This window comes from Bacillus multifaciens, from assembly GCF_030756675.1.
GTDB lineage: Bacteria > Bacillota > Bacilli > Bacillales > Bacillaceae_G > Bacillus_A > Bacillus_A multifaciens.
The window spans coordinates 1-57671 of record NZ_JAVBXD010000024.1 but is presented as its reverse complement, the minus strand read 5'-3'; the positions used below and the strand labels follow the sequence as shown (position 1 = coordinate 57671).

Sequence of the window (57671 nt, the reverse complement as noted above, 5' to 3'; positions counted from 1 at the left end):
CATTATTAATGAAAAAATAAAAGTGTTTAATAAATACTTTTCCTTGTATTGTGAAAAACTATATGGTGAAAAATATTTATTTGTCTATAACAACAATTGGAAAGAGCAAAAAAAATTCCCTGTTTCTTTAGATTCTTTTAAGGGGAATGTTGGAACAGGCATGAAAAAAGGGGTCATAGTAGCATTTGATTTAGCATACATGAAGTATGCAGAAGTAATGGATATTAGTGCCCCACAATTTGTAATTCACGATAAATTAGAGAATACACATATTAATCAGTTAAAAACTATATTTGAGTTATGTCAGGAAATTAATGGTCAATATATAATACCTATTCTAAGAGAACGAGTAGATAAATTAGATGCAAATGTAATTGAAAAAGCAAAAGTATTAGAATTAAGCATGGATAACAAATTTTTCAAGGTGAAGTAAACTTTATTATGTATAAAGTGATTGTTTAAGGTAGAGTGTTCGCAGTTAAAGATTATACAGTGAAGCTTATCACAAATAGGGAAGGTCTTCTAAATAGATTGTTTTAGTACGATAAAAATCTAAATATTACACTAGAATTTATGGGGAAATAAAGATAATAGGATTCTAATAATGAAAAATTAATTTTATATTGAACTCAATTATTAAAATCGGTAAAGTGAGGTGCAATTAAATGGGGTTTATAAACAATGTTAGGATAGAAATTACATTGGATGGGGAAATTGAAGTGTTAAATTTTTCTAGAAAAAAGTCCTCAGATAGTGAATATTTTACTGAATCTGGGTTAACTTTAATGGCAATTACTGATAATAAAGCTTATTGTTATGATGCTAAAAGAATTGATAATAGGGATTATCTTAATGAATATACAGAAATGATAATACAACTTTTTATTAATCAGTACAATGAATCAGTTAAACTCATGATTGAAAATCTAGAAAGTGGAATTGAATCGACGCAAGAAGATGTGGAAAATGATCCTAATATAACTGTGCCGTATGATCCAAATTCTATAAGAGTAACACAGGGGCGTTTCTCTTTAAGAGAAATATTTGAAATGATTAATGGTACAGAATATGATGAATCAATATTAGATTTATCACCAGACTTTCAAAGAAACTATGTATGGGATAATACGAGGAAATCTCGTTTAATTGAATCAATTTTATTAAAAATCCCTTTACCAGTATTTTATCTAGCTAGAAGTAAAGAAGGAAAATATCAAGTTGTAGATGGTGTACAACGCTTATCGGTTATAAATGAATTCTTCTCAAATGGTTTTAAATTAAGAAATTTAGAATATTTAAAAGAGGAATGCGACCAAAAATATTTTCAAAAAGAGAACAATGCTTCATTACATCCTAAATTTGTTAGGCATTTAAGATCATATCAAATAGATTGTAATATTATTGAACCTGATACACCTAATAGGGTTAAATCGGATATATTTAAAAGATTAAACACAGGTGGTAGGAGCTTAAATAACCAAGAAATTAGAAATTCAATATTAAGAAAAGAATCAAGAGATTTTGTTAGGGATTTAGCTAATTCTAATGAGTTTAAATTGGCAACTAATAATAGTGTTAAACCAAAAAGAATGATGGATCAAGAATTAGTTATTAGATTTATTGGTTTTTATTTTGTTTATAAACGACCAAGTTGGTTTCCACAACTTCGTTATAATGGAATAATGGATGAATTTTTAGATAATGTCGTTGAAATTTTAAATAATGAATTCAAAGCAGTTCCTTTTAATATTATAAAAGCAGATTTTATGTTGGCTATGGAAAATGCGTTTACTTTATTTGAAGATTATGCGTTTAGAAAAGTGAAAATTGATTATAATACATATTATAAAAATATGATTAATAAATCTTTATTTACTGCTTTTTCAGTATTACTTTCAAATTATGATAGCATTGTTGTTAATGAAAAAGGAAATGTTATTAAAGATTTTGCAAAATGGCTACAGAAAGAAGAGTACCTGTTTGAATCAATTACATATGGTACAAATGATAGATCTAGAATTGATACAACATTTATGCTTGTCGAAAAATTTTTAGTCGGAATTTTTGGAGGTAGCGATGATAAAAAGTATAAAGATTAAGAACTTTAAATGTTTCAAAGAAAATGATGTAAAGATGAATAAAGCTAATCTTTTATTAGGAACTAATTCTGGAGGTAAATCTTCACTGATTCAAGCGCTATTGCTTTCAAAAATGTCTTTAGAATGTGATATGCAGGATGTAAATAAAAGTATAGATTTAATAACTAATGATTACGGATTAAACCTATACTCCTTTGATGAGATTCTTTATGAAGATGCTGGAGATAATCTGTTCAGTCTGGAATTAAATTACGGGGATTATACATCAACTATTGAATATAAACCGACTGACGATAATAATGTTGTTAAATTGAATTTTACTGGGGAGATAAATAAATTTACAAATGCATTAACTTATTTAAGTGCAGATAGATCGATTTCTAGATATCAAAAGAGTGGCGATGTTCACAGTATACGATTAGGCGAAACTAATGAATATTTAGGTTATATTATTGAGAAAGGACGCCACGATAAATTTATAAAAATTAATAAGAATCGTAATCATTGGGATCATAAAGACACCATTATTTTGGATATACAGATAAATGATTGGCTGAATTATATATTGCCCAAAAGTAGAGTGACTGCAACAAATAAAGGTACAGATAATCATCTTTCTTTATTATTTGGTGAAAAGGATTCACTACACCAAACTAATGTAGGTTATGGGATTTCTTTTATTCTACCAATAATTGTTGCTGGTTTAATAGCAGATGAGGGCTCTATTTTAATTGTTGAAAATCCAGAATTACATTTACATCCCAAAGCTCAATCTAATATTGCTGCTTTTTTAGGAGTGATTGCAGCATCTGGAGTACAAGTTGTCATTGAAACACATAGTGAACATATCGTAAATGGATTTAGAAAAGCTATTTTATATGATAAAAATCCATTAAAGCCTTCGGATTTAGTTATAAATTATTTTAATGTGGATAAAATTTGTCATATTGAAGAGATAGCATTAAATGATAAAGCAGAAATAACTCATTGGCCTACTGGTTTTATGGATCAAGAAGAAAATGATTTGTTTGAAATTAGAAAAATGAGGTTGAAAAAATAATGGGGAAAATGGTACTTAAAAACGAAAAGTTTTTAGAACTATTGAATGGTAGTGAAAATGAGCTAAAAGATTTTGTTTCAACCCTCCAATTATTAAAAGAATTATCATATACAGTTATCCTATCTGATCAACTTTTAGAAGAAATTTTTGAAGTATTGCATATTTTAAAAAATAAAGAAGATATAAAGATTATAAATAAAATATTTGAAAAGATGTTTAGTTATGTAGAAACCACTGAGCATGATCAGTGTATAAGAAAGCTTAATAATTTAGCACAAGAAGAATCAGATTCATTTAAAGAAATATTAAGAAATGACCAGTATTTTGATCACGATGTTAATGAAATAGGCTATATGTTGGATATAGGAGTTAATTTAAGAAATATATTTGAATTGGAACATCTAAAACAAGTTCTTTTATTATTTTCTAAGCGAATACATGATATAGACGGATTTGTAAAAGAATTAAAACTGATTCTCTCTGAAGTAGTATTTGATGAAAATCTTGAAAGTTCAATAGAAGAGTTAAATGATGGTTTTGATGCAAGGAAGAACGAAATTATTTATCATTTGTATTGTATCCAGAATGAAATACCTGAAATTATTAGTGGACATATAAGTGGATACCAAAATATTGGGGATGCAATGTCGTTGGATTGTAGCCCTGAACGAAGTAGAGAAACGGTTAAACATAAATTAGTAAAACGAGTTAACGGAATAGATATCAATTGCGAACTACATACAAAAATGAAAAAAATGTCTACTGAGGCGCCAGATAGAATTTATTTTTGCCCTTGTATTCCAGAAGGTATTGATAGTGAAATGGAAGGGAAAATATTAATTTATAAAATTACAAAACACGTTTAATAATTACAATCTGTGAAACTATAAGCTTAAAGTTAAAGGAGAAAATTGTAATAAAAGTAAGCGCAATAAGTATAGAGTGAACTTTTAAATAGAGTAGTATTTTTAGATTGTTAATGACAAAATTAAAGAATTATAAATCAACTGATTCTTTTGATTTACCGCTAAATATATCACGGTGAACCGCACTATAAGTAAAAAAAGAAGCAGAAAATCACTCGCGATTTCCTGCTTCTTTATTTTTATAAAGAAAATACTTGATATGTTAGTACACGACAACTGGTTCATGAGTACTGAGATTATCATAAACAGTTTTCGCAACACTAGGAGGAAGGTTAACACATCCGCCCGAACCTCCTGTTAAATAGGCATTATTTGCCCAGTTTGTCCGCCAAGCGGCATCGTGGAATCCTTGTCCGCCGTTTGTGAACGGAGCCCAGTAATCTACCTTAACGGAATAATCTGGTTTACCTACTGCGCTGCCTTTGAGTGTGTACGGTGATCGTTTATAAAGGACGTACCACACTCCCGGTGATGTATCTTCACTCGTGCTATGTTTACCAGTTACTACATTCGTTGAGACTGCTAATTGTCCATCTTTGTAAATCCAAATTTGCTGTTCTGCAATTGATACTTCCGCATACGTGTCTCCAATGCCATTATTCGCTGTTGTTTCATAACCGATGCCTTCATTATCCCAGCCATTTCCGCGAATATTAGAAGCAGAAAGAGATTTTTCGCCTTTTTCAAAGGCTTGTTGGATTTGCTTTGTTTCTTTTTCAACATCTAGTGCCCAGCCATAGCCTTGTCCTTTTACTGATATGACCGAACCAGAATGAGTTTTAAATGTGAAGTCTTTATTTAATGTTGATTTATCATTATTAATTTTAGCAACCTTATTCTTAATGTCGCTCGCATCGATTGTAACTTTCATATCTTTTGACATAGAGGCATTTTGAATTAAATCTTTCGCTTTTAAAGAGTAAACTTCATTTTGTACCTTATAATCAACAGACTGTTGAAGAAGATCCTGTAGTGCCTTCTCCTCTTTTTTTACAATCGGATCGTTTTCTTTAATAGGCTGTATGTATACAGGCTTCAAATGGATTTCACTTTTATGCTTTTGCTTGTCGTAATCTTTTAATAGACTAGCAACATCATACTGTTTTCCGTCAACGCCTTTTGAGATAATAACTTTGCCCTGTTCGAGCTTTGCCATAGCATCTTGAGGAGCTTTTAAACCTTTATTCATAGATAAGAGCTTTTCTTCTACAAGTTTTTTCATTGTTTCACTTCGATACTGGTCTGCCTTTTCCGTTAGCAGCGAATAATTTTTTTCCTTTGAGGAAGGGAAAAATGTCCACTGGCTTTTTAATAGTTTCTTAACTTGAGGAAAATCTTTTTCCGTAAGTTCCGTTTGCGTATCTTTTTCATCTAAAATTTGTTGTTGGCCAACATAAACTTTGTTTTCTAATCCAGATGTTTTTAATTTCTGTATTGCTTGATCAGCAGTCAGACCGCCGACTTTTGTGTCATTAATTGTAACCTGTGAATTGAAACGAGTTGCCTGATAATAACTCATTCCCCCAAGGAGAAGTGCAATTATACCGCCACCCGCTGTGATAAGTTTCCAATTTGTAGAGCGTTTGCGTGAGTTTACCCGTTTTTTATCAACTTCTTCAACTGATTCATTTAGCGTATTGTTGTTCATAAATCTTTCCTCCGTATATATCAACGTCAACCGATTTAAAACTAAAACCATTGACTAGTGTACCTTATTATTCTTAAATTTTCATTATTTTTGACTATATAAATCAATTTTAATCTTTCAATATATAAGTTGCTGTTATGCAGACTGCAACACCACCTGTACTCGCTTTTTCCCTTTGTTTTAAAACATCGCATGTGGCAGGAAGAGGTTTTTTAATTTGGATATATATATAAGTTTTTCATATCACTCACCTCTATTTTTTTCCCAGTACATACATTAATAGAAACAGATAAAGATAAGATGCAGATAACGTAGAGATAAGTTAAAGAATAAAAAAATGTGTAGAATTAAATCTCTACACATTTTTTATAAATAGTGAAATGAATGACATATATAAGTTAAAAACGACATTATATGTTCCATATCAAGTTATGATTCCCCTAAAAAGAAAGAGATTTTTATGTCGGTTTTTTAATTTGGATATATATAGATTTTATTGTGTTGAATTGGTCAAATTTGGATTTTTTAATAGAATGACAGATAAAAATGATGGCCAAATTTTTTCGATTCACGCTGAATAGCCCCTTACAAGCTCCTTATAAGCCCCTTGCAAGTAATAAATCATTACAAAAACAAAACAAAAAAACTACTACTACAAGAATTATCCCTGAAAGAAGTAAAACCGTAGTAGTCACTTTTTAAAAATCAAATTGCCAATTTTCCTCATTCCACCTTATATCTATTAAGGAAACGGTAATTTGCTATGTGCCGCAAAAGATGGGAGGAATCAATATGGCAGTATACCGAAATGTACAGGTGAATTTTTGGCAGGATGATTTTGTATTGGAGTTAACACCAGAGGAGCGCTACTTTTACATATATTTGCTGACATGCTCTAAAACGACGCAATGCGGCATTTATTCCTTGCCGAAGCGTTTGGCGGAGATGGAAACAGGATATAACCGAGAGACTGTTGAGAAGCTGCTGCAGCGGTTTATTGACTATGGAAAAATATTATATGATCCGGAAACGAAGGAGTTATACATTAAGAACTGGCTGCGCTATAACCCAGTTACGAACACGAACGTTGAGAAATGTGTGCTGCGTGAGCTTAAGACCGTGAAAAGCAAACAGTTTGTACATATGTTTCTGCAAAAATGTTTGGAGGAAGAGATGAACATTCCGCTATTATTAGAGCATTTTGGCGTGTCTGCCCAGGATTCTCAAGCTGACGTTGAAAGCTGTGAAGCTGATGAAGAAATGACTTCCGCTGGCAATGTATTCACGTTTTATGAACAAAACTTTGGCAGCATGTCACCGTATGCAAAGGAAGAACTGAATGTGTGGATGGGTGATTTGTCAGATGAACTTGTATTAAAAGCACTCCATATTGCCCATGAAAATAATAAGCATACGCTTGCTTATGCGAAGGGTATTCTGCGGGACTGGCATGAAAAAGGATATACGAAGCTGAGTGAAGTAGAGGAAGCAGCAGTGCGATTTCGGAAGAAAGAACCGTCTGTCGTCCATGAGACTGAGAAGTTTCTAAAGGAGTGCGAAGAGTGGGAGAAACATGTACCGTCTGAAGAAGAACTCCAGAAGTTTTTGCAGGAACATAGCTGGCATCCGTGAATGAGATTGTACACTATTAATTCCATTAATTGTATTTACAAATATCGAGAAAAGTGAGACAATAAAGAAAATTCCGAAGGGGGAAAGTAAGTTATGACACCAACTAATTGCTAATATTGATATTAATTTTAAATTAATATGGATTTTATAACGAGTATCAATTTTCCTAATTTGGTTAGGTTTATTTTGTTATGCTCTTTATGGAATCAAGGCAATTTAGAAGGTAACTTACTTTACTAAAATCGGGATTATAATTTATAAGATATTTCACCTCTGTTTAGGAGGCGATATATAGGCATAACAATGTGTTTTTGACGTACACATTTTTGGCTTGTATGTAGTTATGTAAATTATATTCACAGATTATTTAGGCTGTAAGAAGACATCATCTTCTTATGGTCTTTTTATTTTTAAAAATAAAATAGTAATGAAGGTCTTCTTTGTCCTGTCCATAAAATGCGTAACTTGTATTATGGATGAAAGAAGGGAATTGCATGTTTGAGTTAACGTTAAATGGTATTAAGAAATATATGGATGCTACACTTGTTCTTAAAAATATAAGCTTTGAGATTTATGCAGGAGAGAAGGTTGGGATTGTTGGCGCAAACGGCAGCGGAAAGAGTACGATCCTGAAGTTAATTGCAGGGATAGAGCCTATGCATTATTATCCAGGTTATCCACAAACCTCAAGCTATGGATATGATGAAGGTCTTATTCATTTTCCGAGAGGGGCAACTTGTGCATATCTTGAGCAAACGCATTCGTATGCAGAAGGCTTAAGGGTGATCGATGTTTTAAACATGGCTTTTGAGGAAGTTCATTGTATAGAGAAGGAAATGCGTGTATTAGAAGAGCGAATGAAGATGTTAGCAGATAGCGATTTAGAAAAAGCTCTGCAAAAGTACAGTGACTTAGTTCAATTATATGAAGTGAAGGGCGGATATGATATAAAAGAAAAATTAGGTAAAGTTTGCACAGGGCTGAAATTTGATGAAAGCTTTTTAAATAAGGATTTTCATTTGTTGAGCGGCGGTGAAAAAACGACTGTTGTACTTGGAAAACTGTTGATTCATGATCCAGACATATTGCTGCTTGATGAACCGACAAATCATTTAGATATGGATTCCGTTGAATGGCTCGAAGGCTATTTGAAGAGCTATAAGGGAGTTGTCATTATCGTATCACATGATCGATATTTTCTAGACAATGTAGTAACAAAGATTGTAGAAATAGAGGATATGGAGTCTATTACCTATAAGGGGAACTATTCATCTTACGTGAGTCAAAAGGAAGAGAATTTACGCATTCAATATGAGCATTTTAGAGAGCAGCAAAAAAAGATCAATTCTATGGAAAAGACCGTCAAAGATTTGAGAGACTGGGCGATGAGAGCTGATAATAACAAGTTCTTTAGAAGGGCTGCTAGTATACAGAAAAAGCTTGATAAAATGGGGCGGATTGAAAAACCGATTTTTGAGAGACCGAATATGAAGATGCATGTAAAAGCTGCGCAAAGGTCTGGAAATGAAACGATTAAGGCAGTAGGACTTTCCAAAGGTTATGGAGATAAAGTAATTTTTAAGGATGCAGATGTAATGGTTCATTACGGGGAAAGAGTCGGATTAATCGGTTCGAATGGCAGCGGGAAGACTACGTTTTTAAAGATGCTTTTAGGGGAAGAGCATCCGGATCATGGTGTAGTGGAATTCGGTGCTAATGTGAAGGTAGCCTATTTACCGCAGAAACTTACCTTTAAAAATGAAGAGCTTACGGTGCTTGAATGTTTTAGAGAGGATATCTCGATATTAGAAGGAAAAGCGCGGGAATATTTATCAAAATTTATGTTTTATAAAAATAGCGTCTTCAAAAAAGTAAAACACTTATCAGGAGGAGAGAGAATTAGGCTCAAACTTGGTATGTTGTTATATCAAGATGTAAATTTATTAATACTAGATGAGCCGACAAATCATCTTGATATTGATTCGATAGAAACCCTTGAGGAAGCGCTGGAAGATTTTAAGGGAACGATATTTTTTATCTCTCACGACAGATATTTTATTAATAAAATTGGTGAAAGAGTAATTGCTATTGAGGAGCATTCCTGTAAAAGCTACCTTGGAAACTACGATTATTATAAAGGTGTAAAAGCGGAGTTAAGCCTGCAGAATGTGAAAGAACTGGTGAAAAAGAGCGTGAAGGTGAAGAAACAAAGAAGTGCTTCGGAAGGCATAAAGGAGGAAGCAGTAAAAGCTAAGGCACTAGCGAATATTGAAAGGCTTGAAGAGGAGATAAGACAACTAGATATAGCTATGGCTGCTGATCATATCGAGTATGAGGAACTCAATCAGCTATATGGTAGGAAACTTGAATTAAATCATGAACTAGATTCGGCGATGGAGTTGTGGTTAAGTTTAGGGGATTAAATTGAATCATTAAGCGTGAATACAAGAGACCGAGTAAAATCGGTCTTTTTGTATTCATTATCTACCGCAGTGCTCTGTAGCGTGGTATTTTTTCACATGAAGGTGTATATTTAGGTACAGGTAAAAGAAAGGCGGTGAATCTGTTACTAAAAACAGAATAGATTTAGTAGCAGAAAACAATGAACAACTACAAATTAACAATTCAATATGACGGCAGCCGCTATAAAGGTTGGCAGCGTCTCGGGAATAACGATAATACCATTCAAGGGAAAATAGAAAATGTAATATCTGAAATGCTAGGAAGAGAAATTGAAATCATTGGCTGCAGCAGAACGGATGCAGGTGTACATGCTCTGAATCAAGTCGCTAACTTTAAAAGTGATGAAATTTTAGTAGAACATAAAGTGAAAAAGTATTTAAATCAATACTTACCAAATGATATTAGTATTACGAATGTGGAATTAGTTCCGGAGCGTTTCCATGCCCGTTACAATTCGAAAGCGAAAACGTATTTATATAAGATTTGGAATGAAGAACATACGAATCCGTTTATGCGTAAGTACAGCATGCACGTTGGAAAAAAATTAAATGTTGAAAGCATGAAAAAAGCAGCGCAATATTTGATCGGTTCGCATGATTTTACGGCTTTCTCTAATGCGAAGTCGAAGAAAAAATCCATGGTTCGTGAAGTCTACTCTTTAGGTGTAACGGAAAAGAATGGATTCGTCGAAATTAGAGTAAGTGGAAACGGATTTCTTCATAATATGGTGAGAAAGATTGTCGGAGCGTTAATAGAAGTTGGATTAGGCCAGTTAGACGCTGAGGCGATACCGCAAATTTTAGAGGAAAAACAGCGAAATCAAATCAATTGTCTTGCTGATGCGAGTGGGTTGTATTTGGAGAAGGTTGATTTTTAGGAAAAGGACTAATTTCAGCTCCTTTTTGTGCATTTAGAATGTTGAACATTGTCGAAGTGTCTTTATTCTGTGTCGAGTCGCCGATATATCGAAAAAAGCGCCGATATATTGGAAAAGTCGCCGATATATTGAGAAAACCGCCGATATATCAGTGAACATATAATAAGGAGTTGATTTAAAAGACATCTACATCTCTTTTGAATCAGCTCCTTATTTATTTTCGCTTACAGAAATCACTAAGATTATGTATTCAGCCCATACTTTTTCAAGCGATATTGCAAGTTTTGCCTACTCAATCCTAAATATTTTGCAGCTTGCGAGATATTCCCGCTATGCTCGCTAAGAATTTCAATGATATATTCTTTTTCCATTTCTTTTATTGTGTTCTTTAAAGTTTTCGATTGATTTGTTTCCCAATTAGCTAGAGGAGGATGAATGTTGCATTCATTTTTTGTTAGCTCATAAAAACGGGTTGGGAGATGGGAGGTTGTAATCACATCCTCATCTTCAAGTAAGTTCATAGAGCCTTCAATGATGTGCTCTAATTCGCGTATATTTCCAGGCCAATCGTGTTTATAGAAAAAATTGATTACGCTGTCATCCACACCTTGCACTCGTAAACCAAACTGCATATTATATTTTTCAATAAAACGATGAAGAAGCGGTAAGATGTCTTCTTTACGCTGTCTTAAAGGCGGGAGGAATAAAGTAACGACGCTTAATCTGTAATATAAATCTTTTCGCAGGCGATTATGCGTGATCGCTTCAATCGGATCTTCATTGATTGTGGCAATGATGCGGACGTCTACTTCTTTTTCTTGTGTTCCTCCGATTCTTCGTATTGTTTTATCTTGGATTGCACGCAACAATTTAGCTTGCAGGGCTGGGCTTAACGAGTTAATTTCATCTAATAATAAAGTTCCTCCATGTGCTTCCTCAAATAAACCGGGTTTATCGATCGCCCCTGTAAAAGCTCCTTTATTTGTACCGAATAATAAGCTTTCCATTAAAGTCTCAGGAATGGCCGCGCAATTTTGCGAGATAAAAGGTTTTCCGGCACGCTTGCTTTCTTGATGAATACTCTGTGCAAATAGTTCCTTTCCAGTTCCTGTTTCTCCCACGATCAGTACAGAAGAAGAGGTACGTGTTACTCTTTTTGCTTCTGTAATAACCGATTGAATGGCGCTAGAATTACCGATTATATGATTGAAGGTAAATTTCGTATGATGACCTCGAATAGAGCTGTCTTTACTCGTTTGTCTGAATGGAGGAATCTCCTTTACGATCTCAATAGCGCCTTTAATTTTTCCATTCCTAACTATCGGAAAGGTGTCATTAATTGTTGTAATTTCTTGCCCTTTATTATTAAAATACGTTTGCTTTATATTTTTCCGCGCTTTTCCAACTGTTAATGCCTCGATAAGAGTACTATTTTGGTTTGCTTCAAATGCAAATACTTCTAAAAGATTTTTATATAGTACATCTTTATGATCCATCGATTCAATTTCCATCATTTTGCGATTATAGATGATTGTTTTTCCTTCTTCGTTAATCATGTGAATCCCAATATCAATTTCATTCAGTAATGCTTCATATAACGTATTCATTTCAACTAATTTTTTGAAATTGATTTCTTCTGTATACATGTTTCATCTTCTCCTTGTTATACCCTATGAAGACTGATTTTTCTTAATTTTAATAAAATTTTTGCGAGTATGCAAAAAAAATTTGCGTTTTTAATCTTAAAAATCTGTAAAGGAGAAGAAAGATCTTGCGTGGAATGCAGATTTTTTCAGTATGAACTCTTAATTCCAGGTAAGAAATTAGATTGGTACATATCTTGCATGAATAGTAGTTGAATCCTATAAATTTGGAGGTGAATCAATAGATTTACATGAGCACTTAATAAGAAAGAGGGGTTTAAAAGATGAAAACAGTAATAGAAAACGTGTACAGTCCTTGTTATGGCAGAGTTGCAAAATTATTTATTAATGAAAGTTCCTATGTTTATGAGTGGGAAAAATTAGCTTTAATTGAAACGATGGATGAGCGGAAAGTAGAAGTTAAAGTAGGAATCAGCGGCTATGTGGAATTGCTAGAAGTAGAAGAAGGACAAGTTATCACGAATGAAACATTATTAATAGCAGTTAGGGATGATTTATTGATCACAGGAAGTGATTAATATATAAATAAAAAAAGCAACGTAAAAACCCCCTTTCTTTTTAAGGGAGAACAGAGAGTCTGGCCATGTATAGAAGCGATTAGTGCCTTTTCCTGCCACATGCGTGGTTTAAAACAAAGGGAGAAAGCAAGTAGTGGTTATGTTGTACTATGCATAGCAGCGACTTATGTGTTGCCAAATTAAATAGATTTATAAAGTCCTTCTGGATAATGTACCGTTTTCTGATAATCTTTTAAACAATTATGGTAAATTATAAAAAAATTGTAGCAACTATCTATCGAGTTATCGGTATTTCTTTGGATTGGGAGATTTTCTTTTGAAACATCTCCCTCTTGTTACAATTCGTAATCATGAGCATGCACTTTATTCTTTTTATATTATTTTTAAAGCGTTTACATTTTTTCTAGGGAGGTTCATATGGAAAAGCAAAACCAGGAGTTAAAGCGAGAGCTAAAAAGTCGACACATATTTATGATTGCACTTGGAGGGGTTATTGGTACAGGGCTTTTCTTAGGATCTGGCTATACAATTCATGAAGCCGGACCAGGCGGTGCACTTGTCGCGTATCTTGTTGGGGGCTTTGTTATGTATTTAACGATGCTCTGCCTTGGCGAATTAGCAGTTGCCATGCCGAATGCAGGGTCTTATCAAGTGTATGCTACAAAGAATATTTCGCCTGCGGTAGGTTATGTAGTCGGTTGGATGTCATGGCTAAACTGGGCTGTTACGATAGGGATTGAGCTAATCGCAGTAAGCATTTTAATGAAGCGCTGGTTTCCGCATGCTCCATCTTGGATTTGGTGCGTTGCTTTTGCAGTACTTCTTTTTGCTATTAATGCATTATCATCACGGAGTTTTGCAGAGGTTGAGTTTTGGTTTGCGGGTATTAAAGTCATTACGATTATTGCGTTTATTATTTTAGGCGGTGAAGCGATGTTTGGTTTTTTACATATGAAGGGAAATGAAGCAGCACCGATGCTTTCAAACTTTACGGATCACGGGGGATTGTTCCCGAATGGACTGAAAGCGATTCTAGTTACAATGATTGCCGTCAACTTCTCCTTTCAGGGAACTGAAATTGTTGGGATTGCGGCTGGAGAGAGTGAAAATCCAGAGAAAACGGTTCCGAAAGCAATTAATAACACGGTTTGGCGTATATTCGTTTTCTTTATCCTTTCTATGTTTATACTTGCTGGCTTATTCCCATGGCAACAAGCAGGACTAGTAGAAAGTCCGTTTGTAGTTGTATTTGATAAAATTGGGATTCCATATGCCGCCGATATTATGAATTTTGTTATTATTACAGCGGTGTTATCAGTAGCAAATTCTGGCTTATATGCAACTTCACGTATGTTGTGGTCTATGTCGGACCAAGGGATGATCAGTCCGATTTTTGGAAAGTTATCGAAAAAGGGTGTTCCTATTTACGCATTAATCGCAAGTACAATTGTTGGTTGTCTTTCCTTATTATGTGGTATATATGCAGAAGATACTGTTTATTTATGGCTTCTTTCTATTGCAGGATTCGGTGCAATATTAGTTTGGGCATCGATTGCTTTATCAAACCTTCTAGGTAGAAGAAAGTATGTAAAACAAGGCGGAGATATTAAGGATTTGAAATTTAAAACGCCGTTATATCCGCTTGTGCCTCTTCTTTCTTTCGTATTAAATATGATCGTAATTGTGAGCATGGCTTTCATCCCAGATCAACGTATGGCATTGTATTGCGGTATTCCGTTTATGTTAGTTTGCTTACTGTTTTATCATTTTTCTAAGAAGAAAAAAGTGAAACAGGTCGAAGAAACGAATGTAAAAGAAATACACAGTTTATAAACAAAACAAAGAAAATCGGTGCATGTTGCACCGATTTTCTTTGTTATTTGTGTGGAAGGAGTCATTCTTCTTTCTCCGATTTGTTTTTCATCGCAAGTAATTTTTCCTTTGCTAATTCTACTGCAATGGCATCATCTAAGTATCCGATGGGAAATACGTAATCTGGAATAATATCTGTTGATAAAACGAAATAGAGCAAGGCACTTCCGATAATTGCCCGTTCTTGCAATGTAATCGTTTCTTTGCAAAATTGATGATACATATCTGTAAGTTGATCAATGAAAGGACCTGTACTATCAAGTTGTTGCAACTTTGTTGAGAATCCTTCATGAATCAGACGGGTTCCTTCTATTGTTTTCGCATAGCGTTCGTAATTTTCAAGTTCTTGTTTTACACGAGTTGTTGTGTACTTGTAATCAAATACGTTAGAGGATTGTAATGTGTTTTGAATGGCATCAATTGATGTATACATTTCAGTTTGGGGTTCAGTAGTTTGGTGAGGCTGTTTGGCGTATGTTGCATCATATAAGAACTGTATAGGAATTTGGAGGCATTCTGCAAACTTTTGAAGATGCTTTTTCTTCGCTTGTTGCTTTCCGTTAATAATTCGTGAAATGGTGGAAGGGTCAATATCGGTTAGCACTCCAAACTGCCGCATCGATAATGAACGCTCTTGTAACAATTCTTTTAATACCGTACCGAGTTGATGATTTATATTTTGAGTAGACATAGGTTTAGGCGCTCCTTTTTGTTTCTGAAATGTTGATATTTTATTAAAAGTATATGAAACAGACAGGCACAGTTGCTCAATATTTGCATACGATGCAATAAAAGGTGCAATAAAGGAGTGCTTATTGATGTATATAACAAGTTTGCTTCCCATTCTTTTTATTGGGATTGCTTCAAATTTAGATAATGCGGGTGTAGGCATTGCTTATGGAATTCGGAAGATTCATATCTCATGGTCCAACAATTTTATCATAGCTTTCTTTGGCTTTTTCTTTACACTTTTGGCAGGTTTTTTCGGGAATTGGCTTTCCTTGTTTATTTCAAGTGCTGCCGCTAATACGATAGGCGCTATCGTACTTGGAAGTATTGGTGTATTGGTATTATGTCAGCCGCTGCTTAGTAAAGAGGGAGGAGAAAGAAAGCAAAGCAATGTGCTGATGCGTATTTTACGTAATCCAGAAGCAGCTGATTTTGATGGGTCTAAAACAATTGGCTTTTCAGAAGCAATTGTACTTGGCGTTGCATTATCCATTAATAACATTGCAGGTGGTTTTGATGCAGGTGTGACGAATTTGAATTTGTGGATAACGGCTATAATTTCAGGTTGTTTTAGCTTCTTATGTGTTAGGTTCTGTTCGTATATCGGTAAAAAATACTTAGCGCTGTATCTAGGGAAATGGGCAACTATTATTGCTGGAGCTTTGCTTATTATCATTGCAGTTAAGCAGCTTTTGTGAAAGATATATATGTTAAAGAACAACATGAAAACTCCTTTTTTAGGAGGGGAGAGAGCATCTGGCCGTGCATAGGAACGGTCAGTAGCTTTTTCAGCCACATGCGAGATTTAAAAACAAAAGGATTAAGCGAGTAGGGCCATGCTGTATTCTGCATAACAGCAAGTATAGAGTAGAGCGGTTCTACTGCTCGCTAAGTAACGAATAAAACAATTTTCTACCATTTCCTCGGAAATACAACAAACCATTGCATATGTCGACGACCTTTTATTTATACTAACATAGAATTTAGGTAAAGGAAGGTGTTAGTATGGGCCGCGGTAAATCCTTTGATCATAAGAAAAAAGGGCACGATCATCAACCTCCAAAAGGTGCGTATATTCATAAAGATGTAAATGAACATACGTTAGAAGAGGAAGAATTACCAGTAAATATTGAAACGTATAAAAATAGTTTGAAAAAGCATTAAAAAGCACCTAAAAAGGTGCTTTTTTCTACTTACCGAATATCTTCAAATAATTGTTCCGTTTCTTCATACATTTCATAGTCGCTTAGCACTTGAATACAGCGCCATTTTAACTCTTCGATATTTTGTTCTAAATCTTCCGGGATTAAATTTTGAATGTCTTCTAATTCGATGCCAAAATGGACAATTTCTAATATTTTATCATCAATACTGCGGTCCATTAACAATTCCAGTACATCTAGATTAAATATGTATCGATAGGCTTCATCAAGGGAAACAACTTTTAATTTTAAACTTTCAACGATGCTTAATACAAAGAGAAGGATGGTCTTCTCGAGAACTGCCTGATCTTCTGTTTGAAGGATGAGTTTCATGAGCACCTCCATTTTATTTAGGATACTTTCCGTAAGAGCAAGTTAGTTAACCATTTAGAACCCTAAATGGAAATACACTAGGCTGTACTATACTATTCGGAGGTGCATGGTGAATATGCACAATTATATTGAAAAAAAGCGTCGTTTCCGACGCTTTTTAGAAAATACTCCAACCTTCTTGTTCAGAAAGTAATTCTAATATTTTAAATCCAGCAAGACTATTTCCGTTTTCATCTAGTGCAGGACCGAAAATACCAATACCCATTTCACCTTTTACACATCCTAAAATCCCGCCAGCTACACCACTTTTTGCTGGGATCCCAACACGAATTGCAAATTCCCCAGATTCGTTATACATACCACATGTCACCATAAACGTTTTACAAATTTTCGTAATGTGTTTCGGGATAATTTGCTTCTTATAATATGGATCGTAACCGTCCATTGCAAAAATGAGTCCAATACGAGCTAAGTCGATGCAACTTACTTCGATTGCACATTGGCGTGTGTAGAGGTCCATTAACTCTTCGATATCCCCATCAATGATGTTGCTTTGCTTCATATAGTAACAAAGAGAACGATTTAAATAAGCCGTTTCTAATTCAGAGATGGCCACCTTAGAAGAGTAGTTAATGGAAGGGTTAGCTGTAATCTCACGTACAAAGTGGAGGATGCGTTCCATTTTCTCTTCATTAGAATTTCCTGCAATCATACTTGTAATTGCTAGTGCTCCGGCATTAATCATTGGATTTAATGGTTTAGATGGGCTTGTTGTTTCTAGTTTAATAATAGAATTAAAAGGATCACCAGTTGGTTCCATGCCAACTTTAGAAAATACATATTCCTCACCGCAATCTAACAGTGCGAGTGCAAGTGTAATTACTTTTGAAATACTTTGAAGTGTAAAGAGTGTCTGGGATTTTCCAGCGTGAACGTAATGGCCGTCTATATGATAAATTGCAATCCCTAAGTCATCAGGATTTGCGTTTCCTAACTCAGGAATATACGTTGCAAGCTTACCTTGTTTCGTATAGGGCTGAACTTGATCTAATAATTGTTGTAAGTTGTTAGTCTCGATACACTGCATAATAAAACACCCCTAGTTGTATTAGTCATTAAATTTAACTTGCCCGACAAGCCATGGAAATAAATAATAACATGAAATAGAGGAATGATAAAATGAAACTTCTATTCATTTCCTTTGTATAAAGGAAATGAATAGAAAACCCTTTTTTTAGGTGGTCGAGAGCGTCTGGCCATGCATAGAAGCGGTCAGTGCCTTTTCCTGCCCCGTGCGATGTTTAAAACAAAAGGAAAATAAATTTATAAAAAAATTGAGTATAATAACTACACATCTATACAACTATATGTTATTATGTTTTTGTAATAGAAAGCGTTTTCTAAAACATGTTTATTATTGGTAACGATTTCATAATTTTGGATAGGGGGAATTTAGATGTTCCAGTTTTTACAACGTATTGGTAAAGCGTTAATGCTCCCAATTGCAGTGTTACCAGCGGCAGGCCTATTGCTTCGCTTAGGGCAGCCTGACGTATTTAATATTCCTGTTATGGCGCAAGCCGGTGCAGCGATTTTTGATAACTTAGCACTTATTTTTGCAATTGGTGTTGCAGTTGGTTTGTCTGTTGATGGAAGCGGTGCCGCAGCTCTTGCAGGTGCGATTGGTTATGAGGTTTTGAAAAATACGACTGATACTTTAAGTAAAGGGTATTCAGCGGCAGAGTTAAACGATAAATTAAATAGTGTGCAACATTTAGTTGGTTCTGTGGATCCATCTAAAATGGCAGATACTTTAGGACAGGTTGCGAAAGCGGCAACGTTAGCACCGAAAATTAATATGGCTATTTTAGGTGGTATTATTGCGGGTGTGGTTGCAGGATTGTTATATAATAAATTCCATAAAATTAAATTACCAGAATGGTTAGGATTCTTTGCTGGTAAGCGTTTTGTACCGATTATTACAGCTGTAGTGATGCTCCTGTTAGGTTTGGTATTTGGACAAATTTGGCCAACAATTCAAAGCGGTATCGATGCAGTAGCGCATGGCATCGTTAACTTAGGGGCAATTGGTGCAGGACTTTTTGGTCTATTAAACCGTTTATTAATTCCAATTGGTTTACACCATGTAATGAACACATATTTCTGGTTTGTATTTGGTGACTTTACAAATGCAGCAGGAAATGTTGTAAATGGCGATATCGCTCGTTTCTTTGCAGGAGATCCAAGTGCGGGTATGTTTATGACAGGTTTCTTCCCAATCATGATGTTTGGTTTACCAGCAGCATGTTTTGCGATGATTGCAGCAGCAAAGCCAGAAAAGCGTAAAGCAGTTACAGGTATGTTAATTGGCCTTGCCTTAACTTCATTTTTAACTGGTATTACAGAACCAATTGAATTCTCATTCATGTTCTTATCACCAGTATTATATGGAATTCATGCTGTATTAACAGGTCTTTCTTTATTTATAACAACAAAGCTTGGCATTCACGATGGTTTCTCATTTAGTGCTGGGGCAATTGACTACGGTATTAACTTCGGTATTGCAACAAAACCAGTATTATTAGCAGGTGTCGGCTTAGTTTACGCAGCAATTTATTTCTTCGTATTCTATTTCTTAATTAAGAAATTAAACTTAAAAACGCCTGGTCGTGAAGATGATGATGAGTTATTAGAAGAAGGAACAATTACAGCGGGTGAAGCTGGTTCCATCGGTGAAACGTATGTCGCAGCATTAGGCGGAAAAGAAAATTTAGCTGTTATTGACAACTGTGCTACTCGTCTTCGCCTGCAAGTAAAAGATGCAAACTTAATAAATGAACAAGCATTAAAGCGTGCCGGTGCAAAAGGTGTTATGAAATTAAGTGATACAAGTGTACAAGTTATCGTTGGAACAAACGTTGAGTCTGTTGCTGATGATATGAAAAAGCACGTATAAGGAATATGAAAACCCTTATTGATAAAAATTAACGGGTTTACTTTAGAGGCGCAAACAGTTATAAAACAAGCAAAAGCGTATTAGAAATCATATATGATTTCTAATACGCTTTTTTGTTGTAATATCAATGTTTATATGAAATTTCTTCTTCATTTAACAAGCTAATTCGCATAAGAAAACGCACAATTGTATCGTGAAGGATATTGAACCAGATTATGCTTTTCACAAACAGTGATGTATGAATGAGGACTTCACTCTCTTCGATCATCTTGCGCACCTACTATAACTTTTGTTTGACAATGAAAACTAAGGGCAAAGAAAAATTAACTCCTGCTCAACAATTAGAATTAACTAACAAACAATTTACACTCAACGATATACTCCATTTCAAGTAAAGGCGACTTTTCATTAAGATATGGATTCTTATGATAAGTATCATATGAAACATAAGAAATACTTATCGAATATTATAATAAACGTATATTATACTTATTGTATTTGTGATGTAAAATAAAAGAGTAGTTGGAAAATATTCCTAAAAGAATTTATGATAGTAGAAAACGTTCTTAAATTTCGATTCATAATGGGGGAGATTATATGATTCTTGGTTTACATCACGCTCAGATTACCATTCCAAAAGGTGCTGAAAAAGAGGGGAAAGATTTTTATTGCGGAATTCTCGGTTTATCTGAGACAGAAAAGCCCGAATCACTAAAGGGGCGCGGAGGATTTTGGCTAAAAGTCGGAGATAGAGATGTACATATAGGTACAGAAGATGGTTTTGACCGTTCAAAAACAAAAGCTCATTTAGCTTATCAAGTCGATGATATCTCACACTGGAGAAATGTGTTAGAAAAAAACAACATTCAAATCCTTGAAGGAGTACCAATACCAGGCTTTGAACGTTTTGAGTTCAGAGACCCATTCGGAAATAGAGTGGAAATGATTCAAGCAATTTAGATGCTAAATAAAGTGAAACTTCCATCAGTGGGGGTCTTACTGCCCGTTAGTGCGGGATAAAATTAAAATGACAAAGAGCTTAGGGAATTCTCTAAGCTCTTTGTGTGTGATTTGTACTGTGAATTCATTTGATATTGATATGCGATTTATAATAAGAAACGGTATGTTTTTTCATTACAAATATAACGGCTATCTTGCATTTTTGGTGCTCTTTTTTATTTTTTTGTGCATAGCATTGGTAAAATACTGGTTGCGTGATAAAGTAAGATGTGAAATGAGCAACTATGTGAAAAGGCAGGTTTTTATTGCTATGAAATCTCGCAGACCGATTGTATATATAAAACGAACGATTATTCTCAGTCTGTTGTTTGCCCTTGTCTATTGGGGGTATGCGAAAACTACTTCCCACGATAAAGAAAAGGCAACTTTGCAAGCGATGAAAGAAGAAAAAAAAGAAGTAAAGAAAGAAGAAGTAAAGAAAGAAGTTGTAGAGAAACCAAAAGAAGAAGTGGTAGTGGAGCAACCACCGCAAGAAATCAATAATAATGCCCAATTAGATGAGTATATGAAGAGTAAAAACTTTAGCGGTACAGCGGTTGTTGTGAAAAATGGAAAGGTTCTTTTGAACAAAGGATATGGACTTGCCAATCAAGAAAAAAATGTTGCTAATAATTCAGAGACATCCTACTATATTGGTTCCATTACAAAAGCTTTTGTCGCAACTTCTATTATGCAATTGAAAGAACAAAATAGGTTAAACATAGAAGATACTGTCGCGAAATATATTCCTGATTTTCCAAGGGGTGGGGAAATTAAATTAGTACACCTTCTTACGCATACGTCAGGGATTCCAGAGTACAGCGAAGGATCAGCGGATATCACCCATGAGGAATTAATTAAAAGAATAGGAAAGCAAAAATTGGCATTCCCACCCGGATCGAAATGGAAGTACTCCGATTCTAATTATTCCGTGCTTGCGTATATTGCCGAGAAGGTGAGTGGACAACCCCTTCAAGATTATATTCAAAAGAATATCTTTGAAGTAGTCGGTATGAAACGCTCAGGATTTGGTGATCAATTTCAACAAGGAAAATACCCATCTACTGGTTATAAAATTGTAGATAATAAAATGACAACACCAGCTTTACCAAGTATGTCGCAATTATTTGGCTGCGGTGATATATACACAACTGCATATGATTTATATTTATTTGATCAAGCTTTATTTACTGGAAAGCTGATTTCAAGTGATAGTTATCATCAAATGTTTACAGCAGTTAAAAAGGATTATGGTTTTGGTTGGTATGTGGACCCTGGTAGTTACTCAAATCATGGTGTGATGCCAGGATGGAATTGTTTAAATAGTTTTAGTAAAGATGGAAATACGTATGTTGTGTTATTATCAAATATTCAAAATAACATTAAGTCGTTTGGCGTTGTAAGCAATGATATTTATACGATGGTGCGGCATGTAGAAGGTTAGAAAGCTATCTTACGAGATAGCTTTTTTTATATCTTTTTATGGGGATTTTTGTAAAAAAATATAAACATAAAAACATCTTCCTTTTGGGCGGGCAAGAGCATCTGGCTATGCATGGAAGCGGTCAGTGCCTTTTTCTGCCACGTGCGAGGTTTAAAACAAAAGGAGGAAGCGAGAGTAGGTTATGTTGTATTTAGCATAGCCGCGACTCATATACGATGCCCAGAATATCAAAGACTGTCTTTTTCTCAAAGTACTACACTACATTTATTTAAGTCTTAATGTGTTTGCTTTTACTGTTGGTTATGATTGGTAGGGACATTCTCCATTAATAATTCGTAGGAAAGAGATAAACATTAGAAAAACTGTCAATGAAAATTCATGTAAACCCTCTAAAAAAGTCTTACAATCAAAGCAGAGAGACTTTGGAACGGGAGGCACTAGTCATGAATCGAATTGAACGTGAAGAGAAAACAATTAGCATTATGATTGATATGTATTGTAAAAACGAACATGAAAAAGATACTATATGTGAAGAATGTCAGAAGTTAAAAGAGTATGCTTATTTTCGTTTATCAAAATGTCCATTTCAAGAGAAGAAGCCAGCATGTCAAAATTGCAAAATTCATTGTTATAAACCAGATATGAAAGATTCCGTTAAGGATGTTATGAAGAAGAGCGGACCGAAAATGATTTTAAAACATCCATATTTCGCGGTCATGCATATTGCTGACACAATGAAGAGGGCTCCTGACTTACCGAAAAGAAAAAAGAGCTAAAAGAAAAAACGGGTTGTCTAACAAGCCCGTTTTTTCTTTTATTAACGACGTACCGCCAGCATTGTGATATTTTGTTGGCTGCACCCTAGTAGAATTATAAAATTTTCGTTTAGGGGATGATCCAAAACCTTAGCTTGATGGGCATATGGCGGTACGCCTATAGTGAATAAACATAATATATGTATGTGTTTGGAAAAAGCATGCGAAAATGAGATAATAATAAAAATATGTAAAAAATAAGGAGGAAAAAATGGGGGTCCATGAGCACCATGCCAGGAATGGAAAAAGGTTATTTCTTTTTTCTATTTTTATATTTTTAGTTGCTATTATAGCGTTTATTCTTGATTATACACGAACGCCGCATTTCCAGTGGAACAAAGACACGATGCCTTTTATTAGTATGATTATAACGGCCTGCCTGCTTATGATTTATAGTTTTGTAGAAAGAGAGAGGGCGAAGAAAATTGGCGCAACAATTTGTATCGAAGGGACATCGTCGCTCTTGCATCACCATCGATTCGTTGTACGAAGAGAGGTATCTTTCGTAACCACTGTTACATACTTTTCGATGGATGGAAATACAATGGCTATTTTAAAAGAAGAATATGAAACAAACCTGCAAAGACTATGGAAAATTTTCATATCATTTATTTTGAACGCATTGATTGAAAAACGCTTTGTTTTGTATAACGAACTGGGTGAAGCGATGCTGATTGTAAAACAAAAAGCAGGCATGTCCTTTTCTTATACGTTTTATGACTTGGCAGGGAATAAGATTGGTGGATTGAAACAAATCTTAAGTTTAAAAAAGTTGAAGTGGCTCTTACTGTCTGAGCATGATGAAGAAATTGGTGAAATTACTGGAGATTTGTATGCGAATATTCAAAAGGGACAATGGAATGATGGTAGTTCTATTGAAGTAAAAGAAGATGCAATTCCGGTAGAAGCGATTGAATATTTTTCGGCTAGCGGCGGCTCGCTTGTTAATTTATCAGTGGTGGAAAAACCGATGTACGAGAAAGCTCTGTATTATGCGATAGCTGCAATATTGACGTTGAAAAATAGTTAAACATGGTAAAACAAAGGAAGGCAGATGACATCGTGCATCTGCCTTTTTTACTCAACTAGTAGATAGGGGAATATTTATATAAATTCATTTTAATTTTTTGTCATAAAAATCGCGGTTATGCAAAATACAACATATCCTCATTTTCTCCCTTTGTTTTAAAACCTGGCATGAGGCAGAAAAAGGCCCTGACCGCTTCTACGCGCGGCCAGCTGTTCTCGTCCTCCTAAAAAGAAGAGGGGTTTATTGTTTTTTAGCTTATATAAGTCTTTCTTTACTTCACAACCTCAATTTTTAACAGATTTGTTGTGCCGCGTTCGTTAACAGGAATGCCTGCTGTTACGATGATGATATCTTGTGAAGAGACAAGTTGTTGTTCTTTAACGTTACTTATTGCTTGTTCAATTACTTCATCTGTCGTTTGTTTTGGGGTGGTGAAAAATGGGTGTACGCCCCATACGAGTGCAAGTTGTTGCATCACGTATTGTTCAGATGTTGTTGCAATAATCGGAGTGTGCGGACGGTATTTGGAAATCATTTGTGCTGTATAACCGCTTTTCGTTGGTGTTAAAATTGCCTTTGCTTGTAAAGAATAAGCCGCTTGGACAGCAGCAGCTCCAATTGTTTCTGTTATTTGTTTGTGGTCATTGTGAAGTGATTGCGTTTGGTTTTGGAATAAAGAAGACTCTTCTACTTGCAGAGCAATTTTATCCATCATTTGTACGGCTTCTATTGGATATTCACCGGCAGCTGTCTCTCCTGAAAGCATAATCGCATCTGTTCCATCAAAGATGGCGTTTGCTACATCGGATGCTTCCGCTCTTGTTGGTCTTGGATTTCTTTGCATAGAATCAAGCATTTGTGTTGCTGTAATGACTGGTTTTCCGAGTAGGTTACAAGTGTGAATCAACTCTTTTTGAATGATTGGTACATATTCTGCTGGGATTTCAATCCCCATATCACCGCGTGCAACCATAATCCCATCTGCAACTTCTACAATTTCATTTATATTATCAATTCCTTCTTGGTTTTCAATTTTTGCGATGATACGAATATGCGAGGCGCTATGCGCTGCTAATATATCGCGTACTTCTAAAATATCCGCAGCTTTACGGACAAAAGAGACTGCGATGTAATCAACCTGTTGCTGGACGCCAAACAAAATGTCTTGTTTATCTTTTTCAGTAATACCTGGCAAGCGGATTTTTACATTTGGTACGTTTACACCTTTATGATCTTTAATGATTCCGCCGTGTATAACTTTCGTTTGTAATTCACCATTATTTTTTGTTGTTACTTCTAGCTCTAATAAGCCATCATCGAGTAATAGATGAGATCCTACTTCTACATCATCATATAGGCCTTCATAAGTGACAGAAAAACGTTTAGATGTTCCGAGCACTTTTTTCATGGAAACAGTAACTGTTTCCCCTTCAAGTAATTTTGCTTGTCCCCCTTCAAATTCATCTGTACGAATTTTGGGTCCTTTAATATCTTGTAAGAGTGCAATGTTCTTTTTGGAGGCTGCTGCAGCTTTTCGGATTGTATTGATCCGTACTTGATGTTCTTCGTGCGTTCCATGAGAGAAATTTAACCGAGCCACATTCATTCCAGATTCCAGTAAAGAAAGCAATGTTTCGTATTGTTCACTTGCAGGTCCAATCGTGCAAACGATTTTTGTTTTTCGCATATCAAATTCCTCCTATTTATAGAAGTATCACTTTAATATGTTTGCACAGGGGTGTGTACTTCATGTATAGGTATGTGATTTGTTTTATTTAATGACAAAAGATTTGCTTGGTGTATGATGAAGGACGTAAGAGAGAATGAAAAAAGGTGTACCAAACAGGTACAGTTTTTTTTATTCTGTTTCAAAAATAATATAACAGAATGGATTTTTAGAGTATTACAGTTTGCGATAGGTATGACTCTTATATTACAGGGGATGATTCCTTTATTGGAATTCAAAATAATAAAATTACTAAAATAGGGTTAATTTAACAATGTTTCTAGTGACGTTTTCACTATGTCAATAGTGATTTGCTCAACTATTCACAAACATGTCACAACTTAAACGTTCACTTTTTCGAAAAAGTAGTATCCTAAATACGTAAGCTGTTATATACAAAATCTAAGTCCTGTACTAATCATAAAATGGAGGAGATTAGGATGACTGAAGTATTAGAAAATGTAAAAAACGCATGGGAAAACTTTAAAGGTGAAAAGTGGAGAGCAGAGATTGATGTTCGCGACTTCATTTTAAATAACATAAACGTTTATGAAGGTGATGATACCTTCTTAGCTGAAGCAACAGAAGCGACGAAACAACTTTGGGATCAAGTAATGGATTTAACAACACAAGAGCGTGACAATGGCGGCGTCCTTGACATGGATACAGAAATTGTTTCTACTATTACATCACATGGTCCAGGATATTTAAATAAAGATATTGAAAAAGTAGTTGGTTTCCAAACTGACAAACCATTCAAACGTTCATTACAACCATTCGGTGGTGTTCGTATGGCAGAGCTATCTTGTGAAGCTTACGGATACGAAATGGACAAAGAACTAAGCCGTATTTTCAGAGACTATCGTAAAACGCATAACCAAGGTGTATTCGATGCTTATACTCCAGAAATGAGAGCAGCTCGTAAATCAGGCGTTATTACAGGCCTTCCAGATGCATATGGCCGTGGTCGTATTATTGGTGACTACCGCCGCGTTGCATTATACGGTATTGATCGCTTAATCGAAATGAAAAAAGCAGATTTAAACTTAACGAGCAGTGTAATGAGCGAAGAGACAATTCGTTTACGCGAAGAGTTATCTGAGCAAATGCGTGCCCTTCAAGAATTAAAACAAATGGCAGCTTCTCATGGTTTTGATATTTCTAAACCAGCAACAAATGCACAAGAAGCATTCCAATGGTTATATTTCGGTTATCTTGCAGCAATTAAAGAGCAAAATGGTGCAGCAATGAGTCTTGGCCGTACATCTACTTTCTTAGATATCTATGTTGAAAGAGATTTAGCAAACGGTACATTAACAGAAGAAACAGCACAAGAAATTGTTGACCACTTCATTATGAAATTACGTCTTGTGAAATTCGCAAGAACACCTGATTATAATGAATTATTCTCTGGTGACCCAACTTGGGTAACCGAATCTATCGGTGGTATTGCACTTGATGGTCGTCCATTAGTAACGAAAAACTCATTCCGTTTCTTGCATACATTAGATAACTTAGGACCAGCTCCAGAACCAAACTTAACAGTTCTTTGGTCTAAACAATTACCAGAGAACTTTAAAAACTACTGTGCGAAAATGTCTATCAAAACATCTGCAATTCAATATGAAAATGATGACATTATGCGCCCAGAATATGGTGATGACTACGGTATCGCTTGCTGTGTATCTGCAATGAAAATTGGTAAACAAATGCAATTCTTCGGAGCACGTGCAAACTTAGCGAAAGCATTATTATATGCGATCAACGGTGGTAAAGACGAAAAATCAAAAGCACAAGTTGCACCTGAATATGCACCAATTACTTCTGAAGTATTAGATTATGAAGAAGTTATGCGTAAATTTGATGTGACAATGGAATGGTTAGCAGGTCTTTACTTAAATACATTAAATGTAATTCATTACATGCATGATAAATACAGCTATGAGCGTATCGAAATGGCACTTCATGATACAGAGATTATTCGTACAATGGCAACAGGTATCGCAGGATTATCTGTAGTAGCTGACTCTTTAAGTGCAATTAAATATGCGAAAGTAAAACCAATTCGTGATGAAAATGGTATTGCTGTTGATTTTGAAATCGAAGGAGATTACCCTAAATACGGTAACAACGATGACCGTGTAGATGAAATGGCAGTAAGCCTTGTAAAAACATTTATGAACAAGCTTCGTAAACATAAAACATATCGTAACTCTGTTCATACAATGTCAATCTTAACAATCACATCTAACGTTGTATACGGTAAGAAAACTGGTAACACACCAGATGGCCGTCGTGCTGGCGAACCATTTGCACCAGGTGCAAACCCAATGCATGGCCGTGATACAAAAGGTGCACTAGCGTCATTATTATCTGTTGCGAAATTACCATATGAACAGGCAAGAGATGGTATCTCTAATACATTCTCTATTATTCCAAAAGCGCTTGGAAAAGAAGAAGATGTACAAATTCGCAATTTAGTATCTATGTTAGATGGGTATGCTGTAAAAGAAGGACATCACTTAAATATTAACGTATTTAACCGTGAAACATTAATGGATGCAATGGAACATCCTGAAAAATATCCACAATTAACAATTCGTGTGTCTGGTTATGCGGTTAACTTCATTAAGTTAACTCGTGAACAACAAATTGATGTTATTAACCGTACAATGCACGAAAGCATGTAAGGAAAAAGTTTCCCTCTGTTTTTCATAAAGACAGAGGGGAGCTGTTTTAATAGAGGAGGAAGTAACATGGTAAAAGGAAGAATTCATTCTGTTGAGTCTTGTGGTACTGTTGACGGTCCTGGGATTCGTTATATCATCTTTACGCAAGGGTGTTTACTACGTTGTCAATATTGTCATAATGCGGATACGTGGGAAATTGGTAAAGGGAAAGAAATAACAGTCGAAGAAGTGATGCAGGATGTTACATGTTACATTCCTTTTATGGAAACTTCCGGCGGTGGGATTACTGTAAGTGGCGGTGAGCCGCTATTACAGCTAGACTTTTTGATTGAACTGTTTAAGAAATGTAAAGAGATCGGCATTCATACGACGATTGATTCTTCCGGTGGGTGCTATTCTGAAGATGAAGAATTCCAAAGAAAACTAGATATTTTGATGGAATATACAGATTTGGTATTACTTGACTTAAAACACATTGATTCAAAAAAACATCGCAAATTAACAGGAAAACATAACGAACATATTTTACAATTTGCTCGTTATTTATCAGATAAAAAGAAACCAATTTGGGTGCGTCATGTACTTGTACCTGGAGTTACTGATGGTACAGAGGACTTAGAAAAGCTCGGAGCCTTTATTCAAAGTCTTGATAATGTACAAAAGGTAGAAGTTCTGCCGTATCATAAGTTAGGGGTCTATAAATGGGAGGCACTAGGTCACAAATATCCTCTTGAAGGAGTAGAGCCTCCAACGGAAGAAAGTGTTCAAAAAGCAAAAAATATTTTAGGCGCAGTCTAATCCAATTGTGGATTAGGCTTTTTGCTTTCTTTCGATAAATAGTAGAGCAAAGATAAGGAAAAGAGTATACTTATATTATATAATGACTATTTTTGTAAAGAAATGATATGGATAAATTTACAAAAATGTAAAGGGAAAACGAAACAATAGAAAGAATTAAGAAATAGTGTAGTGCGTATCATGAAGTATAGACAAACGTCAAGTTATTGCGAAAGCAGTTATAGGAAAGTATAATGTTAAGATATGAGCAGATGGGATTAAGGGGTCAATAACATATGCTTTGTATATCCACGACAGGTACATATCCAGCGGAAATTCGTTGGAGTTCAAACTTGCAAAATTAAAAGGAAATTGTTTTTTATATTGTACATATGCAATATAAAGGACCGAAAAAGCTAGGAGTGGATTTGTTTGATTAAAAACCCCAAGGTTTTAATATTAACAGCACATTACGGTAACGGTCATGTACAAGTGGCAAAAACATTAGAACAAACATTTCGTCAAAGAGGACTTAAGGATGTAATTGTATGCGATCTTTTTAGTGAATCACATCCTGTCATAACAGACATTACAAAATATTTATATTTAAAAAGTTATACAATTGGGAAAGAGCTATACCGCTTATTTTATTATGGTGTTGAAAAAATTTACGATAAAAAAATTGCATCATGGTATGCCAATTTTGGTCGAAAACGTCTAAAAGCGATATTACAGGCTGAAAAACCCGATATTGTTATTAATACATTTCCAATCATTGCGGTGCCAGAGTTAAAAAAACAAACAGGTATTTCTATTCCTGTTTATAATGTACTTACTGATTTTTGCTTGCATAAAATATGGATTCACCGAGAAGTAGATCGTTATTTTGTCGCAACAGATTATGTGAAGAACATTATGATAGAAGTAGGGGTACCTGCTGAGCAAATTGTAGAGACAGGAATTCCGATTCGGAAAAACTTTGAAGCATCTGTTAATGTAGAAGCCCTGTATGATAAGTATAATTTGTCACGAGACAAAAAGATTTTACTTATTGTAGCAGGGGCGCATGGAGTGCTAGGAAGTGTAAAAGAGTTATGTCAGTCCTTTCTATCAGTTCCTAATCTGCAGATAGCCGTAGTTTGTGGGAAAAATAAAGCATTGCAGGAGGATTTGCTACAACTACAGGAAAGCAATCCAGATGCATTAAAAGTATTCGGTTATGTAGAGAATATTGATGAGCTGTTCCGTATTACCTCTTGTATGATTACGAAGCCAGGAGGAATTACATTAAGTGAAGCAGCAGCTTTGCAAGTACCTGTCGTTTTATATAAACCAGTACCAGGACAAGAAAATGAAAATGCGAAGTATTTTGAAAAACAAGGTGCAGCAGTTGTTATTCGTGAAGATCATGAAATCTTTCCGAAAACGAAAGAATTATTGCAAGATGATATGAAGTTATTGCAAATGAAAGAAGCGATGAAACGCATTTATCGTCCGGAACCAGCGTTTCATATTGTAGATTCGATTTTAGAGGAAAATCACGTGCGGATACATTCACCAGTACGTTCAGCAGCCCTTGTACAGTCTTTTACTTAATATAAGAGCCTCTTTTCTATCTGTAGAAGGAGGTTTTTTTCGTTTATGTATAAATCTATTTTCATTTTTCGATATTTTGTCTAGCTCTGACTCCTAAGCCCTCATGTCTAAGAACCTTCCACACGAGAAGGGAAATTGTTTGTAGAATTTTAAATTATCCACAAAAGAATTCGCTTTCAATATACAGTAAACTTAAAATATTAACAAAAGTATCCACAATATCCACAAGTTTTAGTAAGAATATCCACAAATCAAACAAATGCACTGTGGTTAAATTCCTCTTTTATAGGAGAGATATTCGAATTTATACACATTTTTCGATTTTTGTGGATAAAGTTTTCCACAAAAAAACTACCTCTTCTGAACAAGAGGTAGCGGTATGTTAATAAATTCCTTTTGGTTTATATCCAGCTGCACGATCTGCTCTTTTAAATTCACGTTGATAGAGAACTTCTTGTGTGCTAGATAATTTACTTTTCGTTTTTTCACGTCTTTTCTTATCCATTCTAGTTCACCTCATGTCATAAAGTCATTACCTATCGTTACCAATGACAGAGGGAGATATACATAGATTATTACGCTTCTTTTAAATGGTGAGCGTCTTGGAATGTTGCTTCGCGCATTGTGTGCAACGTGTATTGATCCTTTGGAATTTCATATAGGTTATATACTTCACCGTTTGCGTTAATTTGATCGTATACACATTTACGAGTTTCATTTGCTAGATTGACGTATGGTAGTTTTTCGGCAGCTTTAATAGAACGAGTATTTAATTTGCGAATTCGCATGAAAATAGTCTCAATATCTAATTCGTAGAAAAGCTCACTAAAGAAAGCGTCTTTCGCTGGTTTATTATAACCTTTTCCATGATACGGTTTACCGAGCCAAGTGCCAAGAAAACCTGCTTTTTCTTGGATGTCGAATAAAGTTATTGTTCCGATTGGATTTCCCCATTCATCAACAATTGTGCGTGAAATTAATTCTCCACGTTCTTCCGCTTCAATTGTTTGTTTTGTTAAAAACAAAAATTCGTCATAAGAAGACGCCTTTTGACGCACAAAGGGGAAGACATCAGGGTGCATCATCAAATCATATAGAACGTGGCTGTCATGTAGGTCACGTTTTTTTAACATACTATCTCCTCCTAAAAAGAGGGCAGCATGACGAAAAAAAACATCCCACCCTCGAAATTTTTATATAAAACTTTAAAAAATTTCGGGGTGGGAATCGAACCCACTAGAACCAGTCTATAATGCTGGTGGCGCACCATTTGCCTTCCCCATTCATCAATTTGAAATTACTCAACACGACACAAATTGATCATGGTTTCATTCAGTTTATAATCGTATAATACTTCATCTAGTCAAAAAAATAAACTAGTTTTTATGATTTTTTTGTATAGATAATTTTTCCATCTATCATTGTTAATACAGGCTTGGCTAAATAGTGAAAAGGGTGATGAGTCCATAGGACAAGGTCAGCGTCTTTTTTCGTCTCTATGCTACCAATTTTCTTTTCTAACCGTAAATTACGAGCGGGTAGAATTGTAATTCCTTCTAGAGCTTTATGTTCATCTAATCCTTCCCGAACGGCGATAGCCGCACAAACATTTAAATATTGAATGGGTGTATAGGGGTGGTCTGTCGTAATAGAAACTTCAATCCCATTAGTAGATAAAGTATGATATGTTTGCCAAGATTTGTTTTTAATTTCAATTTTTGAACGGCGCGTTAATGTTGGTCCGACGGATACTTTTAAATCGTGGCCTGCTAATTTATCAGCAATAAGATGGCCTTCTGTACAGTGTTCAATACGTAAATCGAGATTAAATTCCTTAGCGAAGCGAAGAGCAGATAAAATATCATCTGCACGATGAGCGTGGGCACGTATAGGAATTTCACGGTGGAGCGCTTGCAAAATAGGAATCATTCGAAAATCGGTATCATGTCCATAGTGCTTTGCTTCATAAAATGCTTCTCGAAGCATTCCCATAATTCCCATACGGGTAATAGATTCTTTGTTTCCGTTGCTATGCATTCGTTTTGGATTTTCTCCAAACGCAATTTTCAAACCAGCAGGTTCTTGAATGACCATATGATCAATACTATTTCCTGCTGTTTTAATGACGCATGTTGTTCCGCCAATTACATTTTGGCTTCCAGGCATAACATGCACGGTTGTAATGCCGCTTTGCACAGCATCTTGAAAAGCCACATCAAAAGGATGAATGCCGTCAAGAGAACGAATATGGGGTGTTAATACTTCTGCGGTTTCATTTGCATCATTTCCAGCCCAACCAGTTCCTTCATCATATAAACCAAGATGTGTATGCACATCGATAAAGCCTGGGAGAAGATGAAGGCCGCGTGCATCAATAACAATCATATCCTTGCTAGGTTCAATCAATCGTTCTAACGCAACGATTTTGTCATTCTCTACCAATACATCCCCTTGCAATTTAGGAGATGTAATGGGATAAACAGTCGCTTGCTTAAATAATGTTTTCATAAGAACCTCTTTAGCTTTCCTGCAAGTTTTTTCTAGCGGAATTTAGAAATTATGAATGCAATACAATATTTTGAAGCGCATGTTCTAAAGTAGCATAAGAATGTGTATATCCATGTTGTATTGCCTTTTGAGGTAATACTTTTTGTCCTTCTAAAACAAGGATACTCTTTTCACCGAGAAGGGTTTTAAGCGCAGACTCAGGTACTGGTAACCAATGTGGGCGATGAAGCACTTTCGCGATTGTGCTTCCAAATTCCGTCATTGTTATAGGATGAGGAGCTGTAATATTGAATGCACCGCTTATTTCTTTTGTATGAATCGCAAAATCGATCATTCGAACAACATCTTCAAGGTGAACCCAAGAAAGCAATTGGTTTCCTGAACCGATTGTTCCTCCAATAAAGAATTGATAGGGAAGTAACATTTTCGGTAGTGCTCCTCCATCTTTTCCAAGAACAATACCGAAGCGCGTATAAATCGTACGAATACCAAGATCAGCCGCTTTACTCGCTTCTTCTTCCCATAATTGTACGGTAGTGGCTAAAAAATCATTCCCTTTCTTAGGATGATCTTCTGTAAATGTGTCTGTCTCTGATGTACCGTAATAGCCAATCGCACTTGCATTTATAAACGTGCTTGGGGATTGGTGTAAAGTTTGTAGTTGTTTAATTAATCCTTTTGTGGTGTTTAAACGACTATTTATAATTTTTTCTTTCTGTTGTTTCGTCCAGCGACCATTATTAATAGATTCTCCGGCCAGATTAATAACGATATCAACGGAAGAAAGCGGGAATTCTGAAGCGTCATCATTCCAATGTATATACCGTATATTTGTAGGGGAATGATTTTCTCTTACTTGACGTGTCAGGATGTATACGGTATGTCCGTTGCTTGCTAAATATAAAGTGAGTTCTTTTCCAATAAAACCAGTTCCTCCAGTAATAGCAATTTCCAAGAGAAATCCCTCCTTATTATGTATATTCAAGAAACTCAAATTTGTTTCATATATGTTAAAATGATATTGAGGTGAAATGTATGGCTGTCATTACAAAAATAGAAGTACAAAAACGAACGAACGAAAGATTTAATATTTACATTGATAAAGGTCATGGAGAAGAATATGGCTTTAGTGTTGATCAAGTGACCTTAATAAAACATGGACTTCAAAAAGGTTTGGAATTTGATGATGTTGAATTAGCAAACGTTTTATATGATGAAGAAGTACAAAAAGCATATTTATATGCAATTACTTATTTATCGCATCAAATGAGAACGAAGCAAGAAGTAGAAGAGCAATTACGGAAAAAAGAAATTGGACAAGCCATCATCTCTGAAGTTATTTCAAAACTATTACGTGATCGTTATATTAATGACAAAGAGTATGCAATTGCCTATGTGCGTACGCATAGCAATGTGAATCAAAAAGGCCCAATTGTCATTAGGCGTGAACTGTTAAGTAAAGGGATTTCGGATGTAATGATTACCCATAGTTTACAGGAGTATCCCGAGGAGAAGCAAATTGAAAATGCTCTTGTACTTATAGAAAAAAAGAAAAAGTCTTATCAAAAACATTCTTTTCTACAAATGAAACAAAAATTAGAGGAGATGTTAGTGCGGAAAGGGTATGGGCGTGATATCATTCAAATTTGTTTAGAAGAACTAAAAGATGAAAAGGATGATAAACAGCAAGAAGAAGCCCTTATATATCACGGGAATAAGTATCATGAAAAATATAAGAAATATGATGGTTGGACGTATGAAAATAAGATGAAGCAAGCATTATATCGAAAGGGTTTTTCGATTGATGAAATAGAAGTATTTATTCAAATGAAACGTGAAGAGGGATGAGGGAGAAAAATATGAGAAACATGCCAAAGCGCTATAGCGAGATGACACCACATGAGCTAAGAGAAGAAATAGGCGTTTTAAAAGAACAAGCAGTAAAAGCAGAGCAACTTGGCATTGTAAATGAATTTGATGTTTTAATGAGAAAAATTGCGATGGCACGTGCTTATATGACAGATATAAATGAATTTCAGGTTGGCGAAACATATGAACTTGTAGAAGAGCCAGGGATATCGTTTACCATTACGTATTTTAATGGGGTATTTGCTTGGGGACATAAACAAAATGATACAGAGGAAATTGGCATTCCTATTTCATTATTGCAAAAGAAATGAAAACCAGAGAGCCTTGGCTGCTCTGGTTTTCACTTTTCCTAGTTGTTAAAGGAGATAGGCGGTTAAAGTTGACGTTTTCTCATCTCATTTGCCAAAATAATGAGAGACTGTGTTTGCTGCGTTTGTCCATTCACTTGTGCTTTTGCGTGTTTTGGACGAGCCCACGTGGGGTTGAATGACTCAGAACGACGGTCTAAATGATTGCGGTAGCTCATTTTATCACCTCGTATAAGAAGTTATCGATAAACAGTTGTTATGCTTCTTCTTGATTAGCGGCACGCATTCGCTCTTGCGGATGCGTATTAATGGTGCCGTTAGGGCGTTTTGAAGCAAAGCGAGCTTTTGCTTGTGTAGGACCGTTGATTTTGCTGTTGTTTTTGGATTCAGACCAAATTTCAGATTGTTTGCCCAAGAGGAACTCCCCCTCGCTACAATTTGATACAAAAAGTATCACTTATAGATTGTGCAATGTGAGAGAAAATATTCTAGAGAAATACAAATAAAAAACGGTTTAAAACCCTTTAAAACCTTTTCTTTTTAGGTGGGCGAGAGCGTCTGGCCGTGCGTAGAAGTGACTTTTATATTGAAGAAATGAATGAATTGATTAAAGGAGACATAACATGAACGATATTTTTGAAAAACTAACGAAAGAACTTCTTGAAAAAAATGCATCTCTTTCTTATTCTCAAGCGCGTACTTGGGTTGAGTTATTATGGGAGGACTTTGGTGCGACATATGCAAAAGTAGGAACGTATCAAGGGATTGAAATGACAGAGAAAATCGTACGCACGTGGATTAATAACCAAGGGGCACGTTTGCATGAAATTCAAACGAATAATCCAAAGTATAGTCATTTAATTAACAAAGACGATCATGTTAAACATTAAAAAAACGACCAATTTTGGTCGTTTTTTTAATGAGGAAGTAATTCTAATTTTTTGCGCAGTTTTTCTTCGCTGAAAATCCATCCTGTGTAGGAACTCATAATCTCAAGGTCTTTACTCAGCTGAACAATTGCGACAAATGGATAATAATCTTTGCTGCGATAGCGCAGATCAATAAATCGAACTTCATAATAATCATTGTATTCAAAAATATCCCAGCGATAGACAGGAGAGAATGATAAGAACGCTGAAATGTTTTCATCTTTTTGAGCGGCACGAATGACATCGTTATTAGGTAATGGAATGCGCTCGAATTTATCATGAACCATAATACTACCGCGATGCCAACGGGCAACATAGTAATGGTCTTTTGTTACGATGGCTAAGTGATAATGATAAAAGCGGTATGACGGTGAAATCATGACTTGTTCAACATCACGGAATCGTTTCTTTACGACATTCTTTACATTTTGGCGCATCATAATTCGGCCAATATAATAAATGGCCATTAATATATAAGCAGCTACTCCGGCATAACCTTTATTTGCACCGACAAGGATACAGGCAATTGCTAATGTATGAATGAAGAAAATCACTGCATCAAATGTATTAATAACACCTAGTGCCACCCATTTCTTAGTGAAAGGCCGCAGTGCTTGTGTACCGTATGCGTTGAAAATATCAACGAAAACATGAAGAAACACAGCAATAAATGACCATAGAAGCAGATGGAGATAAGGAGGACTTTGAAATACGGCAAAAGTAATCCCGCTAACAAGAAATGTCCAAAGAATAACAGCTGGAATCGAATGAGTAATCCCGCGATGATTTCGAATATATTTTGCATTGTTTCTTAATTTTAAAACCGTATCAATATCAGGGATATTTGAACCGACAATCGTTGCAAACATCACAGCTTGTGGTCCGAAGTCACTTTGACTGAGCGCTGGATCTAGTGTGGCTAAGCTTCCTAATGTAACGCCCATAACAAGATGAGTGGCTGTGTCCATGAAAACCACCTCCGTTTTTTATTAATGTAACTCTTTTTATTCTATATCACAAGGCATTTGCCTTTAATTTCTTATATCATCTTACTTAAGTTTTCTCCTAAATTCATTATAATAGTACGTATATGCAAAAATGAGGGGGATCAAGTTTGAAACTTGAGATATTAGATGAATTTAACATAGAAAAATTTGGGCATGATTTAATCAGTTGGTTTGAAACAGAGCAGCGTGATTTACCATGGCGCATGAATAAAGATCCATATCGCGTTTGGGTTTCGGAAATTATGCTTCAGCAAACGCGGGTTGAAGCTGTAAAACCATATTACGCAAACTTTATGGAAAAGTTCCCAACATTAGAAGCGTTAGCTGATGCAGAAGATGAAGAAGTGTTAAAAGCGTGGGAAGGCCTTGGTTATTATTCGAGAGCGCGTAACTTACACGCTGCCGTAAAAGAAGTAAAGGAACAGTACGGCGGAAAAGTTCCTAATGATGTAAAAAAAATTGAAAAGTTAAAAGGTGTAGGGCCCTATACAAAAGGGGCGATTTTGAGTATTGCTTACGGAGTTCCAGAGCCGGCTGTTGATGGAAATGTGATGCGTGTCTTATCACGCATTTTGTCAATTTGGGATGATATCGCCAAACCAAAAACACGTAAAGTATTTGAAGAGGTTGTGCGCCAAATCATCTCAAAAGAAAATCCATCTTATTTTAATCAAGGATTGATGGAACTCGGGGCACTGGTTTGTGTTCCGAAAAATCCATCTTGTCTTTTATGTCCGGTTCGGGAGCATTGCCGTGCATTTGCAGAAGGTGTACAAAAAGAATTGCCGGTGAAAAGTAAAGCGAAGGCACCAAAAATGGTTCCGCTTGTTGCTGGTGTATTGCGCACTGAAGATGGTAAATATGTTGTGAATAAACGAGCGAGCACAGGCTTACTTGCTAACATGTGGGAATTTCCGAATGTAGAGATTGGAGAAGGGATTCGTAATCATAAACAGCAATTAACAGACTATATGAAAGAGAATTTTTCTCTTTCTGTTGCTATTGATGATTATGCAATGAATGTTCATCATACATTTACGCATAGAACGTGGGATATCTTTGTATTTTATGGTACCGCGTTGCAACCAATTGTTGAAACGGATCATTTAAAAATAATCACTACTGAAGAATTTGAACAATTGCCTATTTCGAAATCACATCGAACAATTTATGAAGAGTGCGTGAAAAGACTCCAGCCGTAGCGGCTGGAGCTCTTAATCATGAGGTATTTCTGTACTATGCATCCAATCAGCTTGTTGCCGCTGCAGGCCGCCACGTGCTTCAATTTCTTTTACAACTTCTTTATAAATGGTTTGTCCTTCTACGTTTAAGTAGGGCATCATTTGTTGTAAGGAATGATGAAAATAAGCGAGCTCTTCTTGATTCCATTGATCTTTCGGAGTCATTGATAACTCTGTCATATCACGTCCAACATACATTGTGTAGCACCTCCATCATAATTAGTTTGAATGAACGTTTTTATCTGTATACGTAAAAAAAATTTTTCTTTTCACGTTTTTAACGGATAGGTTCAGGCAAGGATGGTTACATTATTTGTTGTGGAGGTGAGAAAGATGAATCAAAAACAACAAAGCTTAGGTAAAACAACTTCTGGTGCTAGCATTCAAAGCGCAAAACAACAAAGCGCTAGCTATGGCACAGAATTTGCAACAGAAACAAATGTACAAGCAGTAAAACAACAAAACGCTCAAGCAGAAGCTAAGAAATCACAAGCTTCTAGTGCTAGCGCTCAAAGTGCAAATGCTAGCTATGGTACAGAGTTTGCAACAGAAACAAATGTACAAGCAGTAAAACAACAAAACGCAAAATCAGCAGCAAAAAAATCTTAGTTCGAACCAATAAGAAAAACACTCCTCTAATGTAAGGGGAGTGTTTTTCTTTGTGTAAGCCGACATAACTTCTAATAAGTCAACAAATATAGTCAAAGGAGACGAAGCGGTTTTATTCGAAAATATGTAATAGGATTTTTAGGAGGGATGGGATGAAACTGTTTGATGAATTGGTTGAAGAGCAATTGCGGACGATGGATGAATTATTAAAGTTACAAGTTCATTTAGAAAAATATCAACATCTTGAAATGAATGAGCAAGATGCGAAAGAACTTCATTTTATTCGTCAAGAAATTCAACGAACAGAAAAAGCATTAAAAGGTTTACAGTTGAAGTTTGAGCAGCAAACAGCTGCGGTCATTCATTCTTTTGAAAATGAGAAGATGCTTTCAAGTGAAGAGACGATTTCATGAATCGGCTCTTTTGTTTTAAAATTTCGACAGAAACGTTATAATAAAGAGAAAAGTGAATTCGGCTCAATATGTTTGAAAAAGAGTAAGAATGAACGGCATTTCAAATAACAACTTTAGAAGAGCGTTCACGGCGAAAGAAGGGAGAAAGTATGGGGTTTCCCAAAGAAGGAGAAAAAATACAAATACATAGTTATAAACATAACGGTTCCATTCATAGAATGTGGGAAGAAACAACCGTTTTAAAGGGGACACAAAGTCTTGTGATTGGAGCAAATGATCGAACGGTCGTAACAGAGGCTGATGGACGAACATGGATTACTCGTGAACCGGCTGTTTGCTATTTTCATTCGAATTATTGGTTTAATGTTATTGGCATGCTAAGGCAGGAAGGTGTGTATTACTATTGTAATTTAAGTTCACCATTTGCCTATGATCATGAAGCATTAAAATATATTGACTATGATTTAGATATTAAAGTGTATCCTGATATGACGTATACATTGTTAGATGAAGATGAGTACGAAAAACATCGTGAGATTATGAATTATCCGGCTGTCATTGACACGATTTTAAAACGAAATGTTGAATATTTAACGCAGTGGATTCATCAGCGAAAGGGTCCGTTTGCTCCTGATTTTATTGATATGTGGTATGAACGATATTTAATGTATAGAGATTAAAGAAAAAACCTGCTAGGGCGTCCAGCAGGTTTTATCCTTTTAACATGATGGGAGGGAGAGGCATGCAAGGAATCAAACGGTATCTCCAATTCGTAAAGCCATATCGGTGGCTCATTACGATTACCATTGTAATCGGTCTTATTAAATTTGGTATTCCGCTTATTATGCCGTGGTTATTAAAGTATATTATTGATGATATTATTCAAGGCGGAAGTTCACTAGAGCAGAAAACATCTCAATTATTTGTGGCTATCGGGATTGCTATGTTTATTTTTGCGGTATTACGTCCGCCGATTGAATACTATCGCCAATACTTTGCGCAGCGTATTGGAAATGCAGTGTTGTATGATTTGAGAAAACATATTTTCGCGCACTTACAAAAATTAAGCTTACGATTTTATTCTAATACAAAGACGGGTGAAGTTATTTCTCGTGTAATAAACGATGTTGAGCAGACGAAAGACTTCGTTATTACTGGATTAATGAATGTGTGGCTTGATACAGCAACGATTTTTATTGCGATTACGGTTATGTTTTCGATGAATGTGAAATTAACGCTCGTTTCCTTACTCGTACTGCCTTTGTACGTAATTGCAGTTAAGTATTTTTTCAGTCGTCTTCGAACATTAACACGAGAGCGTTCACAAGCGCTGGCAACGATGCAAGGCTATTTACATGAGCGTATTCAAGGGATGCAAGTCACGCGAAGCTTTGCTTTAGAGGAGTATGAAAAAGAGAAATTTCAAGAGAAAAACAGTGCATTTTTAACAAAGGCATTAACTCATACAAGCTGGACAGCAAGGACATTTTCTACTGTAAACACATTAACGGATCTTGGACCTTTAATCGTAATTGCTTTTGCTGCTTATGAAGTCATTCATGGATCGTTAACGCTGGGCACAATGGTAGCTTTTGTTGGATATATGGATAGTTTATATAGTCCGCTGCGCCGCCTTGTAAACTCTTCGACGACACTTACACAAGCTTTTGCCTCTATGGACCGCGTTTTTGAATTACTAGATGAAGAGTATGATATTGTAGATTGTCCCAATGCGATTACAAAGAAGTCGCTTCGAGGTGAGATTATATTTGAAAATGTTTCATTTCGTTATAATGAAAAGGAACAAGATGTACTCCGAAATATTTCTTTATCTATTTCACCAGGTGAGAAAGTAGCACTTGTTGGTTTAAGCGGGGGTGGAAAGTCTTCGCTTGCCAGTTTAATTCCGCGCTTTTATGACGTTTCTAAAGGAGCGATTTATGTAGATGAGATGGACGTTAGAAACTATAATGCGCGGAATTTACGCAGTCATATTGGTCTTGTCTTGCAAGATAATATTTTATTTAGCGATACAATTGGTGCCAATATTTTATATGGAAGACCAGAAGCGGCAGATGAAGAGGTAGTCGAAGCAGCTAAAGCCGCACATATTCATGATTTTATTATGAGTTTACCGGACGGATATGAAACGGTGGTCGGGGAAAGAGGTGTAAAATTGTCTGGTGGTCAAAGGCAACGCATCGCGATTGCGCGTGTATTTTTAAAAAATCCGTCGTTGCTTATTTTAGACGAAGCTACATCTGCGCTTGATTTAGAAAATGAACGTTATATTCAAGAAGCATTGCAAACGTTAGCGGCTGATCGAACTACAATTATGATTGTGCATCGATTATCGACAATTACACACGTAGATACAATCATTTATTTAGAAGATGGTGAAATAAAAGAAAAGGGTTCGCATCAGCAATTAATGGAAAAGCGTGGTTATTACTATAATTTATATCAAATTCAAAATATAAAAGAAACGACCCCTTCATAATAGGAAAGGGTCGTTTTCTTATTCGTCCTCTTGTTTTTCGTGAATTTGTAGTTCATCTTCTGGGTTGTGATACGTATAGAAACTGTCTACAAGTAAATCTAAATGTTCTACTTCTTCGCTATAATTAATAATAGCTGAAACGAGAGGAAACAAATGAAGCCATATTCGATAGCTTTCTTCGTCATCTTTATTTTGATAGTTCATAAATATATCAATTAGTTGTTGTTTTCCAACAGAAACTTCGTCAAGTATTTCAACAGATTGTTGTTTCTTTGCTTTCCCGATAAATTTGAGCAATACTTGCTCATGATAATGAGTTAATGAATCCAGCTCATTTTGAATCGATTCTTGAAATGATTCTGGCATATATCGTAACTCGTTCTCTGTTCGATGGAGCGCCTTTAATGTACTTAAAGCGCGACTTGTTGTTGCTAACATTTGTCTAAATAGGACTAGTTTACGAATTTTAGCAACTTGTACTTTTTTTGTATAACTTCTTTCTTCTTTATACAACAAATAGTAATGGTTTAAACGAATCATTCTTTCTTTCATACGGTCAATATCTGTTTTCAATGTTGTGAAATCAGATGCCTGCCTACTGCTCATTCGAATCCATTTTACAATTTCTTCTGTACTATCCACGATTTTATGATAGAGTTTTGTTTCGTATTTTGGCGGCATAAATATTAAGTTTACGAGAGATGCCGCAATAATCCCAATCATAATTGTTGCGAATCGTAATAGGGCAAAATCAAAGAAATTTGCTCCTTGATATTCCATAATGGCAATAACCGTTACGAGCGCAATAGAAATGGTATTTTCTAGATGTAATTTTAAAGCAAGTGCAATAACTAATATGCACGTTAATCCAATAGTAAGAGGATTACTTCCAAAAGCAAATACAAAGACAATTGCAAAAATTGCTCCCATTACATTTGCTTGAATTTGTTCTAAAGCTGTTAAATATGAGCGGTACACAGAAGGCTGTACAGCAAAAATTGCTGAGATTCCCGCAAATACAGGGCTTGGTAATCCAAGCAGTACACATGTAAATAAAGCTAATGTAATGGCAATACCCGTTTTTAAAACGCGAGCACCAAGTTTCATACTCTTTTCTATATCCTTTCTTTCTTGTCAGAATGAATGTACAATATGATACTATACATTCATTAACTTATGTTAGCAAGTAGTATTTTAATGAAAAAACCTGCTGAATTTCAGCAGGTTTTTGTAATTTGTTATAGAGTACTATGAGAATGAAAAGTCGTCAATAAGAAAGCTGTTATCCTTTTGCTTTACTCTGTTGAAACAGATGGATCGGCTTGCTCTTTTGTTGGAATTACTTCGTAGAAATGAGAATTTAGATTGGTTAGCAAAGGTGAGAGGAGCAGGGCCTCTTCGTATTGTTCATGCTCATTTAATATACGAATGTAATCTAATAACAGCTCTTTCACATCAGATTCTCCTATTTTGCTGAGCGGACGAAGCGTAACATTCGCTCCTTTTGCAATTCGTCGTCTTAATGATTGTTCTGTTAAGCCAAAATCAGGATGATGACGTAAGTAGACAACCCCGCCTGTCATTCCGGCACAAATCCACGGGCCAGGGTCACCGAGGACGAGCGCACGGCCGTTTGTCATATATTCAAAAGCAAATCCTTTTATATTAGCGTGAATACCGATATTTCCATGCTCTTCTTTCGGGAGTGGTTTTGTCATTCTTCCGCCAATAATCATATCAGCTCCTGATAGACGAATCCCTGCTCTAGCGTCAGCATTTCCTTGTACATATAATGCTCCTTTTTGTGCGCCGTATCCGAATCCTTTTCCAACAGAACCGTTATAGTATTTCCCATCTTTTCCTTTTGTTTTTGTAATATAAATCCCACCGCCAAAAGCTGTTTTTCCAATGCCGTCTTGTGCACCGCCGTTGACGTGAATAAAGAGGTTTTCGCTATTATAGGCGCCTAGTCCATTTCCAGGAACAGACCCGTTTGTATATTTTAATGTGATCGGCTCTAATACGCGATTTTCATATAGCTTACTGCGAGTGCGATAGCAAGATTCCATGCCGCCCATCACACGTTGGTCAACGCCAATGCTAATAAGTTCTTTAGATGTAATAGAATAATGAGCTTTACTACCTTCTTGATGCGCTGCTGTTTGCAAGGTATTGTATGTTACATCTTCTAATGTTTGTAATAAGTAATGTAAATTTAGTAAATGCTGGCCGTGTGTTTGTTCTAATAAATCAGAACGGCCGACAATTTCTTGTAAGTTGTTATAACCAAGCTGCGCTGTTAATCGTTTTAGCTCTGTGCCAAAAGCTGTGAATAAATGTAACAATCCTTCTACAGCACTTTCGAAATTTCGCGGTACGAAGCGACGCAGCCCATGTTCTTTCGCTTGTGCTTCTGATTCAATTTGCGTTGCAATCCCGACATGACAAGTATCTAAATGACAGCCTCGGCATGTCGTACAACCGATCGCAATCATAGACAGTGTACCGAAGCCGATGCGGTTTGCACCAAGAAGCATAATTTTTAATGCATCTGCAGCACTGCGGATGCCGCCGTCAGCCCAAATTTCTACACGCTCTCTCATTCCAGCTTCTAACAGGGCGTTATGAGCAGCTTTGACACCAATTTCAACAGGAAGACCAACGTGCTGCAGGGCATGAATACGTGCGGCACCTGTCCCGCCATCGAAACCGCTAATGTTAATAAAGTCAGCACCAGCTTTGGCGATGCCTACTGCAATGGTTCCAATATTAGGGACAACAGGAACTTTAACAGCTACTTTCGCGTGTTGATTGGCAGTTTTAATTTCAGTAATGATTTGCGCTAAATCTTCAATCGAATAAATGTCATGGTTATTGGAAGGTGAGATTAAATCCGAACCAATTGTTGCATTTCGCGCTTCTGCAATTTTTGCTGTTACTTTTGAACCTGGTAAATGTCCGCCTTCTCCTGGTTTTGCTCCTTGCCCAATTTTAATTTCAATTAAGTTAGATGAATTGAGGAGTTCAGCGTTGACGCCAAATCTTCCTGATGCAATCTGTTGCCCGCGTGTATGTGGATATTTACCAATCATATCTTTAATTTCGCCGCCTTCACCGTTTAAACTAATCATATTTAATCGGTCAGCAGCCTCGGCATAAGCACGGAAGGCAATTTCATTTTGTGAGCCAAATGACATCGAGCTAATAATAAATGGGAGACTATGAGCGTTTACTGCAATTGAAACTTTTTCAATTGGCGCTTTATGATTTGTTTCTTTTATTTTTATAAGGTGACGAATTGCCGTTGGATTCTTTTCTTCTAATTCATTTAGCTTTTCACGGTAGTCATCATATGCATTTCCTTTGGCAATATCTCCAATCGCTTTCCATATGCGCGGGAATAGATGAAACGTTTTTCGTATGTTTGCTTTTTCATTTGTATAATCGATTGCCCGGGCTTTTGCATCTTCTGCTAGTGTTTTTAGTGAAAAAGCCAACCTACTAGATCCAAGGAAATTTGTAATATCCAATATCTGTGCAATTTCTTCGTGTAGACCGATGGAAGAGAAGAGGCGACCATAGCCGCGTAATTCATGAATTCCAAGTGTTGAAATCACTTTTTCAATTCCTTTATTCAATGCGTTATATAAGTTGAGAAGAGGCGTTTCTGTTCCATCGTTTACTGTTGCAAATGTAAGGTATGGATTGATAACATCTGCTCCTAAACCATATAAAGTCACAATGTCGTGTAAAGAACGAAGTGCCCCGGAACGTACGACAATTGCACAATCACGGCGGAGTTTATGCTTCACGAGCTCTTGATGAATTTTGGCTGTAAGTAAGTGTGGATCAACCCATAATTGGCCGTTTTGATGAGCTTTTGCATCATCAATGATAAGAAGTGATGTGCCTTTTTTTATTGCTGCCACAGCTTCTGCCCCAAGTCGATTCAGCGCCGCACCTAAAGTTTCATCCTCTGTAAACGTTCCAGACAATTTATAGACAGTGCTGTGCAGAGCGAACATACGGATGAGTTGTTCAGAAGAAACTGTATCTAGATGACTTGCAGCTTGTTGTCCGGCTGCTCCCTCTAAGACAACTGGACTTGGAAGTTCTACAATAAATGGTTGTTCGTTTGCCGCGTGCAGCTTTGGCCGTTTTCCTACAATTGTACGTGTAGAAAAGTGCTCTACTTCTCGGTCGCGATCAATTGCAGGATTTGTTACAACTGCAACGCTTTCCTTTATAAAATCAGCGATATTTCGTCTTCCTGCATCGAGTGCTGTAAGAGGGGCATCATGACCGAGGGAGCGAATTGGTTCAGCGCCTTTTTCAGCCATTTGCTCGAGAAGTTGAATATGTTCGCGGTCCCAGCCGAAAGCCGCGTATTGCTCCGTTTTTACTTCTGTAATTGAAACAAGGTGATCTAATTCATCTGTTGGCGGAGCTTGTAGATGATGACGATAGTCAACAGATTCAATTCGTTGCTTCATACGTGTATATACTTCTTTTTGGTAGGCATCATATTCATATAAAATAAGGTCGCCTTCTAGGTTTCGCTTCAGCCCTATTTTTTCACCTGGAGCAAGTGATTTTGGTTCTGCGACATATTCAGCCGGAGAAATAACACCTGGTTCAGAGGAAAAAATATAAGAGCTTTCCGTTTCTACTTTCCAAACGGGGCGTAAACCAAGGGAGTCTACGCTAAAAACAGCTTCATCTTTATGGCGTGAAATAATTCCAGCCGGTCCTTGAGCGAAATGTCCCCATGCTTCACGTATATACGTATATAAGTCTTGCATATGCGGCTTGTATAATTTAATTTCATTAATAATTGGTGGAAATAATATGTCCATTGCTTCGAATAAGCTATAGTTGTAGTTGGTAAGAAGTGTTTCTAGTGTACGGTTTAAATCTTGCGAGTCACTGCCGCCATTTGTAAGTGGCACATCAATCATTTCAGATTGATCTCGCAGCTTAGCAATCGTATTAATTTCTCCATTATGTCCAAGGATGCTAAAAGGTTGAACGCGAAAAAAATTAGATAGTGTATTCGTAGAATAACGGTTATGTCCAAGAGTCATTGTAGATGCGATGAGTGGATGTTGCAGGTCAGCATAATAGGATACAAGTGTATCGCCAGCTCCGAGCACCTTATAAACAACATGATCTGGACTGAATGACGCAACATGAATCGCTTCATTTTTTTCGATTTCTATCGTTAGCGAGAATAATAATTGGTCAATCTTTTCATGTTGTTTTTCTGGAATAACGGCAATTTGCCAAAATAGCGGTTCTTCTTGTTTACCGATAGGTCCGAGGGCATCAGAGTTAGTTACAGTGCTAGTTTCAAATATAATCGTTACATTTTCTCTCTGTAGTAAGGAGCGAATATCATTTTGTAAGGCATGTGCACTTTGTTTTTGCTGTAGAAAAAAATGCCCAACGATAAAGTGAGGATGGTCCACTAATGTTGGATTATAACCATTTTTCATTAATTTTTCTTTCCAAAGTGCTTTCGGAAGATCGATATGAATTCCGATTCCATCGCCTTCGTTATTAATAAATCCAGCGCGGTGATTCATTTTTACAAGTGACTGTATGCAAAGATCGATGTTTTCTTTCGTTGGAATGTTTCGTTTCTCCATCACGGAAACGATTCCACATGCATCATGTTCGGCACGTGCATAATTTCGAAATAAAGATGGTGTCCATTTATTAGTTGTACCCGGCATTCGCCAATCCCCCTCTTTTTGAATTTAGAATAATCAAAATATTAAAGGTGTACGACACCTAATATTTAGAAATAATAAAGTGAAACACTGACGAGAAGTAGTAAGATGACTCTTTATGTTGCGATAAAGACAGATAATTATGAATAATTATACTATTGTTGTGTAATTTATGAAATAGTAAAAATAAAAAAACAGAGGATCGCCTCTGTTTTATATAAATCCACTTTGATTTTTTAACACATAGATTGTTGCTATGTAGAATACGACATGCCCGCTACTGGCTAGCTCTTTTTGTTTCAAACCTGGCATGTGGCAGGAAAAGGCCCTGACCGCTTCTATGCATCGCCAGTCCCTCTCGCCCATTTAAAAAATGCTTTTCTGTCGGTTTTTCAGAAAGTAACTGAGCAGTTACATTTTATTTTAAGGCAGCAAATGCTCTGCCCACGGCTTCAATTGTGTATTCAATGTCTTCTTTTGTATGTTCTGTAGTTAAGAACCATGCTTCATATTTAGATGGTGCTAAGTTAATTCCTTCATGAAGCATTAGTTTGAAGAACTTACCGAACATTTCACCGTCTGTATTTTGGGCAGCATCGTAGTCTTCGATTTTATCTTTTGTAAAGTATACTGTTAAAGCACCTTTTAGGCGATTTAATGTAATGTCAATGTTGTGTGCCGCTGCTTGTTCTAGAATACCTTTTTCAAGCATTGCTCCAAGTTCATCTAGTTTTTCATATACGCCTTCTTGCTTAAGTACCTCTAAGCATGCGATACCAGCAGCCATAGAAGCAGGGTTTCCAGCCATTGTACCCGCTTGATAAGCAGGACCGAGCGGTGCAACTTGCTCCATAATTTCTTTTTTCCCGCCGTAAGCACCGATTGGAAGACCACCACCGATTATTTTACCAAGTGCAGTTAAGTCTGGTGTCACGTTAAGTAAATCTTGAGCACCGCCATACATAAAGCGGAACGCTGTAATAACTTCATCATAAATCACTAATGCACCTGCTGCATGAACAAGTTCATTTACTTTTTCAAGGAAGCCTGGTTTTGGTTCAACAATACCGAAGTTTCCAACGATTGGTTCTACAAGAATCGCGGCAACTTCATGTCCCCATTTATCTAAAGCTTCTTTTAGTGTATCTACATTATTAAAAGGAACTGTAATTACTTCTTGTGCAATACTTTGTGGTACACCAGCAGAATCAGGAGTACCAAGCGTAGAAGGACCAGAGCCTGCTGCTACAAGCACTAAATCAGAATGTCCATGATAGCAACCCGCAAATTTCAAAATTTTTGTGCGTCCTGTATAAGCGCGAGCAACGCGAATTGTTGTCATAACAGCTTCTGTTCCTGAGTTTACAAAACGTACTTTATTCATTGCTGGCATAGCTTCTTTCAACATTTTTGCAAATTTTACTTCTAAAGCTGTCGGTGTTCCGTATAACACACCATTTTCGGCAGCGACTTTAATCGCTTCTGTTACATGTGGATGAGCATGACCTGTAATAATCGGCCCGTATGCTGCTAAATAATCGATATATTTGTTGCCGTCCACGTCCCAAAAGTAAGCACCTTTCCCGCGCTCCATTGCAACTGGTGAACCGCCGCCAACTGCTTTAAAAGAGCGAGAAGGACTGTTTACACCACCAACGATATGTTCTAAAGCTTCTTTATGTAATTCTTCTGACTTTGTGAACTTCATGAAAATTCATCTCCTTACAAAAATCTATGTATTATTTTAACATGTTTTTGGAAAAGACGTATTGTTTGTACAAGTTGCTGCTGTTGGGTAAACTATTCGTTGTGCGAAATTGAAGCTTTCACTAACGCATTGGTAATTATATGTTTAAGTTGAAAAAACGACATAAACCTCTCTTTTTTTAGATGGTCGAGAGCGACTGGCCGTGCGTAGAGGCGGTCATGGCATTATTCTGCCACATGCCATGGAGTGGAGGTCATGTTGTATTTAGCATAGCAGCGATTTATATGTCGAAAAAATATATAGTTAGGCATGTAACAAGGAAAGCTATTGTTTACTAGAGTGGAAGAGAGAAAGGAGAATCGTAATGGAGACGGTTATTGACGTAAAAGATTTACGAAAAGAATTTACATCGTATTCAAGCCGCTCAGGATTAAAAGGAGCGTTTCGAGATTTATTAAATCGTAATTATAAAATTGTCCCAGCAGTAAATGATATTTCGTTTACTGTAAAGCAAGGGGAGATGGTTGGATATATTGGAGAAAATGGTGCTGGTAAATCCACTACTATTAAAATGCTAACAGGTATTTTGACACCGACTGCTGGACAAATTACTGTGAATGGCATGAATCCTCATAAACAAAGGGAAGAATTTGTGAAAACAATAGGTGTTGTGTTTGGCCAACGTTCGCAGCTTTGGTGGGATATTGCTGTGCAAGAATCATTTCGTTTGTTAAAAAAAGTATATGGTGTATCCGATGCGCAGTATAAAGAACATATGGAACATGTAATTGAAACGTTGGATATTGGTCCTTTATTAGATAAGCCCGTCCGAAAGTTATCGCTTGGCCAACGGATGCGCTGTGAATTAGCGGCAGCTTTAATTCATAATCCGCCGCTATTGTTTTTAGATGAACCGACAATTGGTCTTGATGTTCTCGTGAAATTAAAAATTCGTGATTTTCTAAAAGAAATGAATGAACGCTATAAAACAACAATTTTATTAACGACGCATGACATTACAGATATTGAAGCGCTTTGTGATCGTGTTGTTATGTTAGATGAAGGAAAAATAATGTATGACGGATCTTTAGACAAGCTTCGTTCGCAGTGGGGAGCAGAAAAAGAAATTCATTTTCAATTTGTAACTTCTGTTTCTTATCAGCAAATTGCGATGCTAATGCCTGATAATGATGTAGTTTGGTCACAAGGAAAAGAACAACATACGTGGATTGCCAAGATTCCAAATGAAGAAGTCATGATTTCAACGCTTATATCAAAAGTTGTCCAATCTTTTGGGATTAAAGATTTGAAAATTAATGAAGTTTCTACAGAAGAAATCATTCGTAATATTTATGAAGAGGGCATGATTCATGGGTAAGTATATTGAAATGATTCGCGTTCGTTTTTTAATGATGCTTGCGTATCGAACAAACTATTATAGCGGTATTATCATTTATACAATTAATATCGGAGCATATTACTTTTTATGGCAAGCCATTTATAGCGGAAAAGAAAATATCGAAAGTTTATCCGTTACACAAATGACAACATACATTGCAATTGCCTGGATGGCCCGTGCATTTTATTTTAATAATATTGACCGGGAGATTGCGATGGAAATTAAAGAAGGACGGGTTGCAGTTGAGTTAATTCGTCCATATAACTATTTGGGTATGAAAGTCATGCAAGGATTAGGGGAAGGGATTTTCCGATTTGCTTTCTTCTCTATTCCGGGTATGGTCATCGTTACATTGTTATTCTCACTGCAAATTACAACGAATTTTCAAACTTGGTTGTACTTCTTTTTGTCGTTATTATTTAGTTTCATCATTAATACACAAATTAACTTAATGACAGGAATGTTAACGTTCTTTTTATTTAATAATAACGGAATTATGTATGCAAAACGCGTAGTGATTGATTTGTTTTCAGGGTTATTACTTCCGATCAGTTTCTATCCGTTATGGGCGCAAAAAGTAATGACGTTTCTGCCGTTTCAAGCAATTAGTTATATTCCGAGTATGATTTTCTCGGAAGGAATGCAAGGTGAGGCGATTTATAAAGCTTTATTATTTCAAATCATATGGGCAGTGCTGCTCATTATTCCAATTGTGATGATGTGGAAAACAGCAAGAAAACGGCTGATTGTACAAGGGGGATGATGAGAGAATGTTATATTTTAAGTTGTTTTTACAATATGCAAGTCAATATATAAAAACGAAGCTAGAATATCGCGGGGATTTTATTGTTGGTTTACTATCTGATTTATTGTTACAGGCAGTAAACTTAATTTTTATTCTTGTTGTATTTGGACATACGCAAGCGTTAAAAGGATGGAATAGGGAAGAAGTGATCTTTATTTATGGGTTTTTCCTAGTTCCGTTTGCGATTTTTTCTTCATTCTTTAATATATGGGATTTTAATGATCGTTATATCGTAAAAGGTGAAATGGACCGCATTTTAACACGCCCGATTCATAGTTTATTTCAAGTCATCTTAGAACGAATGGAATTGGAGTCACTTCTTGGTGCAATAACTGGTTTTGGTGTAATGGGATATGCTGCACTACAGCTTCAATTAACATTTCATTGGTATGATTTCTTTTTATTTATATTGATGGTGATAGGCGGTGCACTTGTGTATGGCGGGATTTTCGTAACGCTTGCAAGTATTGGCTTTTGGTCAGATGCAAGAAGTTCGATTATGCCGCTCATGTATAACATCGGAAACTACGGACGTTATCCTGTGAATATTTATAATCGCGTCATTCGTTTTGTTTTAACGTTTATATTACCGTTTGCTTTTGTTGGTGTGTATCCAGCATCTTATTTTTTAGGAAAAACAGAATGGAATTCTTATGCGTTTGTCACACCGATTGTGGGGATTATTTGTTTTTTAATTGGGTTTTTCACTTGGAATTTAGGAGTAAAGCGATATCGCGGTGCGGGGAATTAGTTACTTATTCATATGGGATAAAACCCCGTTTGTCCTCATACAAATAAAATGAGGTGGAGGACATGTTGTGGGTAATTATTTTATTAATTGCTGCGATTGCTGTATTGCGGAGTATACAATTACTATGGAGTTCGGTAGGAGAATCAAACCGTTTTTTCTCTTTGTATAATCTGATATCGTTATTTCTTATTTATACAACGGTACTCATTGCATTTGCGCTTAGTTATGTTGTTTTAGAGGAAAGTGGATTTTCGGTATTAGAAGAAGACGGGAAAGTAGTAATGAATCATTCATTCGCTCTTGTAGAAATATGTTTATATTTTAGTGCAATTACATTGTTATCAGTTGGATACGGTGATGTAACGCCGATTGGAATTGGTCGTTGGATTGCCATTATAGAAGCACTGATTGGATATACGATGCCATTTGCATTTGTTGTGCGGACAGTTATGGAAAATGAAAAATAATAGGATATTTGATATAGTGAAAGTAAAATAGAAGGAGTGATTGTATATGATTACAGTAGGGCAAATGGCGCCGGATTTCACGTTAGAAGCAAGCAATGGAGAGCAAGTAAAATTATCTGATTTTCGTGGGAAACACGTTGTTATTTATTTTTATCCAAAAGATATGACACCAGGATGTACGACTGAGGCGTGCGATTTTCGCGATCATCATGTAACCTTTGGAGAGTTAGATTGTGTAATTTTAGGGATAAGTACGGACTCTTTACAGCGACACGAAAAATTTATAGAAAAATATAACTTGCCATTTTTGCTGTTAGCTGATGAAGATCATACAGTTGCAGAAATGTACGGTGTTTGGAAGCTGAAGAAAAACTTTGGAAAAGAGTATATGGGCATTGAAAGATCGACATTTATAGTTGATAAAGAAGGACAGTTAGTAAAGGAATGGAAGAAAGTTAAAGTTAAGGGCCATGTTGAAGAAGCGTTACAATTTGTGAAAGAAAATCTATAAGAAAAAAGTACTTTAGGGATTCTACTTGAATTGAATACGATAAAGAAAAGTTGTTTAATCCTTCATCATAAATGTGATGAAGGATTTTTTGTCGAAGTTTGGTGATAAATGTCATATTTTATGTTAAACTCAGTGTGAAATGAAAAGAAAAATGGAGAAGAAATATATAGAGTTAATTTTTGGAATATTTTTTAAATGGTTGTTTTGTGTTCTTTTCTCTACTTGCAATGAGGTTGTATCCTTAAGGTAATTATTGTATAAAAATATATTAAATTTTTAATAGAATGCTAGGTTTGGAAAGTGATAGAAAGGAATGGGATGTAGTATGAAAAAAGGTAATAGAAAAAGGAATAGTAAAATAGTAATGAAAACGTTTATAGCTGTGAATGTACTTGCTTTTCCATTTATCGGAGAGGTAGCAAAAGTTTCAGCTGAAACGCAAGGACAAACTACAAAAGCACAAGTATCCACTGAACGCACGTTTCATGTTACGGGTAAGGGGAATGTAGATCAGATTAAAGATAGGGATAGACGTCAATTTCGATTTAGTCCATATGAACCAACTGGGCTATATGCAAGCCCAAATGAAAAAATAACAATTCAAGTAGAGGGGACGCAAAATATTCAAGCGTATATAGGAACATTCTCCTACGACGGTGTATGGAATGAAGATTCACGAATAAAGTCATTTACTTTAAAACCAGGCGAAAATACAATTGAGTCGCCAAATGGTGGAATGATTTATTTATACAATCCACAACAAGGCGGCGAAGTAGCGGCTGAAATAAAAACAGGGGGATCGCCTACGCCTTTCTTTGAATTAGGCAAACATACGAAACAAGATTTAATCAATATGCTAGGTACATATCCTAACGCCCATGCGGTGGAATTAAAAGGAGAACGCTCACTTATAACGGCAAGCCCTGAACGAGTTAAAAAATATTTAATAGGTTCGAATACAGATCCTGTAGAACTGTTAAAGAAAATAGATGAATCGATTAGAATTGAAGATCACGTTGCTGGTTTATCTGAAGAAGAAGCGGATAAGCATTATATACACTTTGTAGAGGATAATCACTCTGATGGGTATATGTATGCGACTTCTAGTCGAACAGCATATATTGGAGACGCTATTCAAAATGTATTAAATATAAATAAGTTTACAAAAGGCGGATGGGGACCTTGGCATGAAATGGGTCATCAAAGACAACAAACTCCTTGGCTCTGGAATGGGTTAGGAGAAGTTACGACAAATATTTATAGTATGTCTGTGCAGCGTGCCTTCGGAAATCCATCAAGATTAGAGGAGGGAACATATGAAAAAGCATTTACGTATTTAAGCAAGCCGCAATCGGAAAAAGACTATAACAAAATTGATGATGTCTTTGTGAAATTAGCGATGTTTTGGCAATTGGACTTAGCTTTTGGAGAGGAATTTTATCCAAAATTACATCAATTGTACCGCTCCATACCTAAAGCAGAGCTTCCGAAAACAAGTGACGAGAAAATCCAAGCATTTATTTACAATACATCTAAGCTTGCAAAGCAAAATTTACTACCTTTCTTTGATAAATGGGGACTTATAGCATCACCGGAAACAAGACAAAAGATAGAAGCTTTACATTATCCAACATTAACTGCACCGATTTGGGAAGCAACGGATTCTAAACCTGTTAAAGTTCAAGAACAAACAACTAGCGATCAAAATGGTCAAACAGATCAAAAAGATCAACCAGATCAAACAGGTGAAACAGATCAAAAGGATCAAGTAGGTAAAACGGACCAAACAGATCAAAAAGATCAAAAAGATCAAACGGGCAAAACGGACCAAACAGATCAAAAGGATCAAGCGGGTAAAATGGACCAAACGAATCAAACCAATCAACCAGATCAAACTAGCGATGTTAACCTAACAAGTCATTCTTCGAACATTGATGATAAGTCTGTAAATACTAAAGTGAACAATACAGAAGATACAAATAAGAAATTACCGAGTACAGGCTCACAAATGCCGATATCAGGATTAATGGGTGTTACTTTATTATTAGTAAGTGTTATTTTGCGCAGAATAAAATAATTAGTAAAAATTTACATATAAGGCATATGACTATACACTTTTTTGGGATTTTTCATATGCTAACAGTGTAGGGCATACCTCCTCAGATGATAGTTTTTCATGTGCGAGACTTTCTCGCACTTTTTTTCATGTAAATGTATAAAAAGAAATACGATCATCTAAAAATAAAATGAAGTTTTATCTGGAGAAGGCCTCCACATTAACTACGTTTCGCTGTTTGTTAAATTTGGAATAAGCTTAAGGATAAAATACATAGTTATAGTAGAAATGTTGACGAGTGGAAGGAAAAGGAGTACACTCTTTATAAGAATTACAAAATAATAATCCGTATAGAATCGGGGGGCATGACGGTGGTCAAAGAAGAATTAAAAGAAGCGCTGGAAATGTTGAAAAATACGGGTGTACGCATTACTCCACAGCGTCATGCTATTTTAGAGTACCTTGTGGAATCTATGATGCATCCAACAGCGGACGAGATTTATAAAGCATTAGAAGGTAAGTTTCCAAATATGAGTGTTGCGACAGTTTATAATAACCTACGCGTATTTAAGGAAGTAGGGCTTGTAAAAGAGCTTACCTATGGTGATGCCTCAAGCAGATTTGATTACGTTACAAGTCAGCATTATCACGTGATTTGCGAAAAATGTGGTAAAATTGTTGATTTTTCGTATGCGGGTCTAGAGGAAATTGAGAATGAAGCTGCGAAAGCAACAGGCTTTGTAATCAATAGTCACCGTTTAGAAATTTACGGTGTTTGTCAAGACTGTAATAAGTAATACAATTGATTAAGAGGCTGACGATTTAAGTCAGCCTTTTTTTATTGAAAGTAAGTATAGACTTTTGTTACATTTTGTAGCCCTTTCGATTGTATTTTTCATCGAATTCTTTTCCTTCTAAATTTCGATCGAGTGTGAGAGGCTGGTTACAATGCATGCAAGCATCAACTCGTCCGAGTATTTTAGTCGGTTTGTTGCAAGATGGACAAATGACTTGAACTGTTTTTGTTGATAGCATACCAATCCAAAAATAAACAACAGTACTAGCGATGACTGCAAAAAAGCCAATCATCATAAAAATTGTCATAACAAGAATGTTTTCGCGAAAGAAGACCCCTAAGTATGCAATGAAAAGTCCAATAAATACTAAACTTAATGCAAAAGTTCTAATCTTATTGATTTTATTTGAGTATTTAATGCTCATCCCTTTCACCTTCCTATAAATAATAATATAACATAGATTTCTGAATTTTTGGATGATTAAGGGTGTCTGTTGTTTTTTATGTGTTTAGAGGTATTTAATCAGGATGTGAAATTTTTTATAAAAAGTATTGACCATCTAAAATGAGCATGCTATATTAATAAACGTCGCTGCTGCACGAGAGCAGAAAGCGAAATGAAAAACAAGAAAAAAACAATGTTGACATCGAAAAACAAAGATGTTAACATGAGGAAGTCGCAATTGAGCGATGGATAAGTTCTTTGAAAACTGAACGAAACAAACAACGTGAAACGTCAATTTTTATTTATGACGCTAGACAAACACTTTATTGGAGAGTTTGATCCTGGCTCAGGATGAACGCTGGCGGCGTGCCTAATACATGCAAGTCGAGCGAACTTCTTAAGAGCTTGCTCTTAAGAAGTTAGCGGCGGACGGGTGAGTAACACGTAGGTAACCTGCCTATAAGACTGGGATAACTCCGGGAAACCGGGGCTAATACCGGATAACATTTTGCACCGCATGGTGTGAAATTGAAAGGCGGCTTCGGCTGTCACTTATAGATG

51 protein-coding genes, 1 rRNA gene and 1 pseudogene (1 of these 53 running past the window's edge) are annotated in these 57671 nt (G+C 35.9%); 35 read left to right on the top strand and 18 right to left on the bottom strand.

Annotation, left to right across the window (positions count from 1 at the left end; all coding sequences use genetic code 11):
- From Q9306_RS15605 to Q9306_RS15590, 4 genes are all read left to right on the top strand, one after another.
- On the top strand, positions 1-433 hold the 3' portion of the coding sequence (locus Q9306_RS15605; RefSeq protein WP_306200069.1) for a DUF2326 domain-containing protein. Its footprint begins 1277 nt before the window's first position; 433 of the gene's 1710 nt are visible here — the last part of the coding sequence; its start codon lies beyond the left edge, outside the window; its stop codon occupies positions 431-433.
- 232 nt (positions 434-665) lie between these two features.
- Positions 666-2099, top strand: a complete 1434-nt coding sequence (locus Q9306_RS15600) for a DUF262 domain-containing protein (RefSeq protein ID WP_306200066.1) — start codon at positions 666-668, stop codon at positions 2097-2099.
- Positions 2077-3159, top strand: coding sequence for an AAA family ATPase (locus tag Q9306_RS15595; RefSeq protein ID WP_306200063.1), 1083 nt, complete (start codon positions 2077-2079; stop codon positions 3157-3159). Before Q9306_RS15600 ends, Q9306_RS15595 begins: the two co-directional genes overlap by 23 nt.
- Positions 3159-4025: a hypothetical protein gene (locus tag Q9306_RS15590; RefSeq protein ID WP_306200061.1), complete on the top strand. Its 867-nt coding sequence runs from the start codon at positions 3159-3161 to the stop codon at positions 4023-4025. The genes Q9306_RS15595 and Q9306_RS15590 overlap by 1 nt, the downstream gene beginning before the upstream one ends.
- A 262-nt stretch (positions 4026-4287) precedes the next feature.
- On the opposite strand, the gene Q9306_RS15585 is transcribed toward Q9306_RS15590, so the two are convergent.
- Entirely contained in the window at positions 4288-5733 is a 1446-nt protein-coding gene (locus Q9306_RS15585) for a L,D-transpeptidase family protein (protein ID WP_306200056.1), read from the bottom strand.
- A 792-nt stretch (positions 5734-6525) separates the two neighbouring features.
- On the opposite strand from Q9306_RS15585, the gene Q9306_RS15580 reads away from it, so the two are divergent.
- From Q9306_RS15580 to truA, 3 genes are all read left to right on the top strand, one after another.
- Entirely contained in the window at positions 6526-7365 is an 840-nt protein-coding gene (locus tag Q9306_RS15580) for a DnaD domain-containing protein (RefSeq protein WP_306200053.1), read from the top strand.
- Between the two features lie 494 nt (positions 7366-7859).
- The gene (abc-f, locus tag Q9306_RS15575; protein ID WP_306200050.1) at positions 7860-9788 is read left to right on the top strand and encodes a ribosomal protection-like ABC-F family protein; all 1929 of its coding nucleotides are present in this window, start codon (positions 7860-7862) and stop codon (positions 9786-9788) included.
- A 179-nt stretch (positions 9789-9967) separates the two neighbouring features.
- The gene (gene truA / locus Q9306_RS15570) at positions 9968-10705 is read left to right on the top strand and encodes a tRNA pseudouridine(38-40) synthase TruA (RefSeq protein WP_306200048.1); all 738 of its coding nucleotides are present in this window, start codon (positions 9968-9970) and stop codon (positions 10703-10705) included.
- Between the two features lie 242 nt (positions 10706-10947).
- On the opposite strand, the gene Q9306_RS15565 is transcribed toward truA, so the two are convergent.
- Positions 10948-12351 (bottom strand): sigma-54 interaction domain-containing protein, encoded by a 1404-nt coding sequence (locus Q9306_RS15565; protein WP_306200045.1) that lies wholly within the window; start codon positions 12349-12351, stop codon positions 10948-10950.
- Between the two features lie 281 nt (positions 12352-12632).
- Between Q9306_RS15565 and Q9306_RS15560 the strand changes: the two genes are divergently transcribed.
- Both Q9306_RS15560 and Q9306_RS15555 read left to right on the top strand, forming a co-directional pair.
- Positions 12633-12887, top strand: a complete 255-nt coding sequence (locus tag Q9306_RS15560) for a biotin/lipoyl attachment domain-containing protein (protein WP_098917627.1) — start codon at positions 12633-12635, stop codon at positions 12885-12887.
- 417 nt (positions 12888-13304) lie between these two features.
- Entirely contained in the window at positions 13305-14720 is a 1416-nt protein-coding gene (locus Q9306_RS15555) for an amino acid permease (RefSeq protein WP_306200040.1), read from the top strand.
- 61 nt (positions 14721-14781) lie between these two features.
- Here Q9306_RS15555 and Q9306_RS15550 read toward each other — a convergent pair whose 3' ends face one another.
- A complete protein-coding gene (locus Q9306_RS15550; RefSeq protein ID WP_306200038.1) occupies positions 14782-15450 on the bottom strand; it encodes a DUF1232 domain-containing protein in 669 nt (222 codons plus the stop codon).
- A 127-nt stretch (positions 15451-15577) separates the two neighbouring features.
- Here Q9306_RS15550 and Q9306_RS15545 point away from each other — a divergent pair, with 127 nt between their 5' ends.
- Together Q9306_RS15545 and Q9306_RS15540 are read left to right on the top strand one after the other, a co-directional pair.
- A complete protein-coding gene (locus Q9306_RS15545; RefSeq protein WP_306200035.1) occupies positions 15578-16186 on the top strand; it encodes a manganese efflux pump in 609 nt (202 codons plus the stop codon).
- 307 nt (positions 16187-16493) lie between these two features.
- Complete coding sequence (locus Q9306_RS15540; RefSeq protein WP_020061179.1) at positions 16494-16652, top strand: hypothetical protein; 159 nt, start codon at positions 16494-16496, stop codon at positions 16650-16652.
- Between the two features lie 29 nt (positions 16653-16681).
- Here the strand turns inward: Q9306_RS15540 and Q9306_RS15535 are convergent, their stop codons facing one another.
- Together Q9306_RS15535 and glsA are read right to left on the bottom strand one after the other, a co-directional pair.
- The gene (locus Q9306_RS15535) at positions 16682-17023 is read right to left on the bottom strand and encodes a DUF3969 family protein (RefSeq protein WP_306200029.1); all 342 of its coding nucleotides are present in this window, start codon (positions 17021-17023) and stop codon (positions 16682-16684) included.
- Between the two features lie 157 nt (positions 17024-17180).
- Positions 17181-18110 carry a glutaminase A gene (gene glsA / locus Q9306_RS15530; RefSeq protein WP_306200026.1) on the bottom strand — a complete coding sequence of 310 codons (930 nt, stop codon included), beginning with the start codon at positions 18108-18110 and terminating at the stop codon, positions 17181-17183.
- 369 nt (positions 18111-18479) lie between these two features.
- On the opposite strand from glsA, the gene nagE reads away from it, so the two are divergent.
- From nagE to Q9306_RS15505, 5 genes are all read left to right on the top strand, one after another.
- The gene (nagE, locus tag Q9306_RS15525; RefSeq protein ID WP_306200023.1) at positions 18480-19979 is read left to right on the top strand and encodes an N-acetylglucosamine-specific PTS transporter subunit IIBC; all 1500 of its coding nucleotides are present in this window, start codon (positions 18480-18482) and stop codon (positions 19977-19979) included.
- A 597-nt stretch (positions 19980-20576) separates the two neighbouring features.
- Positions 20577-20939, top strand: a complete 363-nt coding sequence (locus Q9306_RS15520; protein ID WP_306200020.1) for a VOC family protein — start codon at positions 20577-20579, stop codon at positions 20937-20939.
- A 310-nt stretch (positions 20940-21249) separates the two neighbouring features.
- On the top strand, positions 21250-22422 hold the full coding sequence (locus Q9306_RS15515) for a serine hydrolase domain-containing protein (RefSeq protein ID WP_306200017.1): 1173 nt from the start codon (positions 21250-21252) through the stop codon (positions 22420-22422).
- Between the two features lie 368 nt (positions 22423-22790).
- Positions 22791-23198: a nitrous oxide-stimulated promoter family protein gene (locus tag Q9306_RS15510; protein ID WP_306200015.1), complete on the top strand. Its 408-nt coding sequence runs from the start codon at positions 22791-22793 to the stop codon at positions 23196-23198.
- Between the two features lie 250 nt (positions 23199-23448).
- Positions 23449-24267 carry a sugar ABC transporter ATP-binding protein gene (locus Q9306_RS15505; protein ID WP_306200012.1) on the top strand — a complete coding sequence of 273 codons (819 nt, stop codon included), beginning with the start codon at positions 23449-23451 and terminating at the stop codon, positions 24265-24267.
- 277 nt (positions 24268-24544) lie between these two features.
- Here the strand turns inward: Q9306_RS15505 and pyk are convergent.
- Positions 24545-25954: pseudogene (gene pyk / locus Q9306_RS15500) on the bottom strand (pyruvate kinase); the annotation flags it as partial.
- Positions 25955-26433: 479 nt separating this feature from the next.
- On the opposite strand from pyk, the gene pflB reads away from it, so the two are divergent.
- From pflB to Q9306_RS15485, 3 genes are all read left to right on the top strand, one after another.
- Positions 26434-28683, top strand: coding sequence for a formate C-acetyltransferase (pflB, locus tag Q9306_RS15495; RefSeq protein WP_306200008.1), 2250 nt, complete (start codon positions 26434-26436; stop codon positions 28681-28683).
- Between the two features lie 66 nt (positions 28684-28749).
- Positions 28750-29481 carry a pyruvate formate-lyase-activating protein gene (pflA, locus tag Q9306_RS15490; protein WP_306200005.1) on the top strand — a complete coding sequence of 244 codons (732 nt, stop codon included), beginning with the start codon at positions 28750-28752 and terminating at the stop codon, positions 29479-29481.
- Positions 29482-29892: 411 nt separating this feature from the next.
- Positions 29893-31056: a diglucosyl diacylglycerol synthase gene (locus Q9306_RS15485; protein WP_306200002.1), complete on the top strand. Its 1164-nt coding sequence runs from the start codon at positions 29893-29895 to the stop codon at positions 31054-31056.
- A 382-nt stretch (positions 31057-31438) separates the two neighbouring features.
- Here the strand turns inward: Q9306_RS15485 and Q9306_RS15480 are convergent, their stop codons facing one another.
- The 4 genes from Q9306_RS15480 to Q9306_RS15465 all read right to left on the bottom strand — a co-directional run bounded on the left by Q9306_RS15480 (position 31439) and on the right by Q9306_RS15465 (position 34519).
- Positions 31439-31561: a YfhE family protein gene (locus Q9306_RS15480; RefSeq protein WP_098918427.1), complete on the bottom strand. Its 123-nt coding sequence runs from the start codon at positions 31559-31561 to the stop codon at positions 31439-31441.
- A gap of 70 nt (positions 31562-31631) precedes the next feature.
- A complete protein-coding gene (locus tag Q9306_RS15475) occupies positions 31632-32189 on the bottom strand; it encodes a GNAT family N-acetyltransferase (RefSeq protein WP_306199997.1) in 558 nt (185 codons plus the stop codon).
- 250 nt (positions 32190-32439) lie between these two features.
- On the bottom strand, positions 32440-33564 hold the full coding sequence (locus Q9306_RS15470) for an amidohydrolase (RefSeq protein ID WP_306199994.1): 1125 nt from the start codon (positions 33562-33564) through the stop codon (positions 32440-32442).
- A 49-nt stretch (positions 33565-33613) separates the two neighbouring features.
- Positions 33614-34519, bottom strand: coding sequence for a TIGR01777 family oxidoreductase (locus Q9306_RS15465; RefSeq protein ID WP_306199991.1), 906 nt, complete (start codon positions 34517-34519; stop codon positions 33614-33616).
- A gap of 80 nt (positions 34520-34599) precedes the next feature.
- Here Q9306_RS15465 and recX point away from each other — a divergent pair, with 80 nt between their 5' ends.
- Positions 34600-35412 carry a recombination regulator RecX gene (gene recX / locus Q9306_RS15460; protein ID WP_306199988.1) on the top strand — a complete coding sequence of 271 codons (813 nt, stop codon included), beginning with the start codon at positions 34600-34602 and terminating at the stop codon, positions 35410-35412.
- Positions 35413-35423: 11 nt separating this feature from the next.
- Complete coding sequence (locus Q9306_RS15455) at positions 35424-35744, top strand: YfhH family protein (protein WP_306199986.1); 321 nt, start codon at positions 35424-35426, stop codon at positions 35742-35744.
- Between the two features lie 62 nt (positions 35745-35806).
- On the opposite strand, the gene Q9306_RS15450 is transcribed toward Q9306_RS15455, so the two are convergent.
- The gene (locus Q9306_RS15450; protein ID WP_306199984.1) at positions 35807-35959 is read right to left on the bottom strand and encodes a YpzG family protein; all 153 of its coding nucleotides are present in this window, start codon (positions 35957-35959) and stop codon (positions 35807-35809) included.
- Positions 35960-35997: 38 nt separating this feature from the next.
- Positions 35998-36156 carry a small, acid-soluble spore protein K gene (gene sspK / locus Q9306_RS15445; RefSeq protein WP_090916964.1) on the bottom strand — a complete coding sequence of 53 codons (159 nt, stop codon included), beginning with the start codon at positions 36154-36156 and terminating at the stop codon, positions 35998-36000.
- 208 nt (positions 36157-36364) lie between these two features.
- On the opposite strand from sspK, the gene Q9306_RS15440 reads away from it, so the two are divergent.
- Positions 36365-36631, top strand: a complete 267-nt coding sequence (locus Q9306_RS15440; protein WP_306199979.1) for a YfhJ family protein — start codon at positions 36365-36367, stop codon at positions 36629-36631.
- 26 nt (positions 36632-36657) lie between these two features.
- On the opposite strand, the gene Q9306_RS15435 is transcribed toward Q9306_RS15440, so the two are convergent.
- Positions 36658-37638 (bottom strand): metal-dependent hydrolase, encoded by a 981-nt coding sequence (locus tag Q9306_RS15435; protein WP_306199976.1) that lies wholly within the window; start codon positions 37636-37638, stop codon positions 36658-36660.
- A 146-nt stretch (positions 37639-37784) separates the two neighbouring features.
- Between Q9306_RS15435 and mutY the strand changes: the two genes are divergently transcribed.
- Complete coding sequence (gene mutY, locus Q9306_RS15430; RefSeq protein ID WP_306199973.1) at positions 37785-38879, top strand: A/G-specific adenine glycosylase; 1095 nt, start codon at positions 37785-37787, stop codon at positions 38877-38879.
- Positions 38880-38891: 12 nt separating this feature from the next.
- On the opposite strand, the gene Q9306_RS15425 is transcribed toward mutY, so the two are convergent.
- Complete coding sequence (locus Q9306_RS15425; RefSeq protein ID WP_306199970.1) at positions 38892-39116, bottom strand: hypothetical protein; 225 nt, start codon at positions 39114-39116, stop codon at positions 38892-38894.
- Positions 39117-39236: 120 nt separating this feature from the next.
- Here Q9306_RS15425 and Q9306_RS15420 point away from each other — a divergent pair, with 120 nt between their 5' ends.
- The 4 genes from Q9306_RS15420 (at position 39237) to Q9306_RS15405 (ending at position 42440) form a co-directional block, all read left to right on the top strand.
- On the top strand, positions 39237-39527 hold the full coding sequence (locus Q9306_RS15420; RefSeq protein WP_306200113.1) for a gamma-type small acid-soluble spore protein: 291 nt from the start codon (positions 39237-39239) through the stop codon (positions 39525-39527).
- A 152-nt stretch (positions 39528-39679) separates the two neighbouring features.
- Complete coding sequence (locus Q9306_RS15415; RefSeq protein WP_306199967.1) at positions 39680-39940, top strand: YgaB family protein; 261 nt, start codon at positions 39680-39682, stop codon at positions 39938-39940.
- A gap of 149 nt (positions 39941-40089) precedes the next feature.
- Entirely contained in the window at positions 40090-40620 is a 531-nt protein-coding gene (gene ntdP, locus Q9306_RS15410) for a nucleoside tri-diphosphate phosphatase (RefSeq protein WP_306199965.1), read from the top strand.
- A gap of 62 nt (positions 40621-40682) precedes the next feature.
- Complete coding sequence (locus tag Q9306_RS15405) at positions 40683-42440, top strand: ABC transporter ATP-binding protein (protein ID WP_306199962.1); 1758 nt, start codon at positions 40683-40685, stop codon at positions 42438-42440.
- Between the two features lie 18 nt (positions 42441-42458).
- Here Q9306_RS15405 and Q9306_RS15400 read toward each other — a convergent pair whose 3' ends face one another.
- From Q9306_RS15400 to hemL, 3 genes are all read right to left on the bottom strand, one after another.
- Complete coding sequence (locus Q9306_RS15400; protein ID WP_098918442.1) at positions 42459-43547, bottom strand: FUSC family protein; 1089 nt, start codon at positions 43545-43547, stop codon at positions 42459-42461.
- A gap of 188 nt (positions 43548-43735) precedes the next feature.
- Complete coding sequence (locus tag Q9306_RS15395) at positions 43736-48175, bottom strand: glutamate synthase-related protein (RefSeq protein ID WP_306199958.1); 4440 nt, start codon at positions 48173-48175, stop codon at positions 43736-43738.
- 415 nt (positions 48176-48590) lie between these two features.
- Positions 48591-49880 carry a glutamate-1-semialdehyde-2,1-aminomutase gene (gene hemL, locus Q9306_RS15390; protein WP_306199954.1) on the bottom strand — a complete coding sequence of 430 codons (1290 nt, stop codon included), beginning with the start codon at positions 49878-49880 and terminating at the stop codon, positions 48591-48593.
- Between the two features lie 364 nt (positions 49881-50244).
- On the opposite strand from hemL, the gene Q9306_RS15385 reads away from it, so the two are divergent.
- The 7 genes from Q9306_RS15385 to perR all read left to right on the top strand — a co-directional run bounded on the left by Q9306_RS15385 (position 50245) and on the right by perR (position 56666).
- Positions 50245-51258 (top strand): ABC transporter ATP-binding protein, encoded by a 1014-nt coding sequence (locus Q9306_RS15385; protein WP_306199951.1) that lies wholly within the window; start codon positions 50245-50247, stop codon positions 51256-51258.
- Positions 51251-52042, top strand: coding sequence for an ABC transporter permease (locus Q9306_RS15380; protein ID WP_090916989.1), 792 nt, complete (start codon positions 51251-51253; stop codon positions 52040-52042). The genes Q9306_RS15385 and Q9306_RS15380 overlap by 8 nt, the downstream gene beginning before the upstream one ends.
- A 7-nt stretch (positions 52043-52049) precedes the next feature.
- Positions 52050-52835 carry an ABC transporter permease gene (locus Q9306_RS15375; protein ID WP_306199947.1) on the top strand — a complete coding sequence of 262 codons (786 nt, stop codon included), beginning with the start codon at positions 52050-52052 and terminating at the stop codon, positions 52833-52835.
- 62 nt (positions 52836-52897) lie between these two features.
- A complete protein-coding gene (locus Q9306_RS15370; protein WP_306199945.1) occupies positions 52898-53302 on the top strand; it encodes a potassium channel family protein in 405 nt (134 codons plus the stop codon).
- A gap of 46 nt (positions 53303-53348) precedes the next feature.
- Positions 53349-53813 (top strand): thioredoxin-dependent thiol peroxidase, encoded by a 465-nt coding sequence (bcp, locus tag Q9306_RS15365; RefSeq protein WP_306199942.1) that lies wholly within the window; start codon positions 53349-53351, stop codon positions 53811-53813.
- A 364-nt stretch (positions 53814-54177) separates the two neighbouring features.
- The gene (locus Q9306_RS15360; protein WP_306200111.1) at positions 54178-55890 is read left to right on the top strand and encodes a M60 family metallopeptidase; all 1713 of its coding nucleotides are present in this window, start codon (positions 54178-54180) and stop codon (positions 55888-55890) included.
- 350 nt (positions 55891-56240) lie between these two features.
- Positions 56241-56666, top strand: coding sequence for a peroxide-responsive transcriptional repressor PerR (perR, locus tag Q9306_RS15355; protein WP_306199939.1), 426 nt, complete (start codon positions 56241-56243; stop codon positions 56664-56666).
- Between the two features lie 67 nt (positions 56667-56733).
- Here perR and Q9306_RS15350 read toward each other — a convergent pair whose 3' ends face one another.
- Complete coding sequence (locus tag Q9306_RS15350; protein WP_306199936.1) at positions 56734-57090, bottom strand: YgzB family protein; 357 nt, start codon at positions 57088-57090, stop codon at positions 56734-56736.
- Positions 57091-57433: 343 nt separating this feature from the next.
- Here Q9306_RS15350 and Q9306_RS15345 point away from each other — a divergent pair.
- A 16S ribosomal RNA gene (locus Q9306_RS15345) occupies positions 57434-57671 on the top strand; the annotation flags it as partial.

Coding starts and splice junctions, on each gene's coding strand:
- truA (WP_306200048.1), top strand. CDS start 9,968: ATGAACAACTACAAATTAACAATTCAATATGACGGCAGCCGCTATAAA.
- Q9306_RS15375 (WP_306199947.1), top strand. CDS start 52,050: ATGTTATATTTTAAGTTGTTTTTACAATATGCAAGTCAATATATAAAA.
- hemL (WP_306199954.1), bottom strand. CDS start 49,880: ATGAAGTTCACAAAGTCAGAAGAATTACATAAAGAAGCTTTAGAACAT.
- Q9306_RS15520 (WP_306200020.1), top strand. CDS start 20,577: ATGATTCTTGGTTTACATCACGCTCAGATTACCATTCCAAAAGGTGCT.
- Q9306_RS15380 (WP_090916989.1), top strand. CDS start 51,251: ATGGGTAAGTATATTGAAATGATTCGCGTTCGTTTTTTAATGATGCTT.
- Q9306_RS15560 (WP_098917627.1), top strand. CDS start 12,633: ATGAAAACAGTAATAGAAAACGTGTACAGTCCTTGTTATGGCAGAGTT.
- Q9306_RS15535 (WP_306200029.1), bottom strand. CDS start 17,023: ATGAAACTCATCCTTCAAACAGAAGATCAGGCAGTTCTCGAGAAGACC.
- Q9306_RS15385 (WP_306199951.1), top strand. CDS start 50,245: ATGGAGACGGTTATTGACGTAAAAGATTTACGAAAAGAATTTACATCG.
- Q9306_RS15425 (WP_306199970.1), bottom strand. CDS start 39,116: ATGTATGTTGGACGTGATATGACAGAGTTATCAATGACTCCGAAAGAT.
- Q9306_RS15480 (WP_098918427.1), bottom strand. CDS start 31,561: ATGGATAAGAAAAGACGTGAAAAAACGAAAAGTAAATTATCTAGCACA.
- bcp (WP_306199942.1), top strand. CDS start 53,349: ATGATTACAGTAGGGCAAATGGCGCCGGATTTCACGTTAGAAGCAAGC.
- Q9306_RS15450 (WP_306199984.1), bottom strand. CDS start 35,959: ATGAGCTACCGCAATCATTTAGACCGTCGTTCTGAGTCATTCAACCCC.
- ntdP (WP_306199965.1), top strand. CDS start 40,090: ATGGGGTTTCCCAAAGAAGGAGAAAAAATACAAATACATAGTTATAAA.
- Q9306_RS15585 (WP_306200056.1), bottom strand. CDS start 5,733: ATGAACAACAATACGCTAAATGAATCAGTTGAAGAAGTTGATAAAAAA.
- Q9306_RS15515 (WP_306200017.1), top strand. CDS start 21,250: ATGAAATCTCGCAGACCGATTGTATATATAAAACGAACGATTATTCTC.
- Q9306_RS15405 (WP_306199962.1), top strand. CDS start 40,683: ATGCAAGGAATCAAACGGTATCTCCAATTCGTAAAGCCATATCGGTGG.
- Q9306_RS15455 (WP_306199986.1), top strand. CDS start 35,424: ATGAGAAACATGCCAAAGCGCTATAGCGAGATGACACCACATGAGCTA.
- Q9306_RS15470 (WP_306199994.1), bottom strand. CDS start 33,564: ATGAAAACATTATTTAAGCAAGCGACTGTTTATCCCATTACATCTCCT.
- Q9306_RS15415 (WP_306199967.1), top strand. CDS start 39,680: ATGAAACTGTTTGATGAATTGGTTGAAGAGCAATTGCGGACGATGGAT.
- Q9306_RS15350 (WP_306199936.1), bottom strand. CDS start 57,090: ATGAGCATTAAATACTCAAATAAAATCAATAAGATTAGAACTTTTGCA.
- Q9306_RS15595 (WP_306200063.1), top strand. CDS start 2,077: ATGATAAAAAGTATAAAGATTAAGAACTTTAAATGTTTCAAAGAAAAT.
- Q9306_RS15400 (WP_098918442.1), bottom strand. CDS start 43,547: ATGAAACTTGGTGCTCGCGTTTTAAAAACGGGTATTGCCATTACATTA.
- Q9306_RS15440 (WP_306199979.1), top strand. CDS start 36,365: ATGAACGATATTTTTGAAAAACTAACGAAAGAACTTCTTGAAAAAAAT.
- Q9306_RS15580 (WP_306200053.1), top strand. CDS start 6,526: ATGGCAGTATACCGAAATGTACAGGTGAATTTTTGGCAGGATGATTTT.
- nagE (WP_306200023.1), top strand. CDS start 18,480: ATGTTCCAGTTTTTACAACGTATTGGTAAAGCGTTAATGCTCCCAATT.
- Q9306_RS15505 (WP_306200012.1), top strand. CDS start 23,449: ATGGGGGTCCATGAGCACCATGCCAGGAATGGAAAAAGGTTATTTCTT.
- Q9306_RS15370 (WP_306199945.1), top strand. CDS start 52,898: ATGTTGTGGGTAATTATTTTATTAATTGCTGCGATTGCTGTATTGCGG.
- Q9306_RS15550 (WP_306200038.1), bottom strand. CDS start 15,450: ATGTCTACTCAAAATATAAATCATCAACTCGGTACGGTATTAAAAGAA.
- Q9306_RS15590 (WP_306200061.1), top strand. CDS start 3,159: ATGGGGAAAATGGTACTTAAAAACGAAAAGTTTTTAGAACTATTGAAT.
- recX (WP_306199988.1), top strand. CDS start 34,600: ATGGCTGTCATTACAAAAATAGAAGTACAAAAACGAACGAACGAAAGA.
- Q9306_RS15510 (WP_306200015.1), top strand. CDS start 22,791: ATGAAAATTCATGTAAACCCTCTAAAAAAGTCTTACAATCAAAGCAGA.
- glsA (WP_306200026.1), bottom strand. CDS start 18,110: ATGCAGTGTATCGAGACTAACAACTTACAACAATTATTAGATCAAGTT.
- Q9306_RS15475 (WP_306199997.1), bottom strand. CDS start 32,189: ATGTTAAAAAAACGTGACCTACATGACAGCCACGTTCTATATGATTTG.
- Q9306_RS15540 (WP_020061179.1), top strand. CDS start 16,494: ATGGGCCGCGGTAAATCCTTTGATCATAAGAAAAAAGGGCACGATCAT.
- Q9306_RS15600 (WP_306200066.1), top strand. CDS start 666: ATGGGGTTTATAAACAATGTTAGGATAGAAATTACATTGGATGGGGAA.
- Q9306_RS15360 (WP_306200111.1), top strand. CDS start 54,178: ATGAAAACGTTTATAGCTGTGAATGTACTTGCTTTTCCATTTATCGGA.
- Q9306_RS15545 (WP_306200035.1), top strand. CDS start 15,578: ATGTATATAACAAGTTTGCTTCCCATTCTTTTTATTGGGATTGCTTCA.
- pflB (WP_306200008.1), top strand. CDS start 26,434: ATGACTGAAGTATTAGAAAATGTAAAAAACGCATGGGAAAACTTTAAA.
- Q9306_RS15555 (WP_306200040.1), top strand. CDS start 13,305: ATGGAAAAGCAAAACCAGGAGTTAAAGCGAGAGCTAAAAAGTCGACAC.
- pflA (WP_306200005.1), top strand. CDS start 28,750: ATGGTAAAAGGAAGAATTCATTCTGTTGAGTCTTGTGGTACTGTTGAC.
- Q9306_RS15435 (WP_306199976.1), bottom strand. CDS start 37,638: ATGGACACAGCCACTCATCTTGTTATGGGCGTTACATTAGGAAGCTTA.
- Q9306_RS15395 (WP_306199958.1), bottom strand. CDS start 48,175: ATGCCGGGTACAACTAATAAATGGACACCATCTTTATTTCGAAATTAT.
- abc-f (WP_306200050.1), top strand. CDS start 7,860: ATGTTTGAGTTAACGTTAAATGGTATTAAGAAATATATGGATGCTACA.
- Q9306_RS15565 (WP_306200045.1), bottom strand. CDS start 12,351: ATGTATACAGAAGAAATCAATTTCAAAAAATTAGTTGAAATGAATACG.